The sequence below is a fragment of the Uliginosibacterium sp. 31-16 genome, from assembly GCF_030730865.1.
In the GTDB taxonomy this organism is placed as follows: domain Bacteria; phylum Pseudomonadota; class Gammaproteobacteria; order Burkholderiales; family Rhodocyclaceae; genus Uliginosibacterium.
The window spans coordinates 113,952-169,658 of sequence record NZ_JAVALZ010000005.1 but is presented as its reverse complement, the minus strand read 5'-3'; the positions used below and the strand labels follow the sequence as shown (position 1 = coordinate 169,658).

The window sequence follows — 55,707 nt, the reverse complement described above, 5'->3', positions numbered from 1 at the left end:
AACAAATCCGAAACCTCACTCAACAACCTAACTCCCCGCAAAACCACGCTAGATATACATCTAACTTGATCCTGCAGCTCGCCAACTTCGCTTCAAACCCGCCGTCAGCAGAGAAACGAGATTATGAAGAATCCCGAACAAACCGTCAAGCCCATTTGCAAGCATTTGTGCACTTCTTGCTCTGAGCCGCCCTGTGGGCGGCGCATCAGGACGCGTGAATCTCGCCCGCCTGCTACACCCAGGCGGAGCCCACCTCAGCATCGCCAATTATCCTGACTACAGGGTTACACACCCACTATTGCACCTTCGCCTTCCCCGGCACGCGCCACTACCCCCGCCTCTTCTCCTACAGCACTCACGCGGAGAGCCACAAAAAAGGGCGCCGCGGCGCCCTTTTTTGTGGCCAAGCACGCTCACGCAGAAAATGAAGAGCCGCAGCCGCAGGTTGTGGTGGCATTCGGATTCCTGATTACAAACTGCGACCCCTCAAGCCCGTCGGTATAGTCGATTTCCGCTCCAACCAAGTACTGGTAGCTCATTGAGTCGATCAGTAAGGTCACGCCATTTTTCTGCAGCTGAGTATCATCTTCGTTCACCTCCTCGTCGAAGGTAAAGCCATACTGAAAACCCGAGCAGCCGCCGCCAGACACGAAAACCCGGAGCTTCAGCTCCACATTACCCTCCTCTTCGATCAATTCTTTTACTTTGTTGGCCGCACTGTCAGTAAAAACCAGCGGGTCGGGCATTTCGGTTGGGGCGTTCATCTTTGCTCTCCTACGGGGATTCTTCAGGATATCCATATGTGCCGACGTGGCAGCACCTCTTTCATATACTGCCATTGGATGCTCTTGCCGCCAATAGGTTCAAGGTTAACAAGCGAAAACGCCCCGCAAGCGGGGCGCTGAAGCTGGTACCGAAACGCTCAGGCCTTCTTGTAGGAGAGCTTTTCCTTGATGCGAGCCGACTTACCTGAACGGCTGCGCAGGTAGTACAACTTGGCGCGACGGACATCGCCGCGACGCTTCAGTTCAATACTGTCAACCAGCGGAGAGTAGGTCTGAAATGTACGCTCCACACCTTCACCAGAGGAAATTTTGCGCACAATAAAGGACGAGTTCAGGCCGCGATTGCGCTTGGCAATCACGACACCTTCGTAAGCCTGCAAACGCTCACGATTACCCTCCTTGACCTTCACTTGGACAATAACGGTATCGCCAGGAGCAAATTCGGGAATGGCTTTACCGAGACGGGCAATTTCTTCCTGCTCGAGTTCTTGAATCAAGTTCATGCGTATCTCCTATCAATCAAATGAAGCCTGTTTGCAGGCCGGTCACGCAGAGCAGGTCGCCACCTGATACGTGCCTTTAGTTATGCCTCGCGATCATCCGCAAGGCTTTTTTCCTGCCTGAACTGATCAAGCAGGAAATTTTCTTCGCGGCTCAGCTTGCGCTGCGCCAGCAAATCCGGCCGCTTTTGCCACGTCCGCCCAAGCGCCTGCTTGAGGCGCCAACGGCGGATTTCAGCATGATCCCCCGACACCAGAACAGCAGGAACACTTCCGTACGAATGACTCTCCGGGCGAGTGTAATGCGGGCAGTCCAGCAATCCAGCAACAAAAGAATCTTCAACAGCCGAATCTGCATCATTCAGCGCACCCGGCAGATGCCGCACAATCGAATCAATCAGCAACATTGCCGGCAATTCACCACCGGAGACCACAAAATCTCCGATAGAAACCTCTTCATCCACCTCAGCATCAATCAGCCGCTGATCTACACCTTCATACCTGCCACACAGCAGGATCAGTGCGGACTCCTGCGCTAATCGCATCACCCCGGCATGGTCCAGCGGTCGTCCTTGAGGCGACAGATAAACCACCCGCCCCGGCGCTCCTCCTGCCTCCAGTTGCGCCGCTTTGGCTGCAGCAATCGCTTGCGCCAGAGGCTCAACCAGCATCACCATCCCCGGGCCGCCACCATAAGGCCGGTCATCAACCGTGCGATGCTGATCGCAAGTGAAATCGCGCGGGTTCCAGCACTGTAGCTGCCATAGCCCTCGCGCAACAGCACGGCGGGAAATGCCAAAATCACGCACCGCAGCAAACATTTCGGGAAAGATCGTCACGACATCAAAGCGCCGAACGCCTTCCACCCCTTGCTCGCTCACCAATCCGCTTCCCACTCGACCCGGATCTCACCAGCAGCAAGATCTACGTCTTGAATATATGCAGCCACAAAAGGTATCAGACGCTCCGTTTCGCCATCTTCGATCTCCAGCACATCGTGTGCCCCGGTCGAAAGAAGCTTGCGCACCGTTCCAAGCGCCACACCACCCGTACCACTGACGCGCAGACCAATCAGATCGGTCCAGTAATACTCATCTTTGGCCGGAGGCGGCAGCGCCTCGCGCGGAGCAGCAACGAACCATCCGTCGATAGCCTCAGCCGCACTACGATCATCAACACCTTCAAGCGCCGCAATCACGCCCTTGCCGTGCATGCGCAAGCCCCGTGGAGCCAGCGCCCGCCAATCTTCAGGGCGTTGCGAGTCCGGATTCTTGCCGATCCACCACTGCGGCATTTTCCGCCATGAAAGCGGATCATCTCCTAGCGCCTGGATCTTGAGCCAGCCCTGAATGCCGAAAGGGGCGACAATGCGCCCCATCACGATCATGCTGCTTCAAACACCAGTCAAGCAGCTGCTTTGGCGTGCTGCTTGACCAGACGGGCAACCGTCGGGGACAGCTGGGCGCCATTTTGCTGCCAGTAGGCCAGACGCTCCACGTCGACCGACAGACCCTTTTCGCTCTCGGCAGCGACCGGATTGTAATAACCCACGCGCTCGATGAAACGGCCGTCACGGCGATTACGGGAATCAGTCGCAACGATGTTGTAGAAGGGGCGATTCTTGGCGCCACCACGGGCAAGACGAATAACAACCATGTTCAGTGTCCTGAAAAGTCAGTCCGGTATCGGATTACCGAAAACGGCGGATCATAGCGCACAAGCAAGTTCAACTCAAGACTTGGTTGCAAGTTAGCCTGTCAGACTGAACTTTCGTCCTGCACAGGGGAAGGCGCCCGACTCCATGATCCTTGCTAGAATGCAGCTTCCAGAGCTACCCGGCACGCCAGCAGGTCATGACTACAGGCCAAGCATTCACCGCAGACGCGACCCACGCGATCATGGAATGGCTCGCCACACAGCCGTGCGCGGACCTGGCCGACGAGGCGCTCAATCTCAATCTGAAGCTTGACGCACTCCACAGCCCCACGATCCAGAGTTCACAATTCCAGAGCTGTATCGAATTGTTCTACAGCAGGGCGCTGCGCCTGTGCGTTGAGCATCGCCGGGAACTGCGCAGCCTGTCCCTCCCGCTGCCAGCCCCGCAACTCAATCGTGCGCGCAACGTTGCCGAAGGGCTCAAGCGTGTAGCACTGGGGTTTGAACGCATACTTACGGATGCCGATGCCCGCGCTGGCGCACCGCAGAAGCGCCTGAACGAAACCGCCTCAGCCCGGGCTTTGCGTCTGCTGGGCGAGCATTTCCTGACCATGACCCAGGCAGGCATGGAAGTTGAGCCGGAGATATGGCGGATCGCTTATCGCCTGTACGCCCTGTCCCGCGTTGAACTAGGCTCCCTTGAGCCTGCAGGCAGTCCGGTAGAAACAGCTCTGTTCGCCTACAAACGCCTGCTGGCGATGATTTCATTGGAGCCGCAAAGTCTGTCTCCGGGAGAGCTGGACTGGGCGGCCGAATACCTGGCCCGCATCAGCGGCCAGGTGCATGTTCAGGAACAGCATCCTCCGGGGCTGGACGGTGCGTGGTACTGGCTGGACCCGCATGGTGGCGCCGAGCCGCAGGCCTGCATACGTCGAGATCCACCGGAAGGCAGGACGCTCCTGTTTTTCTCCACAACAGGGCTCGCGCGCCGCGCTGGCGAACAGCTCGCCCGCCACGAGGGCGGACGCGGGGGTAATGAATTAGGCGCCGACCCGAACTTCCCGGGGGTTCAGCCCGCGTCACTACTGGAGCGCCTGCGCCAACGCTGGGCAACCCCGCCCAAGCGCGAGCAACCGCGCCGCAGACAGGACTACAAAGTAGAAGCCTGCGTTGGTCTGCCAAACATCTGGGCCGTTCTGCACAGCAATGACAGCCAGCCGCAATCGCTGGTGTCACACTGGGCGGTCACCAATGAGAGTCCCGGCGGCTACGCCATCATGCAGCTCCAGGGGCGCGCAAGCGGGCTTTCTGCGGGCATGGCGGTCGCCTTGCGACGAGACTCGCGCGACCCCTGGAATCTGTGCGTCGTGCGCTGGATTCGCAGCGACGCGGCCGAGCATGTGGAGATTGGCCTGCAGATGGTCTCCCGCGGAGCCATTCCGGTACAGGTTGGCTTTCGCGGCAGTGACAATACGGTGGGGATGGCTTGCGCGCTGGTTCTTCCGGTGCTGCCTGCACTTCGCCAGCATCAGGCAATCATGGCACCGGCGGGCACCTACGTTTCGCGCCGCTTCGCTCTGGTTTCGGATATCGACCGGCTTTATGTTGCCCAGTGCCGTCTGCTCACTCTGGACCTGCAGACTTCAAATATCGAACTGTTCCAGTTTGAAATCGATCCTTATCCAATCTGAGCCAGCATCGCCACGGGGCGCGCCATGGCTTCGCGCATCTGCCCAACCGTGGCATTCAACAGCCGCTGATCGTCTGGCGTAATCCCGGGCGCCTGACTCTGCTCGTCTGCCACGCCGACCACCACTCGCGCCATCAGATCGCCCAGCAGGATGGCCTCCGCGGCGACACACAGCATCCACTCTCCTTCGTCCGTGCGCACGACCCAGCCCGCCTGGCGCATCTCCTCAAGCATCACCTCGGTCCGCGCTTGCGTTTCCCGACACGCTCTGGCCAGACCTTGCAAAGCAACGGGCAGCCCCTGGCGCTGCGCCTCGATCAAGGCCAGTGCCAGGCGGATCACCACCAGGATGCGTCCGGACGGCGTGTGCGGCAGAATCCGATGGCGCGCATTGAAATCCGGCAGGACCGCGGCTAACGTGGCTCCCAGCAAGATTACGAACCAGGTCAGGTACACCCAGATCAGGAAGATGGGCACGACAGAAAAGGTGCCATAGATCAGGGTGAAATTCGGCAGCTTGCTGAGATAGAACCCGAACAGGCGCTGCACCAGCACCACCCCGATGCCCGCAACCAGGCCACCGATGATTCCGTGCCACAGATTCAGCCGCCGATTCGGAATCACATGGAACATGAAGCTGAACAGCGCCGACAGCAGAATCGCGGTCATCGCCCGCTCCAGCAACATCCGCCCCCCAGCTACTTCAGAGACTACCCCCGAGGAAATCGCCAGCAATTGGCTGCCCGCCGCCACGCTGCCAGCAAACAGCACCGGCCCCAGGGTCAGGGCCAGCCAGTAAACCGGGATGCGCACGTACCAGGCGCGTGGACGTCGAACCGTCCAGATACTGGCGAAGGTGCGATCAATCGTGGCAAACAGCATGATGGCCGTCACCACAAGGAAGACGCTGCCAACAACGGTCAGGCTGGAGGCTTTCTCACTGAATTGCAGTGCGTAGGTCGCAACCACCTTGCCCGCCCGCTCGGGCAGAAGGTTCTGCAGCAGAAAACCACGCATTCCTTCGCCCAGCTTCATGAACGGTGAAAACTGCCGCATCACCGTCAGCACGACGGTCACCATCGGCACCAGTGACAACAAGGTTGTATAGGTCAGCGATCCGGCCGTCTGCAGCACCCGGACTTCGAAAAACTTCTGCCGCACAAGTTGCGCCAGATCGTAGGCCGGCTGGGGGAAAAATCGGGTATTCATTGCTGACCCCTGTCGGGAAAGATGGTTCGTATAATGCGGGGCATTCTAATCGGGTTGCAGGCGTGCGCATGCGGCATCACCGATCAACGCCTTTCCTTGCTCCCGAACGGAATCCCATGCTGCTGCAACGTCTTCGCCTGGCCTCGCTGGCCGCCCTGCTCGCCCTGGTTGCCCTGTGTCTGGCCACCGAATTGTGGCTGGCGCCGGTGCGCCCGGGCGGCTCCTGGCTGGTTCTGAAGGTGCTGCCTTTGCTGGCGGCACTGCGCGGCTTTCTATACGGCCGGCGCTACACCTACCAATGGATGAGTCTGCTGATCTGGCTGTATTTCACCGCCGGCGTACTCCGCGCCTGGGGCGACAAGGGGAACTCTGCAGTGCTCGGAGCGCTGGAAGCACTGCTTGCGCTGACCCTGTTCGCGCTGTGCTGCGCCTTCGCCTACTACTCGGCACCATCCAGGAACGCCTGACGCAAAAGCCGCGCCCCAAAAGGTTCTGCAGCAGCCCCATCCGGAGACCGGCCAGCGAAAAGGGTCTTCAGGCATACACCTCGAAGACCCTTTCCGAAAGCGGCTCTCAGACCGTCTCGCCCTGTGGATCCAGTCGCTGCCCGCGCGATTCCAGGCGGTTCAAAGCATTGATGTAGGCCTTGGCCGAGGCAATGATGATGTCAGTGTCTGCGCCCTGCCCATTCACCACGCGGTCAGCTTTGGACAGGCGCACGGTCACTTCGCCCTGTGCGTCCGTCCCGCCGGTAATGGCGTTGACCGAATAGAGCAGCAGCTCGGCGCCGCTTTGCGCGATTGATTCGATCGCCTTGAAGGTGCCGTCCACCGGGCCGGAGCCATTCGCTACGGCCTGCCGTTCCTGACCACCGACGACCAGCGTGACACCGGCAGATGGCACTTCTCCGGTTTCGGAGCAGACGCGCAAGGCCACCAGCTTGTAGTGCTCGTTTTCCGGCGTCACCACCTCATCCGACATCAGTGCCTGCAAATCTTCGTCGAAGATCTCCTGCTTCTTGTCCGCCAGTTCCTTGAAGCGCGCAAACGCCGCATTGAGCTGCTCTTCGGACTCGAACACGATGCCCAGATCCTGCAGACGCGCACGCAGTGCATTACGGCCAGAAAGCTTGCCGAGCGTGAGGCGGTTGGTAGTCCAGCCCACGTCCTCGGCGCGCATGATTTCATAGGTCTCGCGGTGCTTGAGCACGCCGTCCTGATGGATGCCGGATTCGTGCGCGAAGGCGTTGGCGCCGACGATGGCCTTGTTCGGCTGCACCGGGTAACCGGTAATCTGCGACACCAGCTTGGAGGCCGGCACAATCTGGGTGGTGTCGATGCGCGTCGTGACCGGGAAGATGTCGCCACGCGTGCGTACCGCCATCACCACTTCTTCCATCGAGGCGTTGCCGGCGCGCTCGCCGAGCCCGTTGATGGTGCACTCGATCTGTCGCGCACCGGCCAGCACGGCAGCCAGCGAATTGGCGACGGCCAGGCCGAGGTCGTTGTGGCAATGCACGGACCACACCACCTTGTCCGAGTTCGGCACACGCTCGATCAGATTGCGAATCAGCGCAGCGTATTGCTCGGGCGTGTTGTAGCCCACGGTGTCCGGCACATTCAGCGTCTTCGCACCAGCCTTGATCACCTCGTCGAACACGCGACAGAGAAAATCCAGTTCGCTGCGCCCCGCATCCTCGGCCGAAAACTCCACATCATCGGTGTACTGCCGCGCCCAGCCGATGGCCTTCACAGCCTGCTCGACGACCTGATCGGGCGTCATGCGCAGCTTCTTCTCCATGTGGATCGGACTGGTGGCAATAAACGTATGGATACGCCCCGAGTTGGCGGGCTTGATCGCTTCGCCCGCACGCCGGATATCGTTCTCGTTGGCACGCGCCAGCGAACAGATCGTGGCCTCCTTGACCGCCTCGGCCACTGCACGCACCGACTCGAAGTCACCGTTGGAAGCGGCAGCAAAACCCGCTTCGATCACATCGACACGCATCTTTTCGAGCTGGCGCGCAATCCGCACCTTCTCGTCGCGAGTCATCGAAGCGCCCGGGCTTTGCTCACCGTCGCGCAGGGTGGTGTCAAAAATGACGAGACGATCACTCATGAAACGCTCTCCGGAATGACTGGACTTATTTCTGTGCGGGAGCCGCACGCAACTTGCGCACGCGCCGCACCACGCTCATGACGTAGCCCGACAGGCCGTAACAGACAAACAGGCCGAACAGCACGCCTGGGGGATAGCTGCTTACCGCAGCCAGCACACCGACAAACACCAGCGGCACGGCAAACGGCACGGCACGGCGCAGATTGATGTCCTTACCGCTCCAGAACAGCACATTGGTCACCATGCTGACCCCTGCAAACACGGCAAAACCGCACGCCAGATAACGCACAGGAATACCGACGAAGGTACTTGCATCCGTGAAATTGTTGTCGATCATCACCCACACAAACCCCGTCAGCAGCGCAGCGGCGGCGGGGCTTGGCAACCCCTGAAAGAAACGCTTGTCTACCACCGCGATGTTGGTATTGAAGCGCGCCAGACGCAGCGCGGCGCTAACGCAGTAGATGAATGCCGCGATCCAGCCCAGCTTGCCCAGATCCTTGAGCGCCCACTCGTACGTCACCAGGGCTGGCGCGGCGCCAAAGGCCACCATGTCGGACAAGGAATCGTATTCGGCACCGAACTGGCTCTGCGTGTTGGTCAGACGCGCCACGCGGCCATCCAGACCGTCCAGCACCATCGCCACAAAAATCGCCACCGCCGCCTGCTCGAAGCGCCCGTTCATGGCCTGCACGATGGCGTAAAACCCCGCAAACAAAGCGGCTGTTGTAAACAAATTCGGCAAGATATAGATCGCGCGACTGCGATGCTTCTCTTCTGCCTCATCCACCACCGGGTTTTGCTCACTCATTTCAAGCCTTCTGCCCGGACAGGCCGGACGCTATGGAACTTCAGGTGCCCGCTTCACGCCGAGCACGGTCATCAATACAGCCATCAGAATACAACAAGGGGGCAGAAACCCGACTGCGCACAGCCCGGTTTCGCCCCCTAGGGATGCTTCAGATCAGTTCTTGGACTGGTCGACCAGCTTGTTCTTCGAGATCCACGGCATCATCGAGCGCAGCTGACCACCGACGGTTTCGATCGGGTGCACTGCGTTCAGACGACGGCGAGCGGTCATCGACGGGTAGTTGGTACGGCCTTCAAGGATGAACATCTTGGCGTATTCACCGGTCTGGATGCGCTTCAGGGCATTGCGCATGGCTTCGCGGGACTGCTCGTTGATGACTTCCGGGCCGGTCACGTACTCGCCATACTCGGCATTGTTGGAGATCGAGTAGTTCATGTTGGCGATGCCGCCTTCGTACATGAGGTCAACGATCAGCTTCAGTTCGTGCAGGCACTCGAAGTAGGCCATTTCCGGAGCGTAGCCCGCTTCGGTCAGGGTTTCGAAGCCCATCTTCACCAGTTCTACAGCGCCACCGCACAGCACAGCTTGTTCGCCGAACAGATCAGTTTCGGTTTCTTCGCGGAAATCGGTCTCGATCACGCCACCCTTGGTGCCGCCGTTCGCTGCAGCGTAGGACAGCGCGATGTCCTTGGCCTTGCCGGAACGGTCTTGATACACAGCGATCAGGGACGGCACGCCGCCACCCTTCAGGTACTCGGAACGCACGGTGTGGCCAGGACCCTTCGGGGCAACCATGATCACGTCCAGATCGGCGCGCGGCACAACCTGGTTGTAATGCACGTTGAAGCCGTGAGCGAAAGCCAGCACGCCGCCTTGCTTGATGTTCGGCTCGACGTTGTTCTTGTAGACCTCGGGGATGTTCTCATCCGGCAGCAGGATCATGACCACGTCAGCCATCTTCACGGCGTCATTCACTTCGGCAACCTTGATACCAGCCGCTTCAACCTTGGACCACGAAGCGCCGCCCTTGCGCAGACCGACCACCACGTTCACGCCAGAGTCGCGCAGATTCTGTGCGTGAGCGTGGCCTTGCGAACCGTAACCGATGATGGCGACCTGCTTGCCCTTGATGAGGGAGAGATCTGCGTCCTTGTCGTAATAAACCTTCATAACTTTTCCTTTCAAGTGAGGGGTGAGGAGAGAGGAGTGAGGAGACCGAGCGGTTTCGCTGCCTCCACACGCCTCACTAGATTTTCAGTACGCGGTCGCCACGGCCTACGCCGCAAACACCCGAACGCACGGTTTCAAGAATCAGTTCGCTTTCAATGGCGCCCAGAAAAGAGTCGAGTTTTTCCTGCGTCCCGGTCAGCTCAATGACGTAGCTGGAATCTGTCACATCAATGATGCGACCACGGAAAATTTCCGACATGCGCTTCATTTCTTCACGCGCAGCCCCCAGCGCACGAACCTTCACAAGCATCAGCTCGCGCTCGATGTGCGGAGCTTCTGACACATCGACGACCTTGACCACGTCCACCAGCTTGTTGAGTTGCTTGGTGATCTGCTCAATGACCTCGTCCGAGCCGGAAGTCACGATGGTCATGCGCGACATCGAGGCATCTTCAGTCGGAGCGACCGTCAATGACTCAATATTGTAACCACGGGATGAAAACAGGCCGGAAACGCGCGACAGCGCGCCAGCTTCGTTTTCAAGCAAGAGAGAAAGTACGTGTCGCATGGCAATTCACTCAGTCTGGGGTCACAGATCTTCGGTAGACAGGATCATCTCGTTGAGACCCTTGCCTCCCTGAATCATCGGATAGACGTTTTCAGTCGGATCGATCTGGAAATCCAGGAAGACCAGATCATCCTTGCGCTTGAATGCCTCGCGGATCGCGCCTTCGACATCGCCCGGCTTGGTGACCTGAAGGCCGACATGCCCATACGCTTCGGCCAGCTTGGCAAAATCAGGCAAGGAATCCATGTAAGACTCGGAATAGCGATTGCCGTGGAATATTTCCTGCCACTGACGAACCATGCCCAGATAGCGATTGTTCAGGCTCAGCACCTTGATCGGCAAGCGGTACTGCTTGCAGGTGGACAATTCCTGGATACACATCTGGATAGATCCTTCGCCAGTAATGCACGCCACGGGGGAGCCCGGATGCGCCAGCTGGATCCCCATCGCCGCGGGCAGACCAAAGCCCATGGTGCCCAATCCGCCCGAAGTCACCCAGCGACGCGGCTTGTTGAACTTGTAGTACTGCGCCGACCACATCTGGTGCTGTCCGACATCGGTGGCAACAAAGGCATCACCCCCGGTAACCTCCCAAAGCTTCTGCACCACGAATTGGGGCTTGATGATCTCGTCGGAATTCTTGTAGCCCAGACTGTCGCGCCGACGCCATTCCTCGATCTGACGCCACCAGAGGGCCAGATGCTCCGCATCCGGACGCTCACGGGTCGCCTCCAGGCACGCAATCATTTCATCCAGCACATCACCCACATCGCCCACGACCGGCACATCAACCTTGACGCGCTTAGAGATGGAGGACGGGTCAATATCAACATGGATGATCTTGCGCGGCTCCTGCATGAAGTGCTCGGCATTGCCGACCACTCGGTCATCAAACCTCGCCCCCACCGCCAACAGCACATCGCAGTAGTGCATGGCCATATTGGCTTCATAGGTGCCATGCATGCCCGGCATGCCGACAAACTGCTTGTCGCTGGCAGGATAGCCGCCCAAGCCCATGAGCGTATTTGTGACCGGGAAACCCAGCAGGCGGCCAAGCTTCGCAAGCTTCTCGGCGGCATTGGAAAGAACCACTCCTCCGCCGGTATAGATCATCGGTCGCCGGGCTTCGAGCAACAGCTGCACGGCCTTGCGAATCTGACCGGAATGCCCCTTTACCACAGGGTTGTAGGAGCGCAGGCTGACCTTTTCCGGATACTCGTACTCACAACGCTGTGCGGTCACATCCTTCGGGATGTCGACAAGAACGGGACCGGGACGACCGGTCCTTGCTATGTGGAAAGCTTTTTTGAGGGTTGCCGCAAGCTCACGCACGTCCTTGACCAGGAAGTTGTGTTTGACGCAAGGACGGGTAATGCCAACAGTATCTACTTCCTGGAAGGCGTCCAGACCGATTGCGGCCGTCGGCACCTGACCACTGATGATCACGATCGGAATCGAGTCCATGTAGGCCGTCGCGATACCGGTTACGGCATTGGTTGCCCCCGGCCCGGAAGTCACCAGCGCCACACCAACCTTCTCGGTGGAGCGTGCATAACCATCTGCGGCATGCACTGCAGCCTGCTCGTGGCGGACCAATACGTGCCGAACCTTGTCCTGTTTGAACAATTCGTCGTAAAGGAAGAGGACGGAGCCGCCCGGATAGCCGAATAGATATTCGACCTTTTCTTCCTGCAGGCACCTCACTACAATTTCCGCACCGGTCAAGACCATTCCAGCACCCAGCTACCCAACAAAAGAGCCCGCTACCTTACCGATGCCCTCATGATTGGTCAAGGTAACCGCAGGCAAGCCTCCACAGAACAGGTCCGACTCTGGCATCCCGCATCGAACTCTCAGATTTTCTCGCCTCCGTAGAGCGGCGAGCCTATCGGCAGGCGCAATTTGCCCTGCGCGACGAGGAATCCGCACTGGATGTGGTGCAGGACGCCATGCTGCGTCTGGCTGAAAAATACGGCCACAAGCCTCCGGAAGAGCTGCCCATGCTGTTTCAGCGCATCTTGCAGAACGCCATCCGTGACCATATGCGCCGTTCCCGGGTGCGGAACCTCTGGGTAACCCTGCTGTCTGCCTTTGGCGGTAATAATGAGGAAACCGACAGGGACCCACTGGAAAGCATCGCCGCCGAAGACACCGGCTATCTCCCCAGCAACCCGCAAGGGCAGCTGGAGCAGTCGCAGATTCTTGGCACCATCGAACGGGAGATCGAAAAATTGCCCGCACGTCAACGCGAAGCCTTCCTCATGCGTTACTGGGAGGAAATGGATATTGCCGAAACCGCTGCCGCGATGGGTTGCTCCGAGGGCAGCGTGAAAACGCATTGCTCGCGCGCCACCCACACTCTGACTGCAGCGCTGCGCGCGAAAGGAATTGAACTATGAACACGCCCCACACAGAAGAACGCGAATTCGGCCAATACATCCGCCACAAGCTGAATCTCGGATTGACCCAGCTGAATGAACCTGTCGTCAGCCGCCTGCATGCCGCGCGTCAGGCGGCTCTGGCACGCCAGCCTGCCGCTGCAGCCAGTCTCTCGCTGGCTGGAGCCGGTCGTCACACTTGGGCGTGGTGCGAAGACAACGTACGCCCCTTCCTGATGGCGCTAAGCTTGGCTGCGGCTATCGTTTGCGGCAACTATCTGATGTCGGCTCAGCGCATGGACGAACTTGAAGACATCGACTCCGCCCTGCTGACTGATGACCTGCCCATTGAGGCCTATCTGGACAATGGTTTCCACTCATGGCTGGCAGACACCTCCTCGCAGCACTGATCCTGCTGCTCGCGCTGCAGGCGCCTGTACAGGCGCAGCTCGGTTCAGGCCAGCAGCCCGCCTGGAGCCAGCTCAATGCACAGCAACGGACCGCATTGGCTCCACTATCAAAAGAGTGGAATGCGATGTCCGACGCACGCAAGCAGAAATGGCTCGGAATTGCTCGCCGCTATGCGGCCTTGAGCCCGGTCGAACAGGCCCGCATGCAAGACAGAATGCGCGAATGGATCGCCCTGACGCCCGCACAACGCGAACTCGCCCGCATTCAGTACAAAAAGCTGCGTGCCGCACCGCAGGCCCAAAAGATCGAACTTGAACGCAAATGGCAAGAGTATGAAGCGCTTTCGAGCGAGGAAAAGCTGCGTCTGCAAGCCTCTCCGGTGACCCGAATCGCCGTCCCGGCCAGTTCATCCCAGCCCGCGGCTCCGCATATCACGACAGTCCCAAAGCTGCTGACGCAAGCTCCACCCAGCAGCAAATCCCGCCCGCTGGCGATTGCTCCGCCACCCAGCGACCAGTCTCATTAAACTTCCCCCCCCCCCTCCTCTCACATGCACCAGCAGACTCAGGTCGCCCCACGCCCTGCGGTAAGCATCGCCACCTTGCGCCGCCGTCTCTCCAGCATGCTTTACGAAAGCCTGCTCCTGCTCGGAGTCATCGCCATCGGTTTCATCGCACCGCTGGTCGCCATTGGCGTACTGCTGCAGATCCAGATTCCAGGCGCGCTGGAATGGCTGCACCTGTTCCTGCTCCTCGGGATCTACTTTATCTGGTTATGGCGACGCAACGGCCAGACCCTGGCTATGCAGACCTGGCAATTGCAGCTGGTTGATATCCGAACGGGGAAGACGCCAAGCCTGGCACGTTGCCTGTTGCGCTATGTGCTGGCGTGGCCGTCGATGCTTTTCATACTGAGCGGTTTCGGCCTGCTTTGGGCCGCATTTGTTGATCGGGAGCGTCAATTCCCGCACGACCGCCTGGCCGGCACCTGCGTCGTATTCAACCCGAATCAGGCACAGGAAACCGGCAGATAAATAAGCTCAGCGTCGATCAACCGTCCACATCATGCCGACGGCCAGCAGGAAGAACATCATGCTGGGAACGGTGGCACTCCAGAACGGCGGCCAGTTGTTGATAATGCCCAAGTTCGAGAACAGGGCGTTGAGCAGATAAAAAGTGATGCCCAGCATGACTCCGGTCAGTACCCGGGCACCCACATTGACCGAACGCTGATTGCCCAGAGAAAAAGGCAAAGCCAGCCCCATCATCACCAGTGCCGCCAGGGGATACACCAGCTTTTTCCAGAAAGCCACTTCGTAACGTCCCGTCCGCTGGGCATTTGCTTCCAGATGCCTGGTGTACTGGTACAGGCTGCCAATCGCCATACGCTCTGGCGTGACCATCACCACGCTGATCATTTCCGGAGTCAGCTCGGAGGCCCAGCGCAGCGCAGGCAGGCTTGTTGTTTCGATCCGCTCGCCGACAAACCGGGTCTGCACCACATCTTTCAGCAGCCAGCCCTGATCCGTCGAATAAGTCCCGCTCTCCGCCTGATTCATCGATAACAGACGATGCCCGGTATCAAACTCGAAGATTTTCACCTTCTCCAGGCTTGTGTCGGGCAAAACCCGGCGGATATTCACGAACAAACGCCCGTCCCGCACCCACATGCCAGTTCGCAACTCCTGCGGCACGCTGGTGTTGGTGCTGCGCAGGCGCCACTTCTGGGCCACGCGCTCCAGCGGAGGCGCCACGTATTCACCCACCACGAAAGTCACCAGCACGAAGATCAGGCCTATCTGCAGCAAGGCTCCGAGCAAACGCATGGTTGACACCCCGGCGGCCCGCAGCACGGTCAGTTCGGAATTGCGTGCGAACAGGGTCAATGCATACAAAGTGCCGATCAGCACCGCAATCGGCATCACTTCATAGGCCCGGCTCGGAATCGACAAGCCAACAAAGATGAGCGCATGCTTGAGTTGATAGCCGCCTTTGCCCAGTTCTTCGAGTTCCGCGAGAAAATCGAAAAAGGTAAACAAGCACAGGAAAGCGCCAAGCACCAGCATGGTGGCGCTCAGGATTTCGCGGCGCAGATAGGCTTGTGCGGTTTTCATCGGGCACGCTGCAAGTTGGGAAGCATCCGCCAGGCGAACAGCATCAGCATCAGTATCAGCATCACGCCATGCACCGCCCCTGCTCCCGTTACGGCATCCAGCCGGCCCTTGGAGATCCAAGCCTGACTCACACCAAGCAGATTCAGATACACGGTAAACGTCAGCACAGCAAAAATCAGGTTATTCGCCCGTCCGGCGCGTGGATTCACGAATGACAGAGGAACCGCCAGCAGGGACAGGATCAGCGCTGCCAACGGGATCCCCAAACGCCAGGCCAACTCGCCCTTGTTCGGGTTGGTCGGCATCAGAAGCAGTGCGACTGTTGGCAAGGTTCGCGGGGTCCCCTCGATCACCCCGATTTCCTTGGGTTCGATGCGCACCGCGTAACGTTCGAAATCCATCACCCGGAAATTGGCCGCCCCTGGCTCCCCGTCGTAGCGTCTGCCATTGAGGAGCACCACGAAACGGTCACCGTTCGCGGCGGTTTCGACCAGACCATCGGCAGCAACAGTCAGCCCCTGCTTGCCAGGCTGGACGGAATTGATGAATACATTCTTGACCCGCCCCGCCTCCCGGTCCACCGATTCAACAAAGAACACGCGCTGCGACGAAACCGACTCACGGAATGCCCCCGGCGAAACCCGTGAGACTTCGTCACGATTTTCCAGCCGCTTGCGATATTCGAGTGCTTTGCCCTGCGCCCAGGGCGACAGGAACAACGACAGCACCGCAATCACCAGCACGATCGGCAGCGAGAATTGCAGCACCGGGCGCACCCAGGCGGTCAGAGACAAGCCGCTGGAAAACCACACCACCATTTCAGAATCACGGTACGTACGCGACATTGACAACAGGATCGCGACAAACACCGATAACGCCAGCAAGACTGGCAGATGATTCAGGGAGGAAAAGCCGATCAGGGCCAGCACCGCGTCAGCAGGCACCCGCCCGCCCGCCGCCTGCGAGAGCAGACGCACGAGGATCACGGTCACCATGATGAAGAACAGCGCAACGAAGATGGCGACGGCGTTGCTTGCGAATTCGCGCATGGCTGCGCGGCGGAAAATCATGTCGGGTTCAGACTCGCTTTGACGGCATCCGGCCGCAACGGGGATAATCGCCTGATCGCAACCCCCGGCGCAGCGCGCCGATCGTGTCGTCAGGAAAAGGTCATGGAATTTAGCATAAAAGCTGCTGCCCCCGAGAAACACAAAACCGATTGCCTGATCCTTGTCTGCTTTGCCAGCGGCGAACCCGGTCCGCAACTCGCTGCCATCGACGCAGCCAGCAACGGCCTGCTCGGCAAGCTGCTCAAACGCGATCTGGACGAGAAGGCCGGCAGTCTGCTCGCCCTGCCCACCCTGCCTGGCACCGCCGCCGAGCGCGTCTTAATCGCCAGTCTGGGCAAGCGTGCCGAGTTCAACGACAAAGCCCTGCGCAGTGCGCTGGCCGCTATCGGCAAATGGCTGGCCAGCAGCAAAGCCAAGTCTGCGGCCCTCTGCGCCACCGATCTGATTGCCGGCGGACTGGCGCTACCCGCCACCTTGCGCACGGCTACCGCCCTGCTGATGGATGCCTGCTACCGCTTTGAATCGGTACGCGCCAAACCGGAGGACAAACCCGCTGGCCCGGCCAGACTGGAGTTTGTTCTGCAGGGCAAGAGCGATGCCGCTGCCCGCCTGGCTGTCGAACAAGGCGCGGCAATCGCCGCAGGCCAGTCTCTGGCACGCGACCTGGGCAACCTGCCAGCCAATTACTGCACCCCGAGCACGCTGGCCGATACGGCAAAGAGCCTGGCTCGCGAATACAAGCTCAAGCTCAAGGTGTACGACCGCGAAGGCATCGAAGAACTCGGCATGGGCAGCTTCCTTGCCGTCGCCCAAGGCACGCGCGAAGAGCCGCGCTTCATCGTGCTCGAATACAAGGGTGGCAAGGCCAAGGATGCGCCTGTCGTGCTGGTTGGCAAGGGCATCACTTTCGACTCCGGAGGCATCTCGCTCAAGCCTGGTGAAGGCATGGACGAAATGAAGTTCGACATGTGCGGCGCCGCTTCTGTATTGGGCTGCTTCCGCACCATCGCCAAGCTTAGCCTGCCGATCAATCTGGTCGGTCTGATCCCGGCCACCGAAAACCTGCCCAGCGGCACGGCCGTGAAGCCCGGTGACGTCGTCACCTCCTTGTCGGGCCAGACCATTGAAATCCTCAATACCGACGCCGAAGGGCGCCTGATCCTGTGCGATGCGCTCACCTACGCCGAGCGCTTCAAGCCTGCCTGCGTGGTCGACATTGCCACCCTGACCGGTGCCTGCATCATCGCGCTGGGTCACCACACCAGCGGCCTGCTCGCCAACGATGACGATCTCGCCGCCGAACTGCTCAAGGCCGGTCAGGCCAGCGGCGATCGTGCCTGGCAACTGCCGCTCTTCGACGAATATCAGGAGCAGCTCAAGAGCAATTTTGCCGACATGGCCAACATCGGCGGTCGCCCGGCCGGCACGATCACGGCCGCCTGCTTCCTGTCGCGCTACGCCAAGGCCTACAAGTGGGCGCACCTCGATATCGCCGGTACCGCCTGGAAGAGCGGCGCCGACAAGGGCGCAACGGGGCGTCCGGTACCGCTGCTGGCTGAATTCCTGCTCAAGCGCGCCGGCCTGTAATGGACGTCAAGTTCTACCACAACGCCTCCGACCGCCTGCGTGCGGCCTGCGCCATCACGGCCAAGGCCGTGCGGCAGGGGCGCAAGGTGGTGGTTTACGCTCCGGAGCCCGGCTTGGCAAAGCGCTACGACAGCCTGCTCTGGGCGGCCCAGCCACTTTCCTTCGTGCCGCATGTCGCCGCCAGCTCACCACTGGCAGCACGCACCCCCGTTGTAATGGCACAGGCGTTGAACGATCTGCCTTATGATGACGTGCTGATCAATCTGGCTGACGATCTGCCTGACGGCTATGAACGTTTCCAGCTTCTGGTGGAAATCGTCGCCGCTGACGAAGCCGGACGCAGTGCGGCGCGCGCGCGCTGGCGCTTCTACAAGGAGCACCGGCACACCGTGCAAGCCTACGATCTGACGAAAACGGAATCATGACCCCTCCTCGCAGCGACGACCCGATCCTCGACAAGGCCCTGCTTACCAAAGCGGATGCCCTGATCCGTCGCAACCGTGCGGACGGCGTAGGCAGTGATGCCGACGAACTGCCCCTGCTCACGGACGCCGTCGACGAAGACCTGCCCCTCATCACCGACGCGCTCGACGATCTGGATGCGCCTGCGTTCCTCCAAACGTCGACCACGGCCGTACCGCCACGCATACAGCAGACTTTCTCCCTGTCGCTTGACCTCGACATGGACGACCACACGCCCACCGGTCAGTTCCAGCAACTCAGCCCCTTGCCCCCCAGGGAGGTGATCGAGAACGCGGTGGATGAGGCGGTCGAACGCACCCGCCGCGAAATGCTTGAAGAGCAGACGCGCGCCGTGCGCGAAGCGGCTGCCCGCGCCCGCAGCGAAGCCTTGGCCGAGGCGGCACGCGCCCAGCCCGCAGCGCTTCCCGCCGAAGAGCAGGAGCGCGCGATTCGCGAAGCGGTCGCCCGCGCCCGCACCGAAACTCTGGCCGAAGCGCGTGCTCAGCAACAGCGGGCGGTACAAGCCGCATTGGCGCAAGGCCGCGAAGAAGCCGAGATCAACCAGTGGCCGGCTTTGCAGGAAGCCCGCAAGGAAGCCGTGCAGGGCGCGGCCATGGCCATGAGCGAGCGCCTGATCGAGCTCGACGCGCAAATCGCCCAGAGCATCAACCAGTGGCTGGCCAAGGAACTACCGCCCATCATCGCCAGCGAGCTGCTCGGCCTCTCCGAGCGCCTGCGCGTGCAGACCGCAGCCCACATGCGCGCCACCCTGCTGCCGGACCTCTCCGAACAAGTCTCCAAAGTCTTGGAAAGTGCGCTGAAGGATGATCCGCAAACGGGCGGATAACCACGCCAGCGGCTCGCAAGTCCTCTGCCAGAACCCGCATCCGGCGGACTTCTTCAGCCCTCTACCCTGCGAAGCCGCACCCAGCCATGCCGAACAGGCAGATGCTTCGCAAATCAAGGCCGCATGCGGCTCTCCAGCCACCTTGCCTCGTGTCCTGAAAGCTCAGCAATGCGCCTTCGCTTTCTTCTGGTTCTTGCCTCGCTCGGCGCTGTCACACTCCTGTCAGCCTGCGCTCAGCTCTCGCCCATCGCCCCGGAACCCACGCATTCCGGCCTCGGTACGCCCAAAAAAGATGGCGGCAAATTCCTCGCCCGGCACCAAAGCTTTCTGCGCCGAGCCCAGGAAGGGCCGGTGGACCTGCTCTTCATCGGCGACTCCATCACCGAAGGCTGGGCCAGCAAGGCGCCCGTCCTGTGGCAACAGCAGTATGGCGCGCACCGCCCGGCCAACTTCGGCATCGGCGGCGACCGTGTCGAGCATGTGCTGTGGCGCCTGGACAATGGCGAGCTCGACGGCATCGCGCCCAAAGTCATCGTCCTGCTCATCGGCACCAACAACAGCGCCTCGCAGAGCGGCGCCCAGATTGCCGCCAGCATCCGTCAGATCGTCGAACTCATTACCCGCAAACGGCCGCAAAGCAGAATTCTGCTGCTGGGCATCTTCCCGCGCGGCCCGCGCAGGGACGCCAGCGGGCGCATGGACGACGCAGTCCAGCGCCTGCAGACCATCCGTGAAACCAACACTGAACTTGCCCACCTCGACGACGGCCAGCGTATCCGCTATCTCGACATTGGTCCGCGTTTTTTGCGCGATGGCCAGATCCCGCCCGAGCTGATGCCGGACCAGCTTCACCCTTCGCTCGCCGGCTACCGAATCTGGGCCGAGGCCATGCAGCCGCTGCTGGATGAAATGCTCGACCGACAGTAAGTCACGACCAAGTGTTTTAACCTCGTGGAGCACCTGCCTCAAGCATTGAACGACACTCCTGCTCTGACTTGCAGCCAAAGGAAAAAACGCCAGCCTGCCAGTACCCCTCTTGGACGTGGCCGTCTTCCGTCAAGCGCCCGAAACCATTGTAGAGGTCGTCCTTCCAGCCTCCTTCGTAATTCGATCTGCCGCCATCCCAGACGGAACGCCCGCGTCCGGAGCGTTTCCCCTCGGCAAAGTCGCCGGTGTAGGTATCGCCATTGGCAGCCACCAGAACCCCACGTCCGTGACTCCAATCCGCCTTGAAGTCACCTTCATAACGCAAACCATTGGGCCAGGTCAGCACCCCCTTGCCGTCCATCTTGCCGGCGACAAAGTTGCCCTCGTAACGTCGCCCGTCCGGCCAGACATAGACGCCTTGGCCCGCCGCCATGCCGGCTGACGTGGCGCCCTCGTAGCGCCCACCGTCCGGCGTGGTCACAACACCTTTGAAAATTTTCAGGCTCGGCAAGTACTCACCGCCAAGCTGGGCGCCCTCGCCTTCCAGCTTCACCTGCCACGCGAGGGAAGACTTGTCTCCCTGAATCTCCCCGTCCAGGCGGCGCCCATCGGCAAAGAAGACACGGATCGGACCCGCAACCATATCGCCTTCGGCAAACATCGCTTCCACCCGGTTGCCATCCTTGTCGATCAAGGCCCCCGTACCGCTGAGCAAATCATCGAGAAAACCACCTTCGTAGCGCCGACCGTCCGCATAGGTAAACACGCCTTGCCCGGTGCGCCTGTTTTTCAGGAAGTCGCCTTCGTACCGATCACCATTCGCCCAAACGTAGACACCTTTTCCAGTACGCCAGCCCTCGACGAACTCGCCTTCGTAGCGAGTCCCGTCTGCCCAGACAAAAACACCCTTGCCACTTTTTTCATCATTCAGAAATCCACCCTCATAGCGATCTCCGTTTGGCCAGGTAAACACACCCCTCCCGGTATGCATCCCTTGGACCGTATCACCCTCATAACGGTTGCCATTGGCCCATGTGTAAACTCCCTTGCCAGTACGGACACCATTGGCAAAATCGCCTGCATAGCGATCTCCGTTCGCCCATGTGTAAACGCCTTTCCCTGTACGGGCGTCAGCCACAAAGTCGCCTTCATACCGATCACCATTGGGCCATATGAAGACGCCGTTACCGTGCAGTTTATTGTCAAGGTATCCACCCTCGTGACGCCGCCCATCCGCGTACAGATAAACGCCATACCCGGTGCGTTTGTCATCGAGGTAATCGCCTTCGTATCGAGCCCCGTTTGCCCAGACAAACACTCCTTTGCCATTCCGCAATCCGTTCTCGTACAAGCCTTCATGTCGGTTCCCGCTCTGCCCCCAGAAAGTCACGCCGAAGCCTGAACGCTTGCCATCAACGAACTCCCCCTCGTAGCGGCTACTCGTTCCGACATGTACCGCAACACCCTTTCCTGACAGCACACCGCGTTTGCGCGGCACGTCCTCCCAGCCATTTGGCTGCCCTTCCTTGAACCAGCGCAGTGTCCCCTCTCCCTCGGCATAGCCTTCTTTGCACGCTCCGGACCAGGTCACGGTTTCTGCCGGCAGAGGCTTCGGATTCCACACCTTGCAGCCTTGGTCGTCCGCAATCCACTCGCCTGCCATCACGGTTTGCGTCAGCAGCGTCATCAAGATCGCCAACCTTGCTTTTTTCATCACCTCTCCCCGATTTCAGGCTTCTATTCGAATCTAAGCCGAGACTACCGATTCGGGCAGGAGGCACGCAAGCCGCACGATCAATCCACGATCATCCTGCCTCATGTAACTGAGCCACCTTTGCACGCCCCTTGAAGGGCATCCAAGAGATTGCCCGAGCACAGCCCACTCACCGGAAGAAAACACCTCGCACGGTTCGCCTCCCGGCCAGCGCCTTCCAGCCGGTATAATCGCGCCCTTCCCCAGAATTTTCTCCAGGTTTCCTATGGAACTCGCCAAGAGCTTTGAGCCGGCCGATATCGAATCGCGCTGGTACCCGCAGTGGGAGCAATCCGGTTATTTCGCCGCCGGCACCGACACCAGCAAGCCCGCTGACCAGTCTTTCTGCATCCTGTTGCCGCCGCCGAATGTGACCGGCTCGCTGCACATGGGCCATGGTTTCAACCAGACCATCATGGATGCGCTGACCCGCTACCACCGCATGAGCGGGGCGAATACCCTGTGGCAACCCGGCACCGACCACGCCGGCATCGCCACCCAGATGGTGGTGGAGCGCAAGCTGGAAGGCGAAGGCGTGTCGCGGCATGAGCTGGGTCGGGCCAAGTTCATCGAGAAGGTGTGGGAGTGGAAGGAGTACTCCGGCAACACCATCACGCGCCAGATGCGCCGCCTGGGTACCTCGCCGGACTGGAGCCGCGAGCGCTTCACGATGGATGCCGGGCTCTCCAAGACCGTCACCCAAACCTTCGTGCGCCTCTACAACGAAGGCCTGATCTACCGTGGCAAGCGTCTGGTGAACTGGGACCCGAAACTGGGCACGGCGGTTTCCGATCTGGAAGTAATCAGCGAAGAAGAAGACGGCAAGCTCTGGCACCTGAACTACCCGCTGGCCGACGGCTCGGGTCATCTGACGGTGGCCACGACCCGCCCGGAAACCATGCTGGGCGACACCGCCGTGATGGTCCACCCGGAAGACGAGCGCTACAAGCACCTGATCGGCAAGATGATCCGCCTGCCGCTTTCGTCCATGCAGGGCGATGCGCTGGACGCGGCCCACTGGCGCGAGATTCCGATCATTGCGGATGACTATGTCGACAAGGAATTCGGCACCGGCTGCGTGAAGGTGACCCCGGCGCACGACTTCAACGATTACGCCGTCGGCCAGCGCCACCACCTGCCGATGATTTCGGTGCTCTCGCTGGATGCCAAGATCAACGACAACGCGCCCGCCAAGTACCACGGGCTGGACCGCTTCGAGGCGCGCAAGCAGATCGTTGCCGACTTCGAAACCTTGGGTCTGCTCGGCGAGATCAAGCCGCACAAGCTGCAGGTACCGCGCGGCGACCGCTCCGGTGTGATCGTCGAGCCCATGCTCACCGACCAGTGGTTCGTGGCCGTCAACAAGCCCGGCCCGGACGGCAAGTCGATTGGCCAGAAGGCCATCGAAGTCGTTGAATCCGGCGAAGTGAAATTCGTGCCCGAGAACTGGATCAACACCTACTACTCATGGATGCGCAACCTGCAGGACTGGTGCATCTCACGCCAGTTGTGGTGGGGCCACCAGATTCCCGCCTGGCATGGCACGGATGGCCGTGTGTGGGTCGCCCACGACGAAGCTGAAGCCACGGCGCTGGCCGCCAAGGACGGCTACACCGGCGCGCTCACCCGCGACAACGACGTGCTCGACACCTGGTATTCCTCCGCGCTGTGGCCCTTCTCCACCCTGGACTGGACGCCGGAATGGCCGGGCCAATCCAACCCGGCAATGGACCTGTATCTGCCCTCTTCCGTGCTGGTCACCGGCTTTGACATCATTTTCTTCTGGGTCGCCCGGATGATCATGATGACCAAGCACCTCACCAACAAGATTCCGTTCAAGCACGTCTACGTGCACGGCCTGATCCGCGACGCGGAAGGCCAGAAGATGAGCAAGTCCAAGGGCAATGTGCTCGACCCGATCGACCTCATCGACGGTATCGGCCTTGAGGACCTCGTCGCCAAGCGCACCACCGGCCTGATGAACCCGAAGCAGGCCGCGCAGATTGAGAAGAAGACACGCAAGGAATATCCGGACGGCATTCCCGCCTTCGGCACCGACGCACTGCGCTTCACCTTCGCCTCGCTCGCCTCGCTGGGCCGCGACATCAAGTTCGACATGCAGCGCTGCGAGGGCTATCGCAACTTCTGCAACAAGCTGTGGAACGCCACCCGCTTCGTGCTGATGAATTGCGAAGGCAAGGACTGCGGACTGGACAACCATCAGGTGAACGCCTGTGACGGCAAATACCTGGAGTTCTCCTTTGCCGACCGCTGGATGACCAGCCGCCTGCAACGCGCCGAAGCCGACATCGCGCAGAATTTCGCCGAATATCGTCTGGATCTGGCTGCACGCACAGTCTACGAACTGGTGTGGGACGAGTACTGCGACTGGTATCTGGAACTCGCCAAGGTACAGCTGCAGAACGGCTCGGAAGCGCAGCAGCGCGGCACCCGCCGCACTCTGGTGCGCGTGCTGGAAACCATTCTGCGTCTGGCCCACCCGCTGATTCCCTTCATCACCGAAGAGCTGTGGCAGACCGTGTCGGTCGTCGCCGGGCGCAAGGCCAGCGACTTCATCGGCGCCAGCGCCTATCCCACCTGCGCACCGGAGCGCATCGACGAAGCCAGCGAGGCGAAGGTTGCCGAGCTGAAGGACATCATCAACGCCTGCCGCAGCCTGCGCGCCGAGATGAATCTTTCCCCGGCGCAGAAGGTGCCGCTGCTGGTGGCGGGCCCGGAAGACGCGGTCAAGCTCTACGGCCCCTATCTGGCTGCGTTGGCCAAGCTCTCCGAAGTCAGCGCCGTGGGCGCCGAGCTGCCGCAATCGCCAGCTCCGGTGCAGGTCGTCGGCGAATTCCGCGCCATGCTCAAGATCGAAATCGATCCGGTGGCCGAGCGCGCCCGCATCGGCAAGGAAATCACACGCATCGAGGCGGAAGCGGCAAAGATCGAGGTCAAGCTCGCCAACGAGGGCTTCGTCGCACGTGCTCCGGCGGCAGTCGTTGAGCAGGAAAAGAAGCGCTTGGCGGACTTCACCGCGACGCTGGAAAAGCTGCGTGATCAGTTAAGCCGGCTGGGCTGAGTCTCGCAACAGCAACAACCCAAAGGGGGTGGCGCTTTCGCGCCACCCCCTTTGTACATCAGCTTCCCGCCTGCCTCTCCAGCCCTACTGCTCGGAGAATGAAGCCGCATGCGGCTCTTCAGGCAGCTCCGTTTCGTTTCGCACTCCAGCGCTCCAGTTCGTCGGCCCCCAGCGCCTGAGCGAAGTGGAAGCCCTGGCCGTATTCGCAGCCAAGCTCACAGAGTTTCTGGCGCACATCGGCACTTTCGATACCTTTGGCGATTACCGCCTTGCCCAGCTTGCGCCCCAAGCCAATCAGCGCGCCGACGATGGCGGCATCAGCCTCACTGCGGCAGATCTGGCTGACGAAAGCAGCATCAAGCTTGATTTCGTGAACCGGCAAGTCACGCAGCACCATCAGCGAAGCGCTGCCCCGGCCAAAATCATCCAGCGACAGGCACACGCCTGCGGCAGCTAGTTCAAAAAGGTTTTTGTGCACGGTGGGCGAGAGCGCGTGCAGCCCTTCGTCGCGCAATTCCAGCGTGAGGCTTTCCGGTGGCAGCGAGAGGCCGTGGAGGCAACCAAGAATGACCTGGGCAGACCCTTCGCGTTCAAGCATGCCAATGGCGAGGTTCAGCGACATGGTCAAAGGGACGCCACGATCGCGCCAGCGTCGCAGCAGCGCCAGAGCGCTATCTACCAGACGCAGGCTCAATTCGACCAGGGTGCCATCATGCTCGGCCAGATGAAGAAATTCGGCTGGGGGCAACAGGCCAAGCTGCGGGTGATGCCAGCGCGCCAGCGCCTCCACTGCCACGGGTAAACCGCTCTGCAGTTTGACGATGGGCTGGAAGTGGAGGACGAATTCGTCTTCCTTGATCGCTGCGCCGATCCGGCGCTCCAGTTCTTCCTGGCTCGGCGCCGGAGCAAGTTCAGCCTTCACCGCCACCACCACGGCCTGGCGCGCACGCCGTGCCTGGTAGAGCGCGCTTTCGGCCGCACGCAGCAGAGCCTCGCCCTCACGGCTATGTATGCCAAAGATCGAAATCCCTGCCGCAACATCGGCCAGACCAAGCGCTTCAAGAGCGGCCACGATCTTGCCCACCACGCGCACCGCGCCTCCTTCATTACCCACACTGAGCAGCACGGCAAACTCGTTACCACTCAGAAAGGCTACCGTGTCGGTCAGGCGCACAGTGGAGCGGATCGCCGAGGCCACCTGGTCGAGGTGCTCCATGTCGAGCAGACCGGTGTCTGCCGCATTCAGGCCGGAGTCGATCAGCAGCACGGCAAAGGTGGAATGCTGCCGCTCGGCCATGCGGATGGCTATATCCAGCTGGCGCATGAAGGCGGCCCGATCCGGCAGGCCGGGTACCGCTGAGCCGATATCGACGGGCCAGCCAGATGGGGTGCTGCGGTGGACGTCAATCGTCATGGCGGAGTTCCGGATAAGCCTGGGTCGCAAGTGCTATCGAATTTGTCATGAGGCACCATACGCCAAATGCAAAGTCCGCTTCAAGTGCAACGAAACGAAGCTCGAAAATTGTGCGCCCGCAGCAAGACCGGCTTTTCGGCCGAGGGACAAAACCTGCCCCCGCAATCGGCGGGAGCGCTGTCAACACTCGCCACCTCCTGTGCATCGCATAGTGATGCCGGCGCACAGGCGCTGACAACGAGTTGTCCGAACACCTCGAATATGAGACTGTGGCACTACCGTTTTCAGGAGAGTTCTTGTGCCCGCCTTGCTCCGCAGCATCCTTGTCCTGCTCTTTGCTCTTGCACTGAGTGCCTGTCAGCACACGCCCATGACGCACACCTCCGACCAGGCGTTCCCCGGCGCCATCGGCTTCGGCACCGGAACCCCAGGCGGACGCGGCGGCCAAATAATCAAGGTCACAACACTGGCCGCCAGCGGCCCCGGCTCGCTGCGCGCAGCCCTCGATGTAACGGGGCCGCGCATTGTCGTGTTTGAAGTGGGGGGCATCATTGATCTGGACAGGAACGACCTTGTCGTCCGCGAGCCTTTCGTGACCATCGCCGGTCAGACCGCCCCCAGCCCCGGCATCACGTTGATCCGGGCCGGCATGAAAATCCGCACGCATGATGTAGTGATGCAGCATCTGCGCATCCGCATGGGTGACGCCGGACTGGCAAAAAAGAGCGGCTACGAAAGCGATGTATCGATTGAAGGCAAGAATGCCTGGAACGTAGTCGTCGACCACTGCTCGGTAAGCTGGGGAACAGACGAAAACCTCTCGGTATCGGGTGAGCGCTACGATGGCCCGCTGGGTACGGCACGCCTCGTCACCTTGTCGAACAACATCATTGCCGAAGGGCTGGTCGACTCCACCCACGAAAAAGGCAAGCACTCGATGGGCAGCCTGATTCACGACAGCGTCACCGAGGTTGCCGTGATCGGCAATCTCTACGCCCACAACAACGACCGGAACCCTTGGTTCAAGGGCGGCACGACCGGCATGATCATCAACAACTTTGTTTACAACCCGGGCACCTGGGCAATCCGCCTGGGCTACAACCCAAAGGAGTGGGAAGGCCGTGCAGCACCACCAGCCCCCATGCTCGCCATCATTGGCAATGTCATGCAGCATGGCGCCAACACCCCCACCGGCAAGGGTTTCATCGGCAGCAATGCACCAGACCGTCAGGGTGACGCCTGGATGGATGACAACCTCGCATTCACAACCAGCGGCGCGGCGGCACCACTCGCTTTCGGTGGCGTCCGCAGCCTCTCAGCGCCACCAGCCTGGGCCATCGGCATCGCCGTCCAGCCCGCCAACACGATCCGCGAGCATGTCTTGAATCGAGCCGGAGCCCGACCGGCGGACCGTGACAGCGTGGATCTTCGACTCATCGCCGATATCCGCGCCGGCAAAGGCCATCACATTGACAGTCAGAACGATGCCGGAGGCTACCCACAAGCTGCGCCCAGCCATCGCTCCCTGACGCCCCCAAAAGACCGCATCGACGCCTGGCTGGCAAGTTTCAGTGCCTCCGTAGAAGGGCGCTGAGCATCAAAGGAATAGATCGCAAAAAAGGCCCGCACAAGGCGGGCCTGAATCTTCTACTGTGAGTATTGCAAATCTGAGAACAGTTCTCAGAATTCCTTCATGATGCCGACCTTGATGGTCGTAGCGTCAGCCTTGGTTATGTCACCGCTGAAACCGGTAGCGTTACCGACATACTTGCCACCAGCGATCTTCTCTTGACGGTCAAAGTCGGTCTTCTGCAGGTTGGCGTACACTTGCACGCTCTTGCTCAGGAAGTAGGAGCCGCCGACCATGATGGAACGGCCGCTATTGCGGCCCGTCGGACCAGAACCCAAGTCATTCAGGTGGGAAACGCCCAAGCCGACTTCGGCCTTGCCACTGAAGTTGTAGGACAGCACAAAGTTGGTGTTCTTCTCCTTGTAGTAGCCAAGATCACCAGCCGAAGCGCCCTTGTACACGTTGTACGCGGTCGAAAGTTTCAGGTTCTTGTTGCCCGGGATCGGACGGATGTTCAGGTAAGCGTGGGTGAAGTTACGGCCTAGGCCTTCAGCACCGCTCTGAGCAGCAGACGGACGCACGTCGGTCACGTCAAAGCCCCAATCCACGATACCGTCCATGATCACGCCTTCGGAGCCGATCACATAAACATTACCCGAGGACTTGGCCGATGCGGTATCGGTACCTTCGCTATCGTTAGTACCACCCTTCTGGTTGTCGCCAATGGCGTAGGTGGCCTTGATCAGGGTCTTGACCGGGCCAAGATTGAAGGTCGGCGACCAGTAAGATGTATTGCGGTTGGTCAGAGACTCTTCACGGAACTGGGACACTCCGAACTTGACCAGCTCGGTATCTTTCGGCGTCACCATGTAGGGCTTTTCGGCCAGTTTGTAATCATTGGACTGCAGGTTGGCAGTACCCCACTGCAGCGTGCCGAACGGGGTGGTGAAAGCCATGGCCTTCTTATCGTTGGAGTTCAAACCGCCAGTCGAGGTGATTTTGTTCGACGAATCTTGGCTAAAGCTTTTGCCTTCATGCACGTTGCCAAAACGCAGATCGAAATCGACACGAATGTCGTATCCCGGAGCGATGGTTTCCTTGGCGCCAATGGAAACGCGGGTGGTTGAGTTGCAACCACCTTCTTGCGATTCCTTGGTGCCGATCATGTTGCCGTCGGCATCCTTGGATTGAGCACGGGCGAACTGATAGCAAGCGTCAAATTTGCCACCCACGGTGACGGAAGTTTGCGCGAAAGCGGCGCCGGACATCAGACCAGCAACGGCCAGAGCGATGAGTTTCTTCTGCATGAATTTATCTCCTGATTGAAAGGATGACCCGCGTTGTCCGCTGGCATGACAGCCAGAACGCCCCCTTGGCCACGCAGAGCAATGACTTCGACGCGGGGTCGAGGGCATTTGTACAAGCCATCCATCAGGTGTCTCAATTTCGTTTTCACGGCTATATTTTTATGTTTCTGCGTATTACATGACAAAAGAGTATCTGTAAAATCGTGGAAACCATTGACTGGCATAGCTCAGACAGGAAGAGTCAAAAACTTGGCCCGTACCCTCGCCTGAAACAGGCAGGGGGACGGGCCAGATGTGGCTAACACGCAACAAACAGACTCAATCCATCACGACATCCTTTGAATGCTGTTCTGCTTGCAGCAAAAACTCCCGCGGAGACAAACCCAGCTCGCGCTTGAAAACCACGTGCATGTATTGCTGCGTGCGGAATCCGCAGCGCTGCGCCACCTCGGCCGTACTCAGCGTATGCGACAGCAGCAATTGCTTGGCCATCCCGATACGGGTGCGTAGGATCTCCTCGTGCGCGGAATACCCCAGGTGCTCGCAGAACAGGCGTTCAAGCGTCGTGCGTGACATCCCGAGATGGTCAGCAACCTGTTCGGACTTGATGCCTGCCGCCGCATGACCGGCAATGTATTCAAGCGCGTCACGCAGAACCAGACATGTCTTGGGGCTGGTTGCCGCCGGGTGAACTCCGCGCGGAGGAATCGCAAGCCGCACCGGCTCGCCTCTTTCGCTCTTGCTCTTGTCGCGCATGCAGCAGTGCAACAACTCAGCGGCTTTCCGTCCAATCTCGTGCGCCCCCTGAATCACCGAGGAAATGGGCAAAGGGGCCAAGGCAGCGACCAATGGATCATTGTCGATACCAACCACTGCGATGTCTTCAGGAACCTTTCTGCCCAAGGCGTTGCAGGCGTGCAGGATTTCGCGTGCACTGGAATCATTAACAGCGATGATCCCGGTTCGCTCGGGCACCCCTCTGAGCCAGGCCAGCATTTCCTCGTCACCACTGCTACCCGCGACGGGGTCCGCAGTGCCCCAGCAAACACTTGCCGAATCAGGCGACAAGTTTGCGCAGAAGGCATCGTGTCTCTCACGGGCCCACAAGGCGCTGCGATACTTCGCTTTGGCAAAAAACGCGAAATTCGTGATACCCGCGTCGCGCAGATGCTGGATGGCGATTTCGATCAGTGCAGCGTTATCCGACGCAAGCAGGGAAACCCCGGCAGGGCACGCGCTGGACACGGCACTGCTGATGCAGACCAGCGGATGCCTCTTCATTGAAGCCAGAAACTCAATTTCCTCGCTGGCATCAGTATCAACGATGAAACCATCCGGCTCCCGGACTGAAGCCAGCGCCTTGAGAATGTTGGTTTCGATTTCAAAAACCCACTTGAGTCCTGCGGCTTGGGAAAACGCACCAACCCCTGCAATCACCTCTCGGTGAAAGGTCAGACCAGGATCCAGAACCAACACGATGCGGCTCGTGTTTGACGCATGACTACGCATGTTTGAGCACCCGACTTGAGCAAAGACAGCGGCAAAGTGTAGTACATTCGGTCCCGCCGCCACCGCCCGACCCTGCTCCGACAACATCAGCTGCCACCACGAATCGTGAAACTTTTCCGCTTCCAGTTGCGCTTCCTGCTGCCTGTCGTCATTACGCTGACTGTCGCATCCCTGCTGGCATTTCCTGCCATGGAGGCGCTCACCCAGCGCTGGTTTTCCCGTGACCTGAATCTTCGCGGCAGCTTGCTGGCAAGCGCCATGTCAGAGTCCATCAACAAGGCTGTCAGTGCCGAGCATGCGGACCGTTTACGCCCGCTGTTTGAGCGAACCCTCAAAGATGAACGGCTGGCTGCGCTGGGGCTGTGTGGGCCTGACGGAACGCTGCTTCTGACGACACCGGAGTACCCCGTCGAACTATCGTGTAGCCAGGCCAACGCATTGGCGGGCGTAACGCCACCACGTCTGGTCACCGAAACAGGCTCTTTCCATGTTGCGACGCACCAGATTCCTCTGGATTCCGGACTGAACGCGGAAATCATCCTGCTTCACGACTTGTCCTTCATCGAGCGCCGCACACTGCTATCACGCCAGTATTTTGTGATTTTTGTTGTATCGCTCGGATTGATCATTGCCCTCACGGTCGTCGTCTCAGCACAGCTGAGCTGGAATACATGGATGAAAGGCATTCGCGGAGTCCTCCTCCGGCAGGATGTCGTACGCACCCCGAAAACACCAGCTCCTCCCGAAATCCCAGCAGACTTTGCTGCAGATATCCGGGCTCAGCTGCGTGATCTGGAAGACGAATACAGGCGCAAGCAAGGGGGCGATGAATATTGGACGGCAGCACGCTTGCGCTCCCTGCTACGTACCCAGTTACGAGGCGACCAGGTCATCGTGGTTTCAAATCGGGAGCCCTGTATCCATGACTGGGTCGATGGCAATATCGTCGCTCATTCGCCTGCAAGTGGTCTGGTAACAGCTATTGAGCCGGTGATGCGCGCCTGCTCCGGGACATGGATCGCGCACGGCTCTGGCAGCGCCGATGCGGTAACGGCAGACGGCTACGGACGCCTGGCGCTTCCTCCCGACTCGCCGGAATACACCTTGCGTCGCCTATGGCTCAGCAAAGAGGAAGAAGCCGGCTACTACGACGGATTCTCCAACTCCGGACTATGGCCGCTATGCCATCTGGCCCATACACAGCCTGTATTTCGCGAAACGGACTGGCAGCTTTATCGCTCGGTGAACCAGCGATTTGCAGATGCCGTCATCGCCGAGACCCGCATTGATGACCCCGTCATTCTCGTGCAAGACTATCATCTTGCACTGGTCCCTGCCATGGTCCGAAAACATCTTCCACGCGCCACGGTTATCAGCTTCTGGCACATCCCATGGCCAGCTCCGGAAACCTTCGAAATATGCCCTTGGCACGCAGAGATATTGCAAGGTTTGCTGGGAAGCACCATTCTTGGATTCCAGACTAGGCAACACAGCCAGAGCTTCATTCAGACCGTTGATCGTCTTCTGGAAGCCAGAATTGATCATGAGCATTCCGTCGTGTGGTTTCACGACGAAGGCACCTTGATCGAAAGCTACCCAATATCAATATCCTGGCCTGCCATGGAGGCACATGAACCATCAATCCAGCACACCGGAATCCGGCAGCAATATGCTCCCAATAACTCAAAAATAATTATTGGCATCGATCGACTGGACTATATCAAGGGAATTCCAGAGCGTCTCGCAGCGCTGGAGCATCTGCTTGAAAGACACCCGGAATGGATTGGCAAGCTGGTACTTCTGCAAGTGGCAGCACCCAGCCGCGAAAACATGCCGGACTATCAGGCATTCAAATCCAGACTTGAGCTTCAGGTTCAGCGCATCAACACCCGCTTTGGCAAACCAGGCTATCAACCCGTACATTTACTGGCACGCTACCATAGCCATGCAGAAATCCAGGCCCTGTATCGTGCAGCAGACATCTGCATGGTCAGCAGCTTGCACGACGGGATGAATCTTGTATGCAAGGAATTCATTGCCGCTCGTGACGACGAACATGGTGTTCTGCTCCTCAGCCAGTTCGCTGGGGCTTCGCGTGAGCTCCCGGAAGCCCTGAGCATCAATCCTTACCATGTTGAAAACATGTCAGGGAGCATTCTGAAGGCATTATTGATGCCGGAGGCTGAGCAGCGCGAACGCATGGCCAGCATGCGCATGACGGTTCGCGAAGCAAATGTCTTCCGCTGGGCGGGACGCATGCTCACGGACGCCAGCCGTCAACGTCTTCGCCGCCGTGTTGAACAACGCGTGCGGCGATATCACAAAGCCTGACGACACCAATCTGACTGAATGTTCGTCTGACAACTGACTGGCTGCGAGCCAGCATCAGGGCTCGCATCAATCCTGCCCGTCATCGCGGGTCCGCCTTCAGACCCCTACCTCCGCACCAGCTTGGCCAGAAGCTGTTGCGCATGCACCAATCTGGGAGCTTCACCCTGCCTTCGCCACGCTACGGCAGGCCTCGGTGCGCTTGGCACACTTCTCGCAACAGGCTTGGGGCCGACAAAACAGCTCCAGCAGGAGAAAGCAGTGGCCCCGATTCAAGTTCAAACCTCGGTCCAAACAGCCGGCACGCACTTCTTCGACGAGATGAGCGACGCGACTGGCGAGGTCCGTGATCATTACGATGGCTATGTCGGCTGGTTCGACGGAATGCCTGCCGAACGCATGGCCCGCAAACGCCAGGAAGCTGATGCCCTCTTCCACCGCTCGGGCATCACCTTTGCCGTGTACGGCGACGAAGCCGGTGCCGAGCGCCTGATTCCGTTCGATGTGATTCCACGCATCATCCCGGCGGAAGAATGGCTGAAACTGGCAGCGGGCCTGCGCCAGCGCGTGAAGGCGCTGAATGCCTTCCTGCATGACATCTACCATGAACAGGAGATACTCAAAGCGGGACGGATACCCGCCGAACAGGTGATCTCCAACGCTCAGTACCGCCCCGAAATGCAGGGCGTGGATGTGCCCAAGGACATCTATGCGGCGATTGCCGGGGTGGATATCGTGCGCGCCGGCGCCGGCGAATTCTATGTACTGGAAGACAATTTGCGCGTGCCTTCCGGCGTAAGCTACATGATCGAGAACCGCAAGATGATGATGCGGCTCTTTCCCGAATTGTTCGCCAAGAATCGCGTCGCTCCGGTCGAGCACTATCCCGATCTTCTGCTCGACACCCTGCGCGCTGTCGCCCCAAAAGGAGTGCCCGACCCCACCGTGGTCGTACTGACTCCGGGCAGCTTCAACAGCGCCTACTTCGAACACGCCTTCCTCGCACAGCAAATGGGCGTGGAGCTGGTCGAAGGGCCGGATCTGTTCGTGCGCGACGAGCAGGTCTTCATGCGCACCACACAAGGCCCACAACGCGTGGACGTGATCTACCGGCGCATCGACGACGACTACCTCGATCCGCTCGCCTTCCGGCCGGACTCCATGCTCGGCGTACCGGGTCTGCTCTCGGCCTACCGAGCCGGAAACGTCACCTTGTCGAACGCCATCGGCACCGGCGTGGCTGATGACAAATCGATTTATCCATATGTGGGCGAGATGGTGCGTTTCTATCTGGGCGAAGAGCCACTGCTCAACAATGTGCCCACCTACATGTTGCGCAAGCCCGAAGATCTTGCTTACACGCTGGATCATCTGCCCGAACTGGTAGTCAAGGAAGTTCACGGCGCGGGGGGCTACGGCATGCTCGTCGGCCCGGCTTCGACCACGACCGAAATCGAGGAGTTTCGCAAACGCATCCTTGCTTCACCCGATAAATATATTGCCCAACCCACGCTTTCTCTGTCGACCTGCCCGACGTTTGTGGATGCGGGTATCGCGCCGCGCCACATCGATCTGCGTCCGTTTGTGCTATCCGGCGACGAGGTGCGCTTCGTGCCCGGAGGTCTCACCCGCGTAGCCTTGAAAGAAGGCTCACTGGTGGTGAACTCCTCGCAAGGTGGAGGCACCAAAGACACCTGGGTTATGGAAAGTTAAGGAAAGCCAAGGGAAGAATCATCATGCTCAGCCGCACCGCCGATCACCTGTACTGGATGGCCCGCTACATCGAACGCGCCGAAAACCTCGCGCGGATTCTGGACGTGAACAACCGCATGCTGTTGCTGCCGCAAAGCGAACGCGAAGTCGAACGCCTGTGGCGGGAAACGCTGGACTCCATCGGCCTGCTCGACGCTTATCACGGCACCCGTGACAAGATCGTGCCAGCCGAGGCCGTGCACTTCATGGCACTGGATCGAAGCAATCCGGGGAGCATCTATTCCTGTCTGCGTGCGGCGCGTGAAAATGCTCATGCCGTACGTGGCACCCTGACCGCCGAGCTGTGGGAAACCATCAACACCACCTGGCTCAAGCTGCGTGAATACAGTATCGAGCGCATGGGCGCCGACGAACTAGATGCCTTTTTCGAGTGGGTCAAACTGCGCTCGCACCAGTCACGCGGGGTCAGCTTCGCCACCATGATGCGCGACGAGGCCAACTGTTTCCTGCGCCTGGGCACCTTCATCGAACGCGCCGACAACACGGCACGCATTCTTGATGTGAAGTACAACTTCATCAACGAGGCGCCGCGCCGCGATGATGCCAGCGAGTATTACCAGTGGAGCGCGTTGCTGCACTCGGTGTCCGCCTTCGAGATCTACCGCAAGGTCTACCGTGACCAGATCACCCCCTCGCGGGTGGCGGAATTGCTGGTGCTGCGCAACGACATGCCGCGCTCGCTGGCGCACTGCACCATGGAAATGAGCCATTTCCTCGCGGAAGTGGCCAACCAGCGCTCCAGCGAAACCCAGCGCCGCGTCGGCGAACTGGCGGCCAGCCTGCGCTACGGGCGGATTGAGGATGTTCTCGAAACCGGCCTGCATAACTACCTGACCCGCTTCATCACCCGCATCAACGACATTGGCGACCGGATCGCAACGGATTTCCTGATGCCGGTGGCGGCGTAAGAAGCGCTCGCCCTGTATTGAAACGCCTGAGCCCTCGACACGCAGAACCCGGCACTGAAAATCGGGAGGATTTTTACGATGAAATACACCATCCGCCACGAAACCCGCTGCCACTTCGACAGCCCGGCCCGCTACAGCATCCGCCAGCTGCGCATCACGCCGCGTGAAGAAGCCGGTCTGCGCATTGCCAGCTGGAGCGTCGGCACTCCCGTACGGAGCACCTGCAGCATCGATGCCTGGGGCAACACCACTCACCTGCTGACTCTCACCGAACCGCATGAAAACGTACGCATCCTCGTCACCGGAGTGGTTGATGTGCCAGAGGACACCACGGCACTGATCGGCCGTGACAACAGCAAGCTTGCGCCGCAGATCTATCTTGCCAGCACCCATCTCACGCGTGCCGATGCCGCACTCAGCCAGTTTGCCCGCACCCATCTGGGCCGCACGCCGCAACGCACCGACGCCGTGCTGACGCTGCTCGAAGCCTTGCGCGAACAATTGCGCTCCGATCCGTCCGGCGGCCAGCCTCTGCGTGGCGCGGTCGCCAGCTTTGCACGGGGCAGCGCCACCCTGCCCGACCACATCCACATCCTGATCGCCGCCTGCCGGGCCGCCGGCTTGCCCGCCCGCTTCATCAGCGGCTACCAGCTCGGCGACGCACTCAACAAACGGGTCAGCGAATACGCCTGGGCCGATGTCTGGCTTGAGGCCGAAGGCGGCTGGGTCAGCTTCGACGCCCGCCGTACCCAGCTCGCCAGCGGTCGTCAGATCCGCTTGGCCGTCGGCCGGGATTACCTGGATGCCTGCCCCATGCGCACCGCACACCAGGGAGGCGGGCATGAAGAAGTACGGGTATCGGTACAAGCCGCCTGACCCTCCAAGCAGCATCGCCCGAAGAGCCGCATGCAGCGGACCTCTTCAGGCAAGGCACCTGATCACGCCCTTCAATCAACGCTCTCGGGGCTGGCATGCTGCAGGGCAAGGCAGGATGCGGCTCTTCAGGCAGGCGTCAAAAACACCATCAATGTACCTTGCGCACCACCTCAGGATGGATGGACAAGGTGCGCGCATGCTCGCCCGGGTGCGCCTGGAGTTGCAATGCCGGGCTGAGCTGCGCGGCGCGATCCTGCGGCGCGGGTTCGCTCAAGGCGCGGGCTTCATGCAGGCAAGAGAATTCGGTCATGTCACGTTCGATGAGCATGGCACTCTCCTTGGCAGGGCGCGCAGGCGGAAGTGCCTGCACGATTTCCATGCAACAAACGTTCCATCACGACAATGCAATCTCGGGCCCCTCAGACTTTTTTTCCAGAGGGCGCTGCCGCAGCTCGGCGAGCAATTCATCGAAGTCCCGCAGCTGCGCCGGCATCATGGTGACCTGCACTTCAACCTCGTGTGAGGCTCCCCCCAGAATGACCCCACGCATCGGTGTGACATCGGCGAAATCGCGCCCCCAGCCCAGCAACACATGCTCCAGATCAGGCTGGCAGTTGTTGGTGGGGTCGAATCCGACCCAGCCATTCTCCGGGCACCACACGGCAACCCAGGCGTGCGATGCATCCGTCCCCACCAGGCGAGGTTTGCCAGGCGCGGGATGGGTGAGGATGTAGCCGCTCATGTAGCGCGCAGCCAGCCCCAGCGAGCGCAGCGCACTGATCATCAGATGGCTGAAGTCCTGACACACGCCACGTCGCCGCCTGAAGGTTTCGGCCAGCGGCGTACTGATGGAACTGGCTTCGGGATCGAAGCCGAATTCGCCATGAATGCGCTGCATGAGATGACGCGCGGCTTCCAGCAAGGGTCTGCGCGGAGTAAAGCTGGCGAGCGCCCACTGGCGTACTTCTTCGAGCAAAGGCGTCTGCGCTGAGGGCAGGGCAAACTCCTGCGCATCCAGCGGCGCTGCAGAAGGAAAAGCGGCAAGCTGTGCGGCAACATTTTCCCAGGCCGGGCCGCCGGCATGGCGCCAGGTAAGCGGACGTGGCAGCACCTCGACCGTGCTGGCCGCAATCAGCCGGAGCATGGCATGCGGCTGGCGCACGGCTATCCATTGCGCCGGGTTGCCGAACCAGTCCACATGCGTTTCGCTTTCAACCGGGGCGGGCAGAATCTCGATCTGATGCCGCAGGGTGCGCTGAAAGTCGAAGGCGCGCGGGGTGAGATGCAGCAGATGCTGCGACAGGCTGACCGGCGCACCGTAGCGATACAGCGTTTCGTGGATGACGTGATAAATCTGGCTCATGCGATCACTCTCGCACTACCGTCGGAGTGGCTGAAAAAGTGCAGGCTGATCTGGTTCGACAGTTCAGCCGAAGCACAGCGCAAGGTCGCCAGAGCCTCCTGCAGCGACGCGGAACCGGGGTGAAAATCGTGAGCGGGGTCCAGATGCAGCAGACGGGTATGCAGGGCTTCGATGCCCGTGTCGGGCATGCCGCCCAGGCTCTCGTCCAGGCGCCGCAGATAATCGCGCAAGCCGCCAGTCTGGAACACGATGCCGCGCGGATTGGCTTCGTCGGCAATCAGCAGATCAAGCACGGCCAGCCATTCCGGTCGCGCCATGTAGCGCGAGCGATAGGTGACGATGGAGTCCGAAATTTCGAGCAGCCATTCCGGGCTGCCCTCCTCGCCCATGCGCATGGCGGTTTCAATGGCTTCGGTCTGGAATTGCAGACGCTCGATGCGCCGCCCCAGCGAAAGAAACCGCCAGCCGTGATCGCGCGTCATGCCATCAAGCGTAAAGCCGGCCAGGGTCATGAAACTGCTGATCAGCTCATCCAGCAGAGCCATCGCTTCGTAAATGCCCACATTCTCGTGCGGCGTCTTCTCGACGCTACGGGCCAACGCGTTGAGGGTACGCCAGTTGTCGGTGGACAGCCGCTCGCGCAGCTGGAAGCCGACGCGCGACAGGTGCAGGATATGTGAAGCCAGACCGCCGGAAACGCTGGCGTCGACCACGCTGCGCACCAGCGGACGCACCGCTTCACGTTCATCGCAAATCGTCGGCAGGATGCCGATCTGCTTGCCGAACGCCGCCAGCGCGCCCCATTCGACCGGGGTGTCCTGATTATCGGCCACACGCCCCAGAGCCACACGCAGGTAGCGCGCAAGGTTGTCACAACGCTCGGAATAGCGACCGAACCAGAACAGGTTTTCAACCACCCGGCTGGACAAACCGGCACCACTGCGAACCAGATCGGCCGCGCTCACCGGCCGGCGCAGCAGGCTCATTGGCGCAGCAGTCTGCTCGCCACACACCCACACATCCTTGCTGCCACCACCACGCTGGCTCGACAAGACTCGAACATCATGTTCGCTGGACGTACGCGCCAGTCCGCCGGGCATGACCATGTAGCCTTCCGGTGTAGCCACCGCAAAAACCCGCAGGCCCACCGATCGATCGACCAGATGACGCGGCTGCTGACGATTCAGCACCGGCACACGCGACAGCGCCACCAGTTCCTGGGCAAGGAACTGACGCGGCGCGGCGCGCACTTTTGCGCTCAGGGCCGCGCGTCCCGCCGCATCCAGATCCTCGCCAAAGACCGGGCCAAAGTGCTGTCCGTGCGCTTGCGGAATGGCGCTCTTGAAGACCAGATGATCGGCCTTCTTCAGCGCGTCCTCCATCGCTGGCGTCTCGCCACACCACCAGGTGGCGGCGCCCGGCATGGCCAGCTTTTCACCCAGAAGATGTTCGCACAGGCCAGGCAAGAAGCCCGACAGCGCGCCGGTTTCCAGTACGCTGGAACCAATGGAATTGGCCAGCAGCACATTGCCCCGGCGTACCACGTCCATCAGGCCGGGAACGCCCAGTGCGGAATCAGCACGCAATTCCAGCGGATCACAGAAGTCATCATCCATGCGGCGCAGGATGGCATGCACGCGGCGCAGGCCGGACAGGGTCTTGAGCCACACACAGCCGTCGCGCACGGTGAGGTCTTGCCCCTCGACCAGCGGGAATCCGAGGTAGCGAGCCAGATAGGCTTGCTCGAAATAAGTTTCGTTGTACGGCCCCGGTGTGAGCAGCACGGTATTGACGGGGCCGCCATCCTGCGGAGCGTAGCTGGCAATCGCGTCACGCAAGGCAGCGAAGAACGGCGCCAGACGCCGCACACGCAGGTCGCGAAACAAATCGGGATGCAAACGCCCGGTGATGATGCGGTTCTCCAACGCGTAGCCAGCACCGGAGGGCGCCTGGGTACGGTCGTTGATGACCCACCAGCGGCCATCCGGAGCTCTCGCCAGGTCGACCGCAAACAAATGCAGGGGCCCGCCATTGCCGGGCACAAGACCGTGGGCCGGGCGCTGAAACCCCGGATGCCCAAGAATCAGGGCGGGAGGCAGGCGTCCCTCTGCAAACAGGGTTTGCGGCCCGTACAGATCCGCAAGAATGCGACTGAACAGCGTGGCGCGCTGGATCACGGCGCGCTCGATGCCGCCCCACTCCTCCGCAGGGATGATGAGGGGCAGCGGATCCAGCGCCCACGGCCGGCTACCGCCCTCCGCTTCGTCGTATACGTTATACGTAATGCCATTGTCACGAACCTGGCGATCCACTTCGCTGAACAGGTCGCGGATGTACGTAGAATCCTGCCCGGCAAGACGGGCATGCAGATCAGCATAGTGCGGGCGTGGCTTACCGGCAGCGACAAACATTTCGTCGAAGCGGCGGGCATCCTGCGGATAGTCGGCAAACAATTGCTGGGGCATGCTCTGTCGTTGTTGTTAGGCCCTGCGAGGCTGACGTAACTATCGTCAGCCCCGGCGCGGAAAGCAAGCGATCATCCGCGCCGCAGATCCAGTGTAAACGGGAAGTCCGGATTGCTCGTTTCCCGCATCACCCGCATCTTGCCGGGCGTATGCCCGGTGCGGAAGAAACGCGCCAGCCGCCGCGCCTCGGCTTCCAGTGCATTGACCGGAAAGGTCTCATGGTTGCGTCCGCCGGGATGGGCGACGTGGTATTGGCAGCCCCCCAGCGAGCGCTCCATCCAGGTATCAACCAGATCCAGAGTCAGTGGCGCCTGTACCGGGATGGTTGGATGCAGGCTGCTGGCAGGACTCCAGGCCCGGTAACGCACCGCCGCGACGAACTCCCCCGCCACACCGGTTGGCTGCAGGGGAATGGTGCTGCCATTGCAGGTCAGCACCTGGCGGTCAGAGATCAACCCGCTCACCTTCACCTGCAGACGCTCGACCGAAGCATCCACGTAACGCACGGCACCGCCACCAGCGTTTTCCTCGCCCATCACGTGCCAAGGCTCCAGCGCAAGACGCAACTCCACTTTGACACTGCTGGCAGCGAAGTCGCCGATCTTCGGGAAACGGAACTCGAAATGGGGCGCGAACCACTCCGGCTGCAACGGGTAGCCAAAAGCCTGCAGCTCGGTGATGACGTCGCAGAAGTCATCCCACACGCAGTGCGGCAGCATGAAACGATCATGCAGTTCGGTACCCCAGCGTTTCAGGCGCGCCGGCTGATACGGCAGCTGCCAGAATTTCGCCAGCAACGCACGCATCAGCAATTGCTGGGCAAGGCTCATCTGCGCATGCGGCGGCATCTCGAAGCCGCGCATTTCAAGCAGGCCGAGGCGACCAGCGGAAGAATCGGGCGAATACAGCTTGTCGATGCAGAACTCGGCACGATGGGTGTTGCCGGTCACGTCGATCAGCAGATTGCGCAACAGACGGTCCACCAGCCAGGGCGGGCACGGGCCGAGCGACGCTTCGGTGCGCTTGTGCATCTCGGCCAGCGCGATTTCGATTTCGTACACCGAGTCGTTACGCGCCTCGTCGATACGAGGCGCCTGACTGGTCGGGCCGATGAACAAACCGCTGAACAGGTAGGACAAGGATGGATGGTTGTGCCAGTAAGCAATCATGCTGCCCAGCAGATCGGGGCGCCGCAGAAAGGGAGAGTCCGCTGGCGTAGCTCCACCAAAGACGATGTGGTTGCCACCCCCAGTGCCGGTGTGGCGGCCATCGAGCATGAATTTTTCAGTAGACAGCCGTGTCTCGCGGGCGACTTCGTACAGGTGCGTGGTCTGCTCGACCAGTTCGCGCCAGCTTGCCACCGGCTGTACGTTCACCTCGATCACGCCGGGATCCGGCGTGACGCGCAGCACCGTCAGACGCGGATCACGCGGCGGCTCATAACCTTCGAGCACCACCGGTAACTGCATGGCCTTGGCAGTCGCTTCGATGGCGGCGACGATTTCGAGGTAGTCCTCCAGCGCGCTCAGCGGCGGCATGAAGAGATACAAGCGCCCCGCACGCGCTTCGGCGCACATGGCCGTGCGAACAATCCAGTCGGCAGATTCAAACGCGACCGGCTCGCGCACGGCACTGGCGGCAATATCCTCGGCCCTGCGCTTGCGTGCCGCCTTGTTTATCGGCAAAGGCGGCAGTACCTCACCCGGATCACGCGGATGTGCATAGGGATATTCAGCCTTGCAGACCCAGGGTTGGCGGTCCAGTGGCAAACGGTAGCCCACCGGCGAATCGCCTGGAATCAGGTAACAGCGCCCTTCGCGCATGAACCAGGGGCTGCTCTGCCAGATTTTGCCAGCCGCATCACGCGCCAGCGGCAGTACCCAGCCCACGATCTTGTCCAGCCCCTGACCGAAAACCCTGGCCAGGCGTGCGCGCTCCAGCGGATCATCGAGCCGCGAATCGAGCGGATCGACATTGCCCGGCAGGTTGCGCTCGCGCCACAGGTAGTACAGCGCATCCTCATAGGCAGGCAAGGCATGCTGCGCGGTGACGCCCAATTGCTGCGCCACGCAGCGCAAGAATTCACCGACGCGCACCTCATCGACACCATAATCGCGCGTCTCGTCGGCCTGCAGCGAGGCGTCAGACCACAGCGGCTCTCCGTCCTCGCGCCAGTAAAGGTTCAGCGACCAGCGCGGCAACTGTTCACCGGGATACCACTTGCCCTGACCAAAATGCAGCAACCCCTGCGGCGCGTATTTCGCTTTCAGCTGCGCGAGCAAACTGGCAGAGAGACCACGCTTTTTAGGGCCCATGGCTTCGGTATTCCACTCTGCACCATCACGGTCGTCGATAGACACGAAGGTCGGCTCACCACCCTGCGTCAGGCGCACATCATGTCCCGCCAGATCGGCGTCGACCTGCTGACCAAGCGCCTCGATGGCCCGCCATTGCCCGTCGCTGTAGGGCAAGGTCACGCGCGCGGGCTCGATCATGCGCGTAACGTTCATGTGGTGTACAAACTCGACCTTGCATGCCTCCACCGCGCCCTCGACAGGCGCCGCAGAAGACGGCTCAGGCGAGCAGGCCAGTGGAATATGTCCTTCACCGGCAAACAGACCCGAGGTGGGATCCAGCCCGACCCAGCCAGCACCGGGCAGATATACCTCGCACCATGCGTGCAGATCAGTGAAGTCCGCCTCGGTTCCAGAGGGGCCATCCAGCGATTTCACATCCGGTTTCAGCTGAATCAGGTAACCCGACACGAAACGCGCTGCCAGACCGAGATGGCGCAACAACTGCACCAGCAGCCAGGCCGAGTCGCGGCAGGAGCCGGACGCCTTGGTCAGCGTCTCCTCCGGCGTCTGCACGCCCGGCTCCAGGCGCACGAGATATCTGATGTCGTGCTGCAGGCGCTGGTTGAGGGCAACCAGATAATCGATGGTGGCCATCTTTTCGCGCGGCACTGAATCAAGCAACGCCTTGAAGGCGGGAGTTGCTGGTAGACGGAGCAGATAGGGAGCCAGTTCGGTAGCAAGATTCGGGTTGTAGACGAAGGGGCTGTTCATCGCCTCCGGTTCGAGGAAGAAATCGAACGGGTTCTGTACCGCCATCTCGACGAGCAGATCGACCTCGACGCGAAACTCGCGGGTCTTCCCGGGAATCACCAGCCGCGCCAGATAGTTCGAGGCCGGGTCTTGCTGCCAGTTGATGAAGTGCTCCGCAGGAGTCACCCGCAGCGAATACGAGAGCACCCGGGTTCGCGAATGCGGTGCCGGGCGCAGCCGCACGATCTGCGGGCCAAGGCTGATCGGTTTATCGTAACGGTAGTGGGTGACGTGGTTCAGTGCGACTTGAATCGACATCGGATTCTCTCTATGTGAGATGAAGCGGGGCACCGAAGTCATAGCAAGGACCGTGCAACACCTGTTTTGCGGGCTCCGACGCAGCGCAGCGAAACATGCCGCACCAGCCTCACGCATCTGCAGCACGGCACTGCCAGTCAGGCACCGTTATGGGGCCTGCAGTCTGCCTCCCGTGTAATTCAGGAAAACACTCCTGACTCCACTCTCCACCCTTTCCCGAGCCCTCCCCAGACAGGTATAATCATCGGTTTTTCAAAAGCTTAGGCTCATCATGACTGCTCGCAACATCGATGGTGTCGCTCTCTCGGCGCAAGTGCGCGGCGAGATCGCGCAACGCGCCGCGGAACTCACCGCTCAGGGTACCCAGCCCAGCCTCGCCGTGATCCTCGTCGGTGGCGACCCGGCCTCTGCCGTGTATGTGCGCAACAAGGTGGCCGGCTGCGAGAAGACCGGCATTCGCTCGCTGAAGTTCGAATACCCGGCAGATGTGGCGCCGGAAGAAGTGCTCGCCAAAATCGCCGAACTGAACGCCGACAAAACCGTACACGGCATCCTCGTGCAACTGCCGCTGCCCAAGCAGTTCGATGAAGACAAGGTGCTTGAAGCCATCTCGCCGGAAAAGGACGTGGATGGTTTTCATGCCGAAAACTTCGGTCTGCTCCTGCAGGGGCGCAAATCCTTCTACCCTTGCACGCCCTGGGGCGTGATGAAGATGCTGGACAGCGAAAACGTCCAGATCAAGGGTGCGGAAGCCGTCGTCATCGGCCGCTCCAACATCGTCGGCAAGCCCATGGCTGTGATGCTGCTGTCACGCGGCGCCACTGTCACCGTGTGTCATTCGCAAACCAGGGATCTGGCCTTCCACACCAAGCGTGCCGACATCGTGGTCGCCGCAGTGGGCCGTCCGAACTTCCTCAAGGGCGACATGATCAAACCCGGCGCCGTGGTGATTGATGTAGGCATCAATCGTCTCACCGAAGGTCCGAACGCCGGCAAGCTGTGTGGCGACGTGGAGTTCGACAGCGCGAAGGAAGTAGCCGCCCTGATTACCCCCGTCCCCGGCGGCGTAGGCCCGATGACCATCACCATGCTGCTGGCCAACACCGTAGAGAGCGCCGAACGCGCATCCAAAAAGTAAGGAGAAAATAATGAGCACTCCCACCCCCATCGTCGGCATCCTCATGGGCTCCGACAGCGACTGGCCGGTCATGAGCGCCTGTGCCAAGACCTTCAAGGATTTCGGCATCGCCTATGAAGCCAAGGTTCTGTCAGCCCACCGCACCCCGGATCAGGCACTGGACTACGCCTCCGGCGCTCAGGCGCGCGGCATGAAGATTCTGATCGGTGCCGCTGGCGGCGCCGCCCACCTGGCCGGCGTGCTGGCCGCCAAGACCGAGCTGCCAGTGCTGGCTGTGCCGATGCCCTCCAAACATCTGGGTGGTCTGGACTCGCTGCTGGCCATGGTCCAGATGCCCGGCGGCATCCCGGTGGCCACCTTCGCCATCGGTGAAGCCGGTGCCGTGAATGCTGCATTGTTCGCCATCTCGATGCTGGCCCTGAATGACGCCGAAATCGCCAGAAAACTCTCCGCCTTCCGCGTCAAGCAGACGGAAAAAGTGCTGTCCAAGACCCTGCCCGAAGTCGAGTGATCCGCACTACCACAGCACTCCTGTCAGTGGTCTTCGCCTGCATGGCGAATGCCGTCATGCTCGAACCCGTCAGCATTCCCGCTGGCGGGCTTTCTTCTTCCCCCGCGCCGCTGACCGCCTTCCTCTTCCAGCCAGTCAGTCCCGGACCGCATCCAGCCGTGGTGATGTTGCATGGCTGTGGCGGCGCCTATGCCAAGGACGGCACGCTCAACGCACGCCACCGAATGTGGGGAGAAGCCCTCGCCGCTCAGGGCTACACCGCCCTGATGCTCGACAGCCTGGGATCACGTGGCATCAAGGAGCTGTGCACGCAGAAGTTCAGCGAGCGCAAGCTGAAGGAAGCTGATCGCCGCGGTGATGCCTATGCCGCGCTCGCGTATCTGCGCAGTCGCAGCGACATCGATGCCAAACGGATCGGGCTGCTTGGCTGGTCACATGGCGGCGGGGTCACGCTGGACACCATCACCCATCTGCCCATGACTGGCGACGGCTTTGCCGCGGCTGTCTCGTTCTACCCCGGCTGCACAAGCAAGGCGAAAAAAACCGAAGCGTTCCATCCTTATGCTCCGCTGTTGCTGCTCATCGGTGAAGCGGATGACTGGACGCCGGCCGCCCCCTGCAAATCGCTTGCTGCGGCAGTTGCCGCGCGTGGCGAGCCCATGTGGATAGTGACCTATCCGGACACTTACCACGATTTCGACAACCCGACGCTGACACGCAAGCGTGTGCGCCGCGATGTGCCGAACGGGGTAAATCCTGGCCGGGGGACCACCACCGCACCAAACCCCGAAGCCCGCGAAGACGCCAAGCTCCGCGTCATCGCCTTCCTTGCCGAACACCTGAAATGATCTGTCGCCCTACTCCTGAAAACATCGCCCGCGCCGCCGAATTGCTGCGTGCCGGCGAACTCGTAGCCCTGCCGACCGAAACGGTCTACGGCCTCGGCGCCGATGCCGCCGATGATGCGGCCGTGACGAAGATTTTCGCTGCCAAGGACAGGCCGGCAGACCACCCGCTGATCGTGCATCTGGCCGACCCCGAGCAGCTCACTGAATGGGCGCGCGAAATACCCATGGAAGCCATCGCGCTGGCCCGAGCCTTCTGGCCCGGCCCGCTGACCCTGATCCTGAAAAAGGAAGCCGACGTTTCCGATACGGTCACCGGCGGTCAGGATACAGTTGGTCTGCGTGTGCCGGATCATCCGGTAGCACTGGCGCTGCTGCGAGCCTTTGGAGGCGGCGTGGCAGCCCCCTCGGCGAATCGTTTCGGCCGTATCAGTCCGACCACCGCGCAGCATGTGCAGGAAGAGCTTGGCGAATCCGTCGCCATGATCCTTGATGGCGGCCCCTGTGATGTGGGCATCGAATCCACCATTCTCGATCTCTCCCGTGGCGAACCGGTGATCCTGCGTCCCGGCATGATTGGTCGCGACGCAATTGCAGCGGTGATCGGTCGTCAGCCGCGCCTGAAACACGAAACAGAAAGCGCTCCGCGCGTCTCGGGCGCTCTGGCGGCACACTACGCCCCACGCACGTCAATGCGCATGGCATCAAAAACTGAAATCGCTGAAGCCCAGGCAGACTGCGCTGTACTGACCCTTGCTGGCGAAAGTGCGCCAGGACGTTACGCCATGAGCATTGACGCACCTTTCGATGCGCACGGCTATGCCCACGAGCTTTACGCCAACCTGCGCGCACTGGACGCCGCGGGGGCCAGCCTGATCCTGGTCGAGAACCTGCCCGCCGACAGCAGCTGGGATGCCGTACGTGACCGGCTTGGCCGGGCCGTCGTAGGTTCTGGCGAAGACGACGAAACCTGATCCCGCGCCAGCGCGGAATCCGCACGCGCCAAGGGCCGCATGCTGCGGCCCTCTTCACATATCCTGTCCGGAAAACCAGGCCCGGCGCGCCTTTTCAGGGCATGCCTACAATTTGTAACTGGCCACGATGCGCTGCATGGATTCCGCCAGCCGGTCCAGTTCCCGTGCGGCATCAGAACTTTCTGCGGCCGCTGCACTGGACTCCTCCGCCATTTGCGCAATACGCTCGACCTGCTGCGCAATACTGGTGCTGGTGGTGCTCTGCTCGCGGATCGCATCGGTAATTTCGCTGACCATCTCGACGGCACTGCGATTGGCCGTGCCGATCTGGCGGATCGCGCCGCTCGCGTCCTGAGCACGGCTCACACCCATGCCAACCTTGCTGACGGCCTGCTCCATGCCCTCCACCGCGCCGCGCGCTCCATTGCGCACAGCCTCGACCATGGCAGAAATTTCCTGGGTGGACTGGGCGGTGCGCTCGGCGAGCTTTCTCACCTCATCGGCCACCACGGCAAAACCACGCCCTTGCTCACCCGCCCGCGCAGCTTCGATGGCGGCATTGAGTGCAAGCAGATTGGTCTGATCTGCGACCTCACGAATCACCCCCACCACAGTCGAAATCCTGTCGGTCTGCTCACCCAGATCGCGAATACGCTGCGAGGCCTGATCGACAGTACCGGCAATTTCATTGATGTCTCCAACGGTCTGGTTGATCACGGTTTCGCCGGAGGAAGCCAGACGACCCGATTCTTTCGAGAGTTCGTTTGCCTCACCAGCACGATCGCCCACGTGGGTAATGCTGACGGTCATCTCCTCCACGGCAGCCGCCATGCTTGATGCTGCCGAGCTTTGTGCATGTGACGCGGTAGCCACCTGGTCCGAGGTAGAGGCCATCCGGCCGGATGCGGAGGCCACCGACAAGGCGCTTTCGGCAATGCTCTTCAGATTGGCCTGCAGGGTGGCCAGAAGCTGGTTGAGCGCTTCAGCGGTCAAACCCAACTCATCACGGCTTCCAACCGGGATACGCTGGGTGAAGTCCTGCTCCCGCTGAATCCGCGAAACCGTGCCCTGCACTTGCTGCAAAGCGCCACCAATGCTGCGCACCAGCGTGAACCCCATACCGCCAACTGCCGCTATCGCCAGCACTATGATCACCAGCATCACGCTGCGGCCGGTGCTGCCCAGACGCTCGGCGTCCTCGCCTTGTTGCTTGGCATGTTGCTCATTGAAGGTAGCCAGCTCTTCCAGTGCCTGCAATGCTGCTTCACCCGCCGGGGCGAGCTCTTCGTACAACACCCTGCGGGCCTCGCCGGCGTCATCCTCACGCGAAAACTTCAGGTTTTTATCCAGAATCGTCTCGTAGGTCTTCAATGCCGCCTGCACGGCATCCAGCAATTTTCGGTCGTCCGCGTCGCTCACCAGCTCGGTCGCATACGTCTTGATCTGCGCATTCAGCTCGGCGCGAGCCGCAGCAATGCTCTTCTCGGCAGCATCCTTTCTCAATTCGGTTGCCGCGGTGACATGCTGGGTCACCCCCAGTCGTGCCCGCAACAGCGCCATTTCGGCGCTATCCACGGTACCGATGCTGGGAATCGAGTTCTTGTTGACCACATCGACGGCTCCGGACAGCTTGGAGATTGTCACCAGCCCCACGCCACCGACAACCAGCAGAGCTACCGCTGCGGCCAGAATCATTGCCCACAGGCGCTTGGAAATCGTCAAGTTCATACTGTACTCCCCGTTCAGAAACCATTCATGATCACATCATCATGCCGGCCCGGAAGAACAGAGCCACGCCGCTATCTAACGGCGTGGCCCTGGCATAACTTGAAGCATCAAACGAACAAAGCCCTTTCAGGCAGCCCGGACATGCGAGGCTTCGAACAAACCGGCCTGATAATCACGCAGAGTCTGCTGGATCTGCTCTGCCGTGTTCATCACGAAGGGGCCATACTGGGCAATCGGCTCGTTCAGCGGCGCGCCGGCGACGAGGATCACGCGTGCATCCTGCGCGGCCTCGATGACGACGCCGTCAGCACTGTCATTGCTCAGGATCGCCATGAACCGATCTGCCACCGCCTTGCCCGCTACGCTGACCTCACCGCGATAGGTATACAGAAAGGCGTTGTGCCCGGCCGGAATGGTCTGTGCGAAATGCGTACCGGCCGGCAGATGCAGGTCCAGATACAGCGGCTCGGTATCCGGCCGCTGAACGGCGCCCGCCGTACCCTGGCTTTCGCCCGCAATCACACGCACCGTCACGCCTTCCGGTGTGGTGAATTCGGGAATCGCTTCGCCCGGAATATCACGATAGAAGGGTGCAATCATCTTGTTCTTGGCCGGCAGATTCACCCATAGCTGAAAGCCCTCCATCAAACCCTCTTCCTGCTCGGGCAGCTCGGAGTGGATCAGGCCGGAACCCGCCGTCATCCACTGCGCACCGCCAGGACCGAGCAGGCCGGCATTGCCGGCGCTGTCGTGATGGCGCATGCGCCCGGCAAGCATGTAGGTCACCGTCTCGAAACCACGGTGCGGGTGATCGGGAAAACCGCCGATGTAGTCATCCGGATTTTCGTTGCGGAACGCATCAAGCATCAGGAAAGGGTCCAGCCGGCGCTGCAGGTCCTGCGTGAGTACGCGGGTAAGTTTCACCCCGGCACCGTCTGATGTGGCCCGCCCGGCCACGAGGCGCTCCACACCTCGCGATACAAAGGTGGCGACTGAAGAGGCAAGCGTGGTGCGGGTCATGGAGCAATCCTTTCGCAGATCAAGGCCGGGGGCGGCTCTTGGGGCGGCGCCAACCGCCCCTTGTTCATTTACGCTGTCAGCGTAGCGATTTCTGCCTCAGCATCGGCAAATGCCTTGGCCGCCGGCTCTTCGCCCATCGCCAGACCTTCGGCGTGGATGAAGGTGATGTCGCTCAGGCCGAGGAAGCCCAGCACGCTTTTCAGATAAGGCACTTGCGAATCGGCCAGGGTGTCGCGGTACAGGCCGCCACGGGCCAGCGCCACATACACCTTCTTGCCCTTGAGCAGACCTTCCGGGCCTTTCTCGGTGTAGCGGAAAGTCACGCCCGCCTTGGCAATCGCGTCGATCCAGGCTTTCAACTGCACCGGCACGCCGAAGTTGTACATCGGCACGCCGATCACGATGGCATCCGCAGCCTGTACCTCGGCAATCGTGGCGTCATCAATGGCGGCACGTGCAGCCTGTTCCGGAGTGCGTGCATCAGCCGGGGTGAAGATGGCGCCCAGCGCAGCTTCGTCGAGGATCGGCTGATTGCCGGTTTCGCGCACGGTCAGCGTAGCGCTCGGGTCGAGTGCGCGCAGGCGGGTCACGATGCTGCTGGCCAAGCGGGTGGAAGCGGATGCAGCGCCACGGACGCTGGAGTTGATTTGCAGGATGTTCATGGTGTTTCTCCTTGGGGTTGGGGGAGGGAGTGACGCCACTTTATTCCTCACACTCAAGCATCAGAAGCCCATAGAATGGATAGTATTGTTCCATCAGCGCAACAATAACCATGAACCTCGACGCCAACGACCTTCTGCTCTTCGCCCGCGTGATGGACGCCGGCAGCTTCTCGGCCGCCGCCGAGCGCGCCAGCCTGCCCAAATCGACCGTATCGCGGCGCATTGCCGCGCTCGAAGCACGCCTGGGCGAACGCTTGCTCACGCGCAGCACCCGGCGCCTGGCGCTGACCGAATTCGGCACAGAGATTCTTGAACACGCCCGCCGTCTGCAAGAAGAAACCGAGGCAGTCAGTGCCTACGCCCAACATCGTCAGACTGCGGTACGCGGACGCCTGCGAGTGTCGATGCCAGCAGACTTTGGCGAATGGATTCTCGGCCCGCTGTTCCTGCAGTTCGCAGCAAGCTACCCGGAAGTGAGGCTGGAGCTGGATCTCTCGCCGCGTCGCGTCGATCTGATCGGCGAGCAGTTCGATCTGGCTCTGCGGGTCGCCCCGCGTCTGCCGGACGATGCCACTCTGGTCGCACGGCGCCTGTGCACGCTGGAAAGCGGCCTTTACGCCAGCCCAGCCTATCTCAAGCATTTTGGCAGCCCAAGCCATCCGGACGAACTGATGCGCCACACCGCCTTGCAACTGGTCGGCAGCAGCGGCGAAGCACAGCGCTGGCGCCTGACCCAAGGCAAAGACGTGTGGGAAGATCTGCCCGCCGGGCCACTGGCGGCCAACTCTGTCGGCCTGCTGCGCCTGCTGGCCAGTCACGGCCTGGGTGTTGCAGGACTCTCGGAACGCTTTGTCGCCAGCAGCGTGGCAGACGGTCTGCTGGTGCGTGTCCTGCCGGGATGGCAACTTCCGACCATGACAGTTTGGGCGGTCATGCCCGGCCGCCGTCTGATCCCGGCCCGCACGCGGGTCTTTCTGACGGCTTTGGAGGGGGCTCTGGGAACAACGGGATAACCGATGGGGCTCCCGCATGCAGCCTCTGGCAAACGGGCGCTGCGCCTGCATCTGCGGACAGGCTGTCCGAAGATCGCCGTCCCGCGCGGCTTCCAGGGGTGCTGCCTGACGGGAGAAGCACAACCTTCCCGCCGGGGGTCACGCATAGGCCGGTTCTGCATGCTCCATTACCGGAGCCGGATCGCGTAGCTGCCGCAGCAGTGAAGGGGTTTCAGCACGAACGAAATCCATGAACGCTCGTGCCACCGGAGAGGGCCGTTTGCCGAAGGGATAGGCAAAATTCCATTGCGCTGGCAGAGGCAGTCCTTCGACCGCCAGTGGCCGCAAACCTCGCACGCCATCCAGCGTCGGGCCGAAACCATGGCGCGGCAGGATCGCGACGCCGAGCCCGGCCGCCACCGCCTGACGGATTTCTTCATCATCACTCAGCACCATGCGGACCTTGGGTTGCAAACCATGCCGGGCAAACAGGCGCAGTACGGCCTCCGCCGTAGCCGAACCATGTTCGCGCATCAGGAAGGCTTCATCGGCCAGTTGTGCCAGCGATACACGGGCACGCCGCAGCAAGGGGTGTCCCGCGAGAACCCAAGCCTCCAGCGGATTGCTCAGGACGGCCTGTTGCACCACCGCCATACCCTGCAGAGACTGGGTAAACAGATACAGGTCATCAGTGTTGTCCGCGAGACGCTGCTGCAGTTGCGCACGATTGCCCACGCTCAGTTCAATCTGCGCCCCGGGATGACTGCGCACAAAGGCGGCCAGCATGCGCAGGCCGAAGCAGCGCGCGGCCGGACATGCGGCCAGCCGCAGAACGCCACCTTCAATACCTCGCAGCGGGTCGAGCGCACTTTCTGCCTGCTCCATGGCCCGGAATATCTCACCACAGGCGGCTTGCAAGGCCTGCCCCGCCTCGGTCAGAAACATGCGCTTGCCGATCTGCTCGAACAGTGCCACGCCGGCCGTTTCAGTCAGTTTGCGAATCTGTACCGAAACAGTGGGCTGGGCCATATGCAGCTCTTCCGCCGCCCGGGTGAAACTGCCAAGGCGTGCGCACGCCTCGAACACCACAAGCTGCGGCAGGGAACCATGTTTGAGGAATCTCTGGATTCGGGTGAGTGACATCGCGGCGCTCCGGTCGTGTGTTCCACACCGCATTGCCCAATGCAAAGCGGCCATTACCGGAAAGGCAAAGGCCGCTTGGTCGACGTGCCTTTGCCTTTCCGGCAAAGGTCTCGCTTGCACCGTCACGCGCCGATACGACCGGGGCTCGCGCCCGGATTGACGACCGTATCACAGCCACCTTGCAGTGGCCGAAGCTACTCCCCTTTCAACTTCAGGGATGCGTGGCAGAACCCTGCCACGCACATTTCCATCTTCGGTGACGGGTGGAGCCCTGTCAAGCCCGGTTTGCAAACCCGGCAGACGCCGATCCATTACGTTTCGGCATGGTCAGCATGCCAAAGTGCAAATGTCATTGCCGGCAGCGCCTGCCGATAATGGATTTACCGCAACATATTCATGGAGAAAATCGTGGAACTGATGTCGACAGGTTTCCTGTCCGCACTATTTGCCATCGTCGTGATCGACCTGGTACTGGCTGGCGACAACGCCATCGTGATTGCGCTGGCCGCACGCAGCGTCCCCAAGCATCTGCAGAAAAAAGCCATCATCTGGGGCACCCTGGGCGCCATCGTGATGCGCACTTCGCTGACCATGGTCGTGGTCTGGCTGCTCAAGGTCCCCGGCCTGCTGGCGGCGGGTGGCGCCCTGCTGATCTGGATCGCCTACCGCCTGCTGACCCCGGATGACAGCAAGGGGCAGGACGTGCATGCCCACGCCAGCAAGGGCTTCTGGGGTGCCATGCGAACCATTGTGGTAGCCGACACCATCATGGGGCTGGACAACGTGCTGGCGGTCGCCGGAGCGGCACACGGCAGCTTCCTGCTGGTCGTCTGCGGCCTGCTCATCAGCATCCCGATCGTGATCTGGGGCAGCACGCTGATTCTGGGTGTCGTCGAACGCTATCCGGCATTCGTCTATCTGGGAGCAGGTGTCCTGGCCTGGACCTCAGCCAAGATGATAGCGAGCGAACCCCTGCTGCATCCATGGCTGCACGCCCATGCCATAATCGTGCCGATGCTGTATACGGTACTGGTCGGCGGCGTCCTGGCCGCAGGCTTCTTCAAGAATCATCTGCATCGAGAATCCCGCATCAGCGCCCACCTTGCCATTCACGCCCGTCAGAAAGCCGCCCTGCTCAACAACAAAGGAGATCAAACCATGCTGAAGATCCTCGTCCCGGTCGATGCCTCGCCGAACTCCCTGCTGGCCCTGCAACAGGTCGTCCGCGAGTTTTTCCAGAACACGGACATGGAAGTGCACCTGCTCCATGTGCAGACCCCGATTCCGCGTCACATCGGGCGCTTTGTCAGCAAACGCAATCTCGATGCCTGGCGCCGCGATGAAGCTGAAAAGGCACTCGGACCGACGCGCAGCCTGCTCGAAAAACACAGCATTCCGTGTGCCGAGCACATCGAGAAAGGCAAGAAGGCCGAAACCATCGTCGCAGTCGCCAAACGCCTGCAAGCCGACCATATCGTGATGGGTACGGCCCGCAAGAACTCATTGACGCGCATGCTCGAATCATCAGTGACCAGCAAGGTGCTGGAACTGACCAGCGTACCTGTGGAAGTCGTGACTGGAGGTGCGGTCTCGAAGTTCGAGAAATTCGGCATCCCCGCCGGCCTGGGAGCGGCTCTGGCCCTGTTGCTGCTGGCCATTGCCGACTGAGCAGGCCCCAGATAAAACGCCCGGCCTCCTCGCGGAGCCGGGCGTTTTTCTTTGATCTGGATACGGAAGAATCAGGCGCTCAGCGCCAGACGCATCTTCTGCATGGCCTTTACTTCAATCTGACGAATCCGTTCGGCCGACACGCCATATTCAGCGGCCAGTTCGTGCAGGGTGGCGGGATTGTCTTCCACCAGCCAACGACGTGCCACGATGGCCCGGCTACGTTCATCAAGACTGGCCAGCGCGCCTTTGAGACCTTCATCCGCCAGGCGCTCATTCTGCGCCGTCACCAGCACTTCCACCGGTTCGGCAGATTCATCGGCCAGCCAGTCGATCGGAGCCATGCGCTCGTCGTCTTCATCCGAGCCGCGATCAATCGCCACTTCGCCACCGGCAAAGCGAGTTTCCATCTCGACAACTTCTTCCGGCTTCACGCCCAGCTTGCTGGCGATACCCTGCACATCGTCGGGCGACAGGGTCGAGGAGTCGCTGCGCATGCTGCGCAGGTTGAAGAAAAGCTTGCGCTGGGCCTTGGTCGTGGCGATCTTGACCAGACGCCAGTTTTTCACGATGTACTCGTGGATTTCGGCCTTGATCCAGTGCATGGCAAAGGAGACCAGGCGCACACCGCGATCCGGGTCGAAACGCTTCACGGCCTTCATCAGACCGATATTGCCTTCCTGGATCAGGTCGGCATGCGGCAGGCCGTAGCCGATGTAATTGCGGGCAATCGACACGACCAGACGCAGGTGCGAGAGCACCAGCTGGCGGGCGGCATCCAGATCGTTGTCGTCGTGCAGCCGGCGGGCAAGCGCCTGCTCCTGCTCTTCGGTGAGCAGCGGGTAACGATTGACGGCCTGCACGTACTGGTCGATGTTGCCCAGTGCATTGGGGACCGGAAATGCCAAGGCTTGCGTCATTGCTTGAACTCCAGAAAACGACGGGTGAGACTTTTGCACCCAGATTTTAGCACTCGGGACATGAGAGTGCTAAGGGCTCGAAAAAGTTCCG

Annotated in this window: 49 protein-coding genes; 23 read left to right on the top strand and 26 right to left on the bottom strand. The window is 60.8% G+C overall.

Annotated elements, in window-relative coordinates:
• On the top strand, window positions 1-185 hold a 185-nt coding region (locus Q9Q94_RS16885; RefSeq protein ID WP_305981300.1), incomplete at its 5' end, for a hypothetical protein.
• A gap of 228 nt (window positions 186-413) precedes the next feature.
• Here Q9Q94_RS16885 and erpA read toward each other — a convergent pair.
• The 5 genes from erpA to rpsP form a co-directional block, all read right to left on the bottom strand.
• A complete protein-coding gene (gene erpA, locus Q9Q94_RS16880; protein ID WP_305981299.1) occupies window positions 414-764 on the bottom strand; it encodes an iron-sulfur cluster insertion protein ErpA in 351 nt (116 codons plus the stop codon).
• 158 nt (window positions 765-922) lie between these two features.
• Window positions 923-1,288 carry a 50S ribosomal protein L19 gene (rplS, locus tag Q9Q94_RS16875; protein WP_305981298.1) on the bottom strand — a complete coding sequence of 122 codons (366 nt, stop codon included), beginning with the start codon at window positions 1,286-1,288 and terminating at the stop codon, window positions 923-925.
• 80 nt (window positions 1,289-1,368) lie between these two features.
• Window positions 1,369-2,181 (bottom strand): tRNA (guanosine(37)-N1)-methyltransferase TrmD, encoded by an 813-nt coding sequence (gene trmD / locus Q9Q94_RS16870; protein ID WP_305981297.1) that lies wholly within the window; start codon window positions 2,179-2,181, stop codon window positions 1,369-1,371.
• Window positions 2,163-2,672 carry a ribosome maturation factor RimM gene (rimM, locus tag Q9Q94_RS16865; RefSeq protein WP_305981296.1) on the bottom strand — a complete coding sequence of 170 codons (510 nt, stop codon included), beginning with the start codon at window positions 2,670-2,672 and terminating at the stop codon, window positions 2,163-2,165. The genes trmD and rimM overlap by 19 nt, the downstream gene beginning before the upstream one ends.
• A 17-nt stretch (window positions 2,673-2,689) precedes the next feature.
• Window positions 2,690-2,941 (bottom strand): 30S ribosomal protein S16, encoded by a 252-nt coding sequence (rpsP, locus tag Q9Q94_RS16860; protein ID WP_305981295.1) that lies wholly within the window; start codon window positions 2,939-2,941, stop codon window positions 2,690-2,692.
• 197 nt (window positions 2,942-3,138) lie between these two features.
• Here rpsP and Q9Q94_RS16855 point away from each other — a divergent pair, with 197 nt between their 5' ends.
• Window positions 3,139-4,632: a hypothetical protein gene (locus Q9Q94_RS16855; RefSeq protein WP_305981294.1), complete on the top strand. Its 1,494-nt coding sequence runs from the start codon at window positions 3,139-3,141 to the stop codon at window positions 4,630-4,632.
• Here Q9Q94_RS16855 and Q9Q94_RS16850 read toward each other — a convergent pair.
• The gene (locus tag Q9Q94_RS16850; protein WP_305981293.1) at window positions 4,620-5,840 is read right to left on the bottom strand and encodes a YihY family inner membrane protein; all 1,221 of its coding nucleotides are present in this window, start codon (window positions 5,838-5,840) and stop codon (window positions 4,620-4,622) included. The two genes, Q9Q94_RS16855 and Q9Q94_RS16850, sit on opposite strands and share 13 nt — an antisense overlap.
• Before the next feature lie 116 nt (window positions 5,841-5,956).
• Here Q9Q94_RS16850 and Q9Q94_RS16845 point away from each other — a divergent pair, with 116 nt between their 5' ends.
• Window positions 5,957-6,307, top strand: a complete 351-nt coding sequence (locus Q9Q94_RS16845; RefSeq protein WP_305981292.1) for a DUF2069 domain-containing protein — start codon at window positions 5,957-5,959, stop codon at window positions 6,305-6,307.
• 106 nt (window positions 6,308-6,413) lie between these two features.
• Here the strand turns inward: Q9Q94_RS16845 and Q9Q94_RS16840 are convergent, their stop codons facing one another.
• The 5 genes from Q9Q94_RS16840 to Q9Q94_RS16820 form a co-directional block, all read right to left on the bottom strand.
• Window positions 6,414-7,958 (bottom strand): 2-isopropylmalate synthase, encoded by a 1,545-nt coding sequence (locus tag Q9Q94_RS16840; protein WP_305981291.1) that lies wholly within the window; start codon window positions 7,956-7,958, stop codon window positions 6,414-6,416.
• A gap of 25 nt (window positions 7,959-7,983) precedes the next feature.
• Entirely contained in the window at window positions 7,984-8,769 is a 786-nt protein-coding gene (gene pssA / locus Q9Q94_RS16835; protein WP_305981290.1) for a CDP-diacylglycerol--serine O-phosphatidyltransferase, read from the bottom strand.
• Between the two features lie 153 nt (window positions 8,770-8,922).
• Window positions 8,923-9,939, bottom strand: a complete 1,017-nt coding sequence (gene ilvC, locus Q9Q94_RS16830) for a ketol-acid reductoisomerase (RefSeq protein ID WP_101944398.1) — start codon at window positions 9,937-9,939, stop codon at window positions 8,923-8,925.
• Between the two features lie 76 nt (window positions 9,940-10,015).
• The gene (ilvN, locus tag Q9Q94_RS16825) at window positions 10,016-10,507 is read right to left on the bottom strand and encodes an acetolactate synthase small subunit (protein WP_305981289.1); all 492 of its coding nucleotides are present in this window, start codon (window positions 10,505-10,507) and stop codon (window positions 10,016-10,018) included.
• A 21-nt stretch (window positions 10,508-10,528) separates the two neighbouring features.
• Window positions 10,529-12,238 (bottom strand): acetolactate synthase 3 catalytic subunit, encoded by a 1,710-nt coding sequence (locus tag Q9Q94_RS16820; protein ID WP_305981288.1) that lies wholly within the window; start codon window positions 12,236-12,238, stop codon window positions 10,529-10,531.
• Window positions 12,239-12,339: 101 nt separating this feature from the next.
• Here Q9Q94_RS16820 and Q9Q94_RS16815 point away from each other — a divergent pair, with 101 nt between their 5' ends.
• Genes Q9Q94_RS16815 through Q9Q94_RS16800 form a run of 4 tightly spaced genes read left to right on the top strand, consistent with a single transcriptional unit; the run spans window position 12,340 to window position 14,329 of the window.
• The gene (locus Q9Q94_RS16815) at window positions 12,340-12,906 is read left to right on the top strand and encodes an RNA polymerase sigma factor (RefSeq protein ID WP_305981306.1); all 567 of its coding nucleotides are present in this window, start codon (window positions 12,340-12,342) and stop codon (window positions 12,904-12,906) included.
• Entirely contained in the window at window positions 12,903-13,295 is a 393-nt protein-coding gene (locus Q9Q94_RS16810; protein ID WP_305981287.1) for a DUF3619 family protein, read from the top strand. The genes Q9Q94_RS16815 and Q9Q94_RS16810 overlap by 4 nt, the downstream gene beginning before the upstream one ends.
• A complete protein-coding gene (locus Q9Q94_RS16805; RefSeq protein WP_305981286.1) occupies window positions 13,265-13,822 on the top strand; it encodes a DUF3106 domain-containing protein in 558 nt (185 codons plus the stop codon). Before Q9Q94_RS16810 ends, Q9Q94_RS16805 begins: the two co-directional genes overlap by 31 nt.
• A 24-nt stretch (window positions 13,823-13,846) precedes the next feature.
• A complete protein-coding gene (locus Q9Q94_RS16800; protein ID WP_305981285.1) occupies window positions 13,847-14,329 on the top strand; it encodes an RDD family protein in 483 nt (160 codons plus the stop codon).
• Between the two features lie 6 nt (window positions 14,330-14,335).
• Here Q9Q94_RS16800 and lptG read toward each other — a convergent pair whose 3' ends face one another.
• A complete protein-coding gene (gene lptG / locus Q9Q94_RS16795; RefSeq protein ID WP_305981284.1) occupies window positions 14,336-15,409 on the bottom strand; it encodes an LPS export ABC transporter permease LptG in 1,074 nt (357 codons plus the stop codon).
• Window positions 15,406-16,479: an LPS export ABC transporter permease LptF gene (lptF, locus tag Q9Q94_RS16790; protein WP_305981283.1), complete on the bottom strand. Its 1,074-nt coding sequence runs from the start codon at window positions 16,477-16,479 to the stop codon at window positions 15,406-15,408. Before lptF ends, lptG begins: the two co-directional genes overlap by 4 nt.
• A gap of 102 nt (window positions 16,480-16,581) precedes the next feature.
• On the opposite strand from lptF, the gene Q9Q94_RS16785 reads away from it, so the two are divergent.
• The 4 genes from Q9Q94_RS16785 (at window position 16,582) to Q9Q94_RS16770 (ending at window position 20,302) form a co-directional block, all read left to right on the top strand.
• The gene (locus tag Q9Q94_RS16785) at window positions 16,582-18,066 is read left to right on the top strand and encodes a leucyl aminopeptidase (protein ID WP_305981282.1); all 1,485 of its coding nucleotides are present in this window, start codon (window positions 16,582-16,584) and stop codon (window positions 18,064-18,066) included.
• Window positions 18,066-18,491, top strand: a complete 426-nt coding sequence (locus tag Q9Q94_RS16780) for a DNA polymerase III subunit chi (RefSeq protein WP_305981281.1) — start codon at window positions 18,066-18,068, stop codon at window positions 18,489-18,491. The genes Q9Q94_RS16785 and Q9Q94_RS16780 overlap by 1 nt, the downstream gene beginning before the upstream one ends.
• On the top strand, window positions 18,488-19,375 hold the full coding sequence (locus Q9Q94_RS16775) for a hypothetical protein (protein ID WP_305981280.1): 888 nt from the start codon (window positions 18,488-18,490) through the stop codon (window positions 19,373-19,375). The genes Q9Q94_RS16780 and Q9Q94_RS16775 overlap by 4 nt, the downstream gene beginning before the upstream one ends.
• A gap of 168 nt (window positions 19,376-19,543) precedes the next feature.
• The gene (locus tag Q9Q94_RS16770; RefSeq protein WP_305981279.1) at window positions 19,544-20,302 is read left to right on the top strand and encodes a GDSL-type esterase/lipase family protein; all 759 of its coding nucleotides are present in this window, start codon (window positions 19,544-19,546) and stop codon (window positions 20,300-20,302) included.
• Between the two features lie 16 nt (window positions 20,303-20,318).
• Here the strand turns inward: Q9Q94_RS16770 and Q9Q94_RS16765 are convergent, their stop codons facing one another.
• Complete coding sequence (locus tag Q9Q94_RS16765; protein ID WP_305981278.1) at window positions 20,319-22,016, bottom strand: MORN repeat-containing protein; 1,698 nt, start codon at window positions 22,014-22,016, stop codon at window positions 20,319-20,321.
• Between the two features lie 265 nt (window positions 22,017-22,281).
• Between Q9Q94_RS16765 and Q9Q94_RS16760 the strand changes: the two genes are divergently transcribed.
• A complete protein-coding gene (locus Q9Q94_RS16760) occupies window positions 22,282-25,137 on the top strand; it encodes a valine--tRNA ligase (protein WP_305981277.1) in 2,856 nt (951 codons plus the stop codon).
• A gap of 118 nt (window positions 25,138-25,255) precedes the next feature.
• Here the strand turns inward: Q9Q94_RS16760 and Q9Q94_RS16755 are convergent, their stop codons facing one another.
• The gene (locus Q9Q94_RS16755; RefSeq protein WP_305981276.1) at window positions 25,256-26,551 is read right to left on the bottom strand and encodes a bifunctional diguanylate cyclase/phosphodiesterase; all 1,296 of its coding nucleotides are present in this window, start codon (window positions 26,549-26,551) and stop codon (window positions 25,256-25,258) included.
• A gap of 298 nt (window positions 26,552-26,849) precedes the next feature.
• Between Q9Q94_RS16755 and Q9Q94_RS16750 the strand changes: the two genes are divergently transcribed.
• Window positions 26,850-28,145, top strand: coding sequence for a polysaccharide lyase family 1 protein (locus Q9Q94_RS16750; protein ID WP_305981275.1), 1,296 nt, complete (start codon window positions 26,850-26,852; stop codon window positions 28,143-28,145).
• An 86-nt stretch (window positions 28,146-28,231) separates the two neighbouring features.
• Here the strand turns inward: Q9Q94_RS16750 and Q9Q94_RS16745 are convergent, their stop codons facing one another.
• Complete coding sequence (locus Q9Q94_RS16745) at window positions 28,232-29,428, bottom strand: porin (RefSeq protein ID WP_305981274.1); 1,197 nt, start codon at window positions 29,426-29,428, stop codon at window positions 28,232-28,234.
• 318 nt (window positions 29,429-29,746) lie between these two features.
• The gene (locus tag Q9Q94_RS16740) at window positions 29,747-30,904 is read right to left on the bottom strand and encodes a substrate-binding domain-containing protein (RefSeq protein WP_305981273.1); all 1,158 of its coding nucleotides are present in this window, start codon (window positions 30,902-30,904) and stop codon (window positions 29,747-29,749) included.
• A gap of 138 nt (window positions 30,905-31,042) precedes the next feature.
• On the opposite strand from Q9Q94_RS16740, the gene Q9Q94_RS16735 reads away from it, so the two are divergent.
• The 4 genes from Q9Q94_RS16735 to Q9Q94_RS16720 all read left to right on the top strand — a co-directional run bounded on the left by Q9Q94_RS16735 (window position 31,043) and on the right by Q9Q94_RS16720 (window position 36,822).
• Window positions 31,043-33,268, top strand: a complete 2,226-nt coding sequence (locus Q9Q94_RS16735) for a trehalose-6-phosphate synthase (RefSeq protein ID WP_305981272.1) — start codon at window positions 31,043-31,045, stop codon at window positions 33,266-33,268.
• 318 nt (window positions 33,269-33,586) lie between these two features.
• Window positions 33,587-34,978 carry a circularly permuted type 2 ATP-grasp protein gene (locus Q9Q94_RS16730; protein WP_305981305.1) on the top strand — a complete coding sequence of 464 codons (1,392 nt, stop codon included), beginning with the start codon at window positions 33,587-33,589 and terminating at the stop codon, window positions 34,976-34,978.
• A gap of 23 nt (window positions 34,979-35,001) precedes the next feature.
• The gene (locus Q9Q94_RS16725; protein WP_305981271.1) at window positions 35,002-35,946 is read left to right on the top strand and encodes an alpha-E domain-containing protein; all 945 of its coding nucleotides are present in this window, start codon (window positions 35,002-35,004) and stop codon (window positions 35,944-35,946) included.
• A gap of 78 nt (window positions 35,947-36,024) precedes the next feature.
• On the top strand, window positions 36,025-36,822 hold the full coding sequence (locus Q9Q94_RS16720) for a transglutaminase family protein (protein ID WP_305981270.1): 798 nt from the start codon (window positions 36,025-36,027) through the stop codon (window positions 36,820-36,822).
• Between the two features lie 148 nt (window positions 36,823-36,970).
• Here Q9Q94_RS16720 and Q9Q94_RS16715 read toward each other — a convergent pair whose 3' ends face one another.
• The 4 genes from Q9Q94_RS16715 to Q9Q94_RS16700 all read right to left on the bottom strand — a co-directional run bounded on the left by Q9Q94_RS16715 (window position 36,971) and on the right by Q9Q94_RS16700 (window position 44,015).
• Window positions 36,971-37,150, bottom strand: coding sequence for a hypothetical protein (locus tag Q9Q94_RS16715; protein WP_305981269.1), 180 nt, complete (start codon window positions 37,148-37,150; stop codon window positions 36,971-36,973).
• Between the two features lie 66 nt (window positions 37,151-37,216).
• Window positions 37,217-38,185, bottom strand: a complete 969-nt coding sequence (locus Q9Q94_RS16710; RefSeq protein WP_305981268.1) for a transglutaminase family protein — start codon at window positions 38,183-38,185, stop codon at window positions 37,217-37,219.
• Window positions 38,182-40,650 carry a circularly permuted type 2 ATP-grasp protein gene (locus Q9Q94_RS16705; protein ID WP_305981267.1) on the bottom strand — a complete coding sequence of 823 codons (2,469 nt, stop codon included), beginning with the start codon at window positions 40,648-40,650 and terminating at the stop codon, window positions 38,182-38,184. Before Q9Q94_RS16705 ends, Q9Q94_RS16710 begins: the two co-directional genes overlap by 4 nt.
• A 71-nt stretch (window positions 40,651-40,721) precedes the next feature.
• Window positions 40,722-44,015, bottom strand: coding sequence for a DUF2126 domain-containing protein (locus Q9Q94_RS16700; RefSeq protein WP_305981266.1), 3,294 nt, complete (start codon window positions 44,013-44,015; stop codon window positions 40,722-40,724).
• A 271-nt stretch (window positions 44,016-44,286) separates the two neighbouring features.
• Here Q9Q94_RS16700 and folD point away from each other — a divergent pair, with 271 nt between their 5' ends.
• The 4 genes from folD to Q9Q94_RS16680 are packed head-to-tail and all read left to right on the top strand — an operon-like array spanning window position 44,287 to window position 47,483.
• On the top strand, window positions 44,287-45,153 hold the full coding sequence (folD, locus tag Q9Q94_RS16695) for a bifunctional methylenetetrahydrofolate dehydrogenase/methenyltetrahydrofolate cyclohydrolase FolD (RefSeq protein ID WP_305981265.1): 867 nt from the start codon (window positions 44,287-44,289) through the stop codon (window positions 45,151-45,153).
• Window positions 45,154-45,163: 10 nt separating this feature from the next.
• The gene (gene purE / locus Q9Q94_RS16690; protein ID WP_305981264.1) at window positions 45,164-45,664 is read left to right on the top strand and encodes a 5-(carboxyamino)imidazole ribonucleotide mutase; all 501 of its coding nucleotides are present in this window, start codon (window positions 45,164-45,166) and stop codon (window positions 45,662-45,664) included.
• Window positions 45,661-46,512, top strand: a complete 852-nt coding sequence (locus tag Q9Q94_RS16685; RefSeq protein ID WP_305981263.1) for a dienelactone hydrolase family protein — start codon at window positions 45,661-45,663, stop codon at window positions 46,510-46,512. Before purE ends, Q9Q94_RS16685 begins: the two co-directional genes overlap by 4 nt.
• On the top strand, window positions 46,509-47,483 hold the full coding sequence (locus Q9Q94_RS16680; RefSeq protein WP_305981262.1) for an L-threonylcarbamoyladenylate synthase: 975 nt from the start codon (window positions 46,509-46,511) through the stop codon (window positions 47,481-47,483). The genes Q9Q94_RS16685 and Q9Q94_RS16680 overlap by 4 nt, the downstream gene beginning before the upstream one ends.
• Window positions 47,484-47,588: 105 nt before the next feature.
• Here Q9Q94_RS16680 and Q9Q94_RS16675 read toward each other — a convergent pair whose 3' ends face one another.
• The 3 genes from Q9Q94_RS16675 to Q9Q94_RS16665 form a co-directional block, all read right to left on the bottom strand.
• Window positions 47,589-49,211 carry a methyl-accepting chemotaxis protein gene (locus tag Q9Q94_RS16675; RefSeq protein ID WP_305981261.1) on the bottom strand — a complete coding sequence of 541 codons (1,623 nt, stop codon included), beginning with the start codon at window positions 49,209-49,211 and terminating at the stop codon, window positions 47,589-47,591.
• Between the two features lie 126 nt (window positions 49,212-49,337).
• Window positions 49,338-50,231, bottom strand: a complete 894-nt coding sequence (locus Q9Q94_RS16670; RefSeq protein ID WP_305981260.1) for a pirin family protein — start codon at window positions 50,229-50,231, stop codon at window positions 49,338-49,340.
• A gap of 68 nt (window positions 50,232-50,299) precedes the next feature.
• Window positions 50,300-50,893, bottom strand: a complete 594-nt coding sequence (locus tag Q9Q94_RS16665; RefSeq protein WP_305981259.1) for an FMN-dependent NADH-azoreductase — start codon at window positions 50,891-50,893, stop codon at window positions 50,300-50,302.
• A 110-nt stretch (window positions 50,894-51,003) separates the two neighbouring features.
• On the opposite strand from Q9Q94_RS16665, the gene Q9Q94_RS16660 reads away from it, so the two are divergent.
• The gene (locus Q9Q94_RS16660; protein WP_305981258.1) at window positions 51,004-51,906 is read left to right on the top strand and encodes a LysR family transcriptional regulator; all 903 of its coding nucleotides are present in this window, start codon (window positions 51,004-51,006) and stop codon (window positions 51,904-51,906) included.
• A gap of 138 nt (window positions 51,907-52,044) precedes the next feature.
• On the opposite strand, the gene Q9Q94_RS16655 is transcribed toward Q9Q94_RS16660, so the two are convergent.
• Window positions 52,045-53,028 (bottom strand): LysR family transcriptional regulator, encoded by a 984-nt coding sequence (locus Q9Q94_RS16655; protein ID WP_305981257.1) that lies wholly within the window; start codon window positions 53,026-53,028, stop codon window positions 52,045-52,047.
• A 396-nt stretch (window positions 53,029-53,424) separates the two neighbouring features.
• On the opposite strand from Q9Q94_RS16655, the gene Q9Q94_RS16650 reads away from it, so the two are divergent.
• A complete protein-coding gene (locus tag Q9Q94_RS16650; RefSeq protein WP_305981256.1) occupies window positions 53,425-54,696 on the top strand; it encodes a YjbE family putative metal transport protein in 1,272 nt (423 codons plus the stop codon).
• Between the two features lie 71 nt (window positions 54,697-54,767).
• Here the strand turns inward: Q9Q94_RS16650 and rpoH are convergent, their stop codons facing one another.
• Window positions 54,768-55,616, bottom strand: a complete 849-nt coding sequence (rpoH, locus tag Q9Q94_RS16645; RefSeq protein ID WP_305981255.1) for an RNA polymerase sigma factor RpoH — start codon at window positions 55,614-55,616, stop codon at window positions 54,768-54,770.
• Window positions 55,617-55,707: the final 91 nt, after the last annotated feature.

Excerpts from the sequence above, each read along its gene's own strand:
- erpA (WP_305981299.1), bottom strand. The coding sequence starts at position 764 with ATGAACGCCCCAACCGAAATGCCCGACCCGCTGGTTTTTACTGACAGT.
- rplS (WP_305981298.1), bottom strand. The coding sequence starts at position 1,288 with ATGAACTTGATTCAAGAACTCGAGCAGGAAGAAATTGCCCGTCTCGGT.
- rimM (WP_305981296.1), bottom strand. The coding sequence starts at position 2,672 with ATGATCGTGATGGGGCGCATTGTCGCCCCTTTCGGCATTCAGGGCTGG.
- rpsP (WP_305981295.1), bottom strand. The coding sequence starts at position 2,941 with ATGGTTGTTATTCGTCTTGCCCGTGGTGGCGCCAAGAATCGCCCCTTC.
- Q9Q94_RS16855 (WP_305981294.1), top strand. The coding sequence starts at position 3,139 with ATGACTACAGGCCAAGCATTCACCGCAGACGCGACCCACGCGATCATG.
- Q9Q94_RS16850 (WP_305981293.1), bottom strand. The coding sequence starts at position 5,840 with ATGAATACCCGATTTTTCCCCCAGCCGGCCTACGATCTGGCGCAACTT.
- Q9Q94_RS16845 (WP_305981292.1), top strand. The coding sequence starts at position 5,957 with ATGCTGCTGCAACGTCTTCGCCTGGCCTCGCTGGCCGCCCTGCTCGCC.
- Q9Q94_RS16840 (WP_305981291.1), bottom strand. The coding sequence starts at position 7,958 with ATGAGTGATCGTCTCGTCATTTTTGACACCACCCTGCGCGACGGTGAG.
- pssA (WP_305981290.1), bottom strand. The coding sequence starts at position 8,769 with ATGAGTGAGCAAAACCCGGTGGTGGATGAGGCAGAAGAGAAGCATCGC.
- ilvC (WP_101944398.1), bottom strand. The coding sequence starts at position 9,939 with ATGAAGGTTTATTACGACAAGGACGCAGATCTCTCCCTCATCAAGGGC.
- ilvN (WP_305981289.1), bottom strand. The coding sequence starts at position 10,507 with ATGCGACACGTACTTTCTCTCTTGCTTGAAAACGAAGCTGGCGCGCTG.
- Q9Q94_RS16820 (WP_305981288.1), bottom strand. The coding sequence starts at position 12,238 with ATGGTCTTGACCGGTGCGGAAATTGTAGTGAGGTGCCTGCAGGAAGAA.
- Q9Q94_RS16810 (WP_305981287.1), top strand. The coding sequence starts at position 12,903 with ATGAACACGCCCCACACAGAAGAACGCGAATTCGGCCAATACATCCGC.
- Q9Q94_RS16805 (WP_305981286.1), top strand. The coding sequence starts at position 13,265 with ATGGCTGGCAGACACCTCCTCGCAGCACTGATCCTGCTGCTCGCGCTG.
- Q9Q94_RS16800 (WP_305981285.1), top strand. The coding sequence starts at position 13,847 with ATGCACCAGCAGACTCAGGTCGCCCCACGCCCTGCGGTAAGCATCGCC.
- lptG (WP_305981284.1), bottom strand. The coding sequence starts at position 15,409 with ATGAAAACCGCACAAGCCTATCTGCGCCGCGAAATCCTGAGCGCCACC.
- lptF (WP_305981283.1), bottom strand. The coding sequence starts at position 16,479 with ATGATTTTCCGCCGCGCAGCCATGCGCGAATTCGCAAGCAACGCCGTC.
- Q9Q94_RS16785 (WP_305981282.1), top strand. The coding sequence starts at position 16,582 with ATGGAATTTAGCATAAAAGCTGCTGCCCCCGAGAAACACAAAACCGAT.
- Q9Q94_RS16780 (WP_305981281.1), top strand. The coding sequence starts at position 18,066 with ATGGACGTCAAGTTCTACCACAACGCCTCCGACCGCCTGCGTGCGGCC.
- Q9Q94_RS16775 (WP_305981280.1), top strand. The coding sequence starts at position 18,488 with ATGACCCCTCCTCGCAGCGACGACCCGATCCTCGACAAGGCCCTGCTT.
- Q9Q94_RS16770 (WP_305981279.1), top strand. The coding sequence starts at position 19,544 with ATGCGCCTTCGCTTTCTTCTGGTTCTTGCCTCGCTCGGCGCTGTCACA.
- Q9Q94_RS16765 (WP_305981278.1), bottom strand. The coding sequence starts at position 22,016 with ATGAAAAAAGCAAGGTTGGCGATCTTGATGACGCTGCTGACGCAAACC.
- Q9Q94_RS16760 (WP_305981277.1), top strand. The coding sequence starts at position 22,282 with ATGGAACTCGCCAAGAGCTTTGAGCCGGCCGATATCGAATCGCGCTGG.
- Q9Q94_RS16755 (WP_305981276.1), bottom strand. The coding sequence starts at position 26,551 with ATGACGATTGACGTCCACCGCAGCACCCCATCTGGCTGGCCCGTCGAT.
- Q9Q94_RS16745 (WP_305981274.1), bottom strand. The coding sequence starts at position 29,428 with ATGCAGAAGAAACTCATCGCTCTGGCCGTTGCTGGTCTGATGTCCGGC.
- Q9Q94_RS16730 (WP_305981305.1), top strand. The coding sequence starts at position 33,587 with ATGAGCGACGCGACTGGCGAGGTCCGTGATCATTACGATGGCTATGTC.
- Q9Q94_RS16725 (WP_305981271.1), top strand. The coding sequence starts at position 35,002 with ATGCTCAGCCGCACCGCCGATCACCTGTACTGGATGGCCCGCTACATC.
- Q9Q94_RS16720 (WP_305981270.1), top strand. The coding sequence starts at position 36,025 with ATGAAATACACCATCCGCCACGAAACCCGCTGCCACTTCGACAGCCCG.
- Q9Q94_RS16715 (WP_305981269.1), bottom strand. The coding sequence starts at position 37,150 with ATGCTCATCGAACGTGACATGACCGAATTCTCTTGCCTGCATGAAGCC.
- Q9Q94_RS16710 (WP_305981268.1), bottom strand. The coding sequence starts at position 38,185 with ATGAGCCAGATTTATCACGTCATCCACGAAACGCTGTATCGCTACGGT.
- Q9Q94_RS16705 (WP_305981267.1), bottom strand. The coding sequence starts at position 40,650 with ATGCCCCAGCAATTGTTTGCCGACTATCCGCAGGATGCCCGCCGCTTC.
- Q9Q94_RS16700 (WP_305981266.1), bottom strand. The coding sequence starts at position 44,015 with ATGTCGATTCAAGTCGCACTGAACCACGTCACCCACTACCGTTACGAT.
- folD (WP_305981265.1), top strand. The coding sequence starts at position 44,287 with ATGACTGCTCGCAACATCGATGGTGTCGCTCTCTCGGCGCAAGTGCGC.
- purE (WP_305981264.1), top strand. The coding sequence starts at position 45,164 with ATGAGCACTCCCACCCCCATCGTCGGCATCCTCATGGGCTCCGACAGC.
- Q9Q94_RS16680 (WP_305981262.1), top strand. The coding sequence starts at position 46,509 with ATGATCTGTCGCCCTACTCCTGAAAACATCGCCCGCGCCGCCGAATTG.
- Q9Q94_RS16675 (WP_305981261.1), bottom strand. The coding sequence starts at position 49,211 with ATGAACTTGACGATTTCCAAGCGCCTGTGGGCAATGATTCTGGCCGCA.
- Q9Q94_RS16670 (WP_305981260.1), bottom strand. The coding sequence starts at position 50,231 with ATGACCCGCACCACGCTTGCCTCTTCAGTCGCCACCTTTGTATCGCGA.
- Q9Q94_RS16665 (WP_305981259.1), bottom strand. The coding sequence starts at position 50,893 with ATGAACATCCTGCAAATCAACTCCAGCGTCCGTGGCGCTGCATCCGCT.
- Q9Q94_RS16660 (WP_305981258.1), top strand. The coding sequence starts at position 51,004 with ATGAACCTCGACGCCAACGACCTTCTGCTCTTCGCCCGCGTGATGGAC.
- Q9Q94_RS16655 (WP_305981257.1), bottom strand. The coding sequence starts at position 53,028 with ATGTCACTCACCCGAATCCAGAGATTCCTCAAACATGGTTCCCTGCCG.
- Q9Q94_RS16650 (WP_305981256.1), top strand. The coding sequence starts at position 53,425 with ATGGAGAAAATCGTGGAACTGATGTCGACAGGTTTCCTGTCCGCACTA.
- rpoH (WP_305981255.1), bottom strand. The coding sequence starts at position 55,616 with ATGACGCAAGCCTTGGCATTTCCGGTCCCCAATGCACTGGGCAACATC.